We start from the raw sequence: 57,671 nt of genomic DNA, 5'->3' as shown, positions 1-57,671 counted from the left end.
GACACTTTCAGATGACGATACAGATATCCTTAATAAGCTTGCTGTAGAAGAGGGCATGAATCACATGGAAGTACATGTGAGGGAGCCAAAGCTGTGGAGTGCAGAAAAGCCTTATCTATTCGATTTGCAGTTAAATGTCTTTGGTGAAACAGGAAGAATTGCAGAGGTTATCAAAGAAAAGGTTGGCTTTAGAAGGTTCGAGATGAAGGATGGCATGATGCACATTAATGGAAGGCGCATTGTGTTTAAGGGTGTTAACCGCCATGAATTTTCTTCATCAACAGGTCGAGTTCTTTCAGAGGAGGATATCCTAAAGGATATTATCACTATCAAAAAGAACAATATCAATGCAATCCGAACCAGTCATTATCCAAACCAAACATACTTCTACAGATTGTGCGATATTTTTGGATTATATGTAATCGATGAGACTAACTTGGAGACCCACGGTACTTGGCAGACGCCTATTCAGATTATGAAGCTTAAGGATGATAGCTATGCGGTGCCAGGTGACAGGCCAGAGTTTGCAGATAATGTAGTGGATAGAGCCCATAGCATGTTTGAACGTGACAAGAATCATCCATGTATACTTATCTGGTCTTTAGGAAATGAAAGCTACGGCGGAAGCAACCTAAGGCGCATGCAGGATAAATTCCATGAGTGGGATAGCACAAGACTTGTGCATTATGAGGGAGTATTTAACGATAGACGTGTGGATCTTTCCGATATGGAATCCACAATGTACGCACCAGTGAAGGCTATTAAGGAATGGCTAAAGGACCATAAGGATAAGCCTTACATCAACTGTGAATACATGCATGCCATGGGAAACAGCTGTGGTGCAATGAGCAAATATACGGAGCTGGCTTATGAGGAGCCATTGTTCCAGGGTGGATTTATCTGGGATTATATAGACCAGGCTATCACCATCAAGGATAACAGAGGAGTAGAATTTGAAGGCTACGGCGGTGATTTCGACGATAGGCCAAATGATGGTAGCTTTTCTGGCGATGGTATTTGTTATAGCAAGAATAGAGAGCCTAGCCCAAAGATGCAGGAGGTAAAATACGATTACCAAAACATCAAAATCACTTTTGATGGCGGCAAAGCTATCATTGAAAACAGAAATCTGTTTACAAATACAAATGAATACACAGCGCTACTTACAGTGGAGCGGCTTGGAGATTTAATAGCTGAGGAAGAGCTTACAATCGATTGTCCACCGCTTACTACTACAGAGTATGCCCTGGAGCTGGATTTACCAAAGGATGATGAGTATATTGTTACACTTTCATTCTTGTTAAAAGAGGACAATCTTTGGGCAAGAGCAGGCCATGAGGTGGCATTTGGCCAGACTACAGTAGGCCGATTTATCTTTGAGCGAGGACCAGCGCAGAAGCTTACAGTAACCCAAGGCTTCCATAACCTGGGGGTAAAGGGGGATGATTTTGAAGTCCTATTTGTAGGCGTGAAGGGCTTAAGCTCTTATAAATACCATGGCAAGGAGCTTCTTAAGCGCTTTGTAATGCCAAACTTCTGGCGTCCAATGACAGAAAACGATTTGGCTAATCAACTGCCATTTAGAGCTGGTCAGTGGAAGCTTGCAAGCAAGTATTTAGCTACAAATCGCATGGATGATGGCATTAATGAGATTCCTTTGGTTGAGGTATCAGAAGACAGAGTAAAGGTGGTATACACATATCATCTGGCCACAAAGCCAGCTGGCAAGTGTCAGGTTACATATATAGTTCATGCCGATGGATTAGTAGATTGTACATTGAAGCTTCCTGCTTCGGCTGAAATCGGAGAATTGCCTGAGCTTTCAATGGCGCTAACACTTGATAGCAGCTTAGAAAACCTTGAATGGTACGGAAGAGGACCAGAGGAAACCTACAATGATAAATGCCATGCAAAGCTTGGTATATTTAGAAATAAAGTGGCTGATAATATGGCAAAATACCTGGTTCCTCAGGAATGTGGAAACCATGAGGAGGTACGCTACGCAAAGCTTACAGATGAAAGGGGCAATGGAATATTGTTCTTAACAGAATGTAACGGATTCTCGGCACTTCCTTACACAGTTCATGAAATAGACGAGGCAATGCACCCTACAGAGCTGCCACCAGTACATTTCACACATGTGAGAATAGGCAAGCAGATGGGTGTTGCAGGAGACGATACATGGGGCTCTAAAACCCATCCGGAATTCATGCTAGATAATAGCAAGGATATGGAGATTTCCTTTAGTTTTAGGGGTATTTAAGGCATTATTTATATGTTATAATGAATGTCGGCTGCAGGTTGTAGCCGACATTTTTTAGATACAATGTTAATTACTAGAAGGAAAGTTGAGGGTTAATTATGTTTGAAACAAATGACACATTCGTAGAAGAGGCAGTAAAGGTAATTGAAACAGCTCAGGATAAAACAAAAAAAACCGGTGCTGCTGTAGTAACATTTTTATTATTAGTAGCTACTGTTACTTATTCGAGAGGGATTTTGACAATTATAATGGCGATTTTGCTCATTATTATGGCTATATTTACGATAATCTTATATACGAACAAAAATATTGAATATGAATATGACTATACAAATGGTAGCCTTGAAATCGCAAAGATTATTAACAATGAAAAGAGAAAAAAGGTTGTTAATATTGAATCAAACGAAGTAAAGATGGTTGCAGCAGTTGGCACAAACGAATCACTTAAATACGACCATGTGCAGCTTAAGACTTACGATTGCAGCGCCCATGATTCAGAGCAAAAAGATTACATTTTAGTAGCTCACAGCGAGGCAAAAGGCAACGATTTCAAAGTAATATTCACACCTTCCGACAAATTACTTAACGCAATGGCAAAATACAACAAACACGACATATACCTCTAAAGCCTTCCCAAAGGCTTCTCCCTTTTTAGGGAGAAGCTGTCAGCGCAGCTGACTGATGAGGGTATACGTATGAGGTGTCTAAAAGGAGAATTAAATGAACGCACAAGAATTAAAAACTATATTCGAAGAAAAATTCGGCCCTTCAGGCGATATCCGCACATACTTCGCCCCAGGCCGCGTAAACCTTATCGGCGAGCACACCGACTACAACGGTGGCCACGTATTCCCATGTGCCCTTACAATCGGCACATACGCCGTAGCAAGAAAGCGTGAGGACAGAGTTATCAAACTCTACTCAGCCAATATCGAAAATGTAGGAGTAATCGAAAGCTCACTTGATGACCTTACAAACAAGGACGAATATCACTGGGCAAACTATCCTCTTGGTGTTGTTTGGGCTCTTATAGAGAAGGGTGCAGAAATTAAATCAGGATTTGAAATGGTAGTTTGGGGCAATATTCCCAACGGTTCAGGCCTTTCTTCATCAGCATCTCTTGAGGTGCTTACAGGCACTATGCTTAACGATATGTTTGGCCTTAACAAGACAATGATTGATTTAGCCCTTATCGGACAGTATTCAGAAAATAATTTCAATGGATGTAACTGTGGTATAATGGACCAATTTGCGGTAGCAATGGGACAAAAAGACCACGCCATTTTCCTTGACTGTGCAGATTTATCCTATAAATATGCAAGCGTAAAGCTTGAAGGAGCTAAGATTGTTATCACAAATTCTAAGGTAAAGCACTCACTTGTAGACAGTGCATATAATGATAGAAGAAACGAGAGCGCTCAGGCACTTGCTGATCTTCAGACAGTATGTGGTATCAAGGAGCTTGGTGAGCTTACAGACGAGGAATTCGAAAAATACGGCTCAGCTATCAAGGATGAGGTTAACTACCGCAGAGCAAAGCATGCTGTTGCTGAAAACCAGCGTACAATCAAAGCAGTAGAAGCCCTCAACAACAACGACATCGCTACATTCGGAAAGCTTATGAATGCCAGCCACATTTCACTTCGCGATGATTACGAAGTATCATGCGAGGAAGTAGATTTCCTTGTTGAGACAGAGTGGTCTGTACCAGGTGTCATCGGCGCCCGCATCACAGGCGGCGGCTTCGGCGGTTGTACAGTAGCAATCGTAGAAAACGATGCCGTAGAAAACTTCAAGTCAATCGTAGGAAAGGCTTACAAAGAAAAATATAATCTGGACGCTGAGTTCTATGTAGTAGACATAGGAGATGGCGCTCGCCGATTAGCATAAATGATAGCTCCCTTCGGGGAGCTTTTATAATTGTATTATTGTACTGATATATATATAATAAATATAACGAATATCAGATTTTGAGAATAATAAATTTGTGAGGGTGCAATGGAAAAGAGAAGAGAATTAAAACCACGTGAAGAAGCTTTGATGAATTTCTTGTGGGAGAAAAAGGAGCCAATGACTCCAAATGAAATGGCAAGTGAGCTTCAAAAGGATGGTTGGAGTAACGTAACAGTTTATAAGATTGTTCAGGCATTGTCTGAAGAGAACTACTTGGAGATAGACAGCTTTGAAAAGACAGCCAAGACTTATGCAAGAAAGCTTATCCCAACTATTTCAAAGGAAGAATACTACTCAAGTCTTCTGATGGACAAGGGATTTGATAGCAGCGCTATTGCAGAATTGACTGCATCATTTATTGGAGCAAATAGCTTAAAGCAAAAGGACAAAAACAAACAGGTAATCAAAAAGTTAGAAGAGGTTATATCGCAGCTAAAAGGTGAAGACTAATGTTATTCAATTGCATTTCTGTGAATTCCATAATGCAGGCTTCAGTTACATCTAGCATTATGATGATTTTGATTTACAAGATTAGAAAAGAAGACAAGCTATTCGATAAAGTTAATCCAAAAGTATTCTTAATAATATACTCATTGTGTTTATTAAGAATGCTATTTCCTGTGGAATTCGAAGGATATACACGACCAATTTCCGGGGGACCTGTGTGGAATTATGTAAACGATTTCTTGTCAGCAGAAGTGTGTAAAATATCTGGATATCCAGTAACAATTATCCATCTAATCATAGCTATTTGGTTTGCTGTTGCAGCAGTAAAACTAGTTCAATATATAAAAAAATATAGAAGGATTCACAATATCTTTTGGTATTCTGGGGAAGAGATCGAAGCAGACGAATTCACTGAAGTAACAAACAATCGATTTATCTCTACCAAAATAAAAAGAATTAACTTTATAGATGCGCCTTGTTGTATGGGTATTTTTAAAAGAATAATTGCAATTCCAAATGAGAATTACACAAGCAGGGAATTAGAAATTATCCTAAAACATGAAAACGAGCACCTTAGAAACAATGATGTTTTAATAAAACATCTCATCAATATTATCTGCAAAATATACTGGTGGAATCCTGTTGTACTGTTTGTAAAAAAGAATATCAATCAGAGTTTAGAATTAAACTGTGATATGAGAGTTCTTGAGAACAATACTCAGGAGTACCGAATCGAATATCTGGAAACTATTTTGCAGGAATATAAAAGGCATAACGAAATAGAACACGAGCTTATGCTTGCATTAGCAGATGGTAATCCAGAAGAATTATATGAGCGATTTAAGGCTATCTCATCAGCAAAAAGAAAGAAATCAATTATTAATCAGTTTGTCATTTCATTTTGCCTATTAGCGATAGTAATGATATCTTACAGCTTTATTATTCAGGCAAACTATGAACCTACTGAAGCAAACTTGGGAGATTATGAAGGTGAGGTTCTTTCAATCGATGGTTTTAATTCGTATTTGAGAAAGAATGATGATGGAACCTATTCATTGATTTACAAAGAATCGATTTTGGGTCAGGAACAAGTAATTCTAGATGTGGCGGAAGAGGAACTTTCGTATTATACAGATACGGGAATAAAAATAGAATAATTACTTAAGAAACGGAAGTAAGAGAAAAATATCTCTCTTACTTTTTTGTTGACAATAATTACGAATATACTATAATGATAATCAATAAAAAATAATGGAAGGAGGAATAGTATTTTGTTTTTCAAGAAAACCATCATTTCTTGTATGCTTGGCATGACAATTCTATCTACTAGTTTGCCAGTAAATATTGAAAAACCAGACACAGAGTACACAAAACAGTACGAAGTAAAAGTAACCAAAATTGTAATAAAGGTAAAATACGTTGATGGTGTCAAATATATAAGAAGATGGGATGCATCAAACAACAAGTGGATAGACCCTGAATGGAAGAGGGTAGACTGAAAGGAGAATGAATGATTATGAAAGTTAAAAAGTTAATTTCAACAGGTATTTTAGGGTTAATGTTGGCCTGCACATTCATGCAAACAAGCATGTTAGTAAAGGCAAATAATCACACGGATAAAGTGTTTAATTTTTCTTTTATAGCTGATGGTTCAGACATTGCACCTGAGGCTCCAAGAGCGAAAAATGATAACACTGCTAGTTATGTAAAGAGCAATGCAGGTGTAGATCAATTTTCTGTATGGTTTGGTGGAACTAATGGAAATAATGCTGATGCAATGACATCAAATATTGTATCAAGCTATGCAATTATGCCAGCTGGTTCATATAGATATATTTCAAATAATGCTTATGGAAGATTTAGAAATGTATATCCAATTTTCACGGTTGGACAAGATAATAGAGCCCATCGTTTATCAGGAAAATGGAGTCCAGACAATATTAGTGGGAGATACTAAAAAATGAAATGCATGAAGCAACTTCTTGTGGGTGCATTGCTTGCGGCTAGTCTTTTGACTAGCTGCAAGAATGATTCGGTAGAAGATGATAATATTCAGATAGACACAAAGCCTTTAAATGTTTCAGATACAGAATGTTTAAAAGAATATGGTAAAGGCTGCGAAGTCTATAAAGAAGGGGATACTTTTGAAAAAGAAGGTATGGAGATAACAGTGAACTCTTCTAGAATCACAAAGCAAAAAGGTGACTGGGAAAACTTGGCAGATTATTATCCAGATGAAGATGAAAATGGCAAGGTTACAGATAAGTCATGCTATTACATAGTGAATCTAACTATTCATGTGAAGGATAGAAAGGATCACATCATGGGTTTTTGTGGATTTAAAGCTGGTGTTTTAAATAAAGTAACAGGCCAAAGCATCCAGAATAGCAGTATCGTCTCAAGCACATATTACAATGATTTATCGGAAACTAAGAGGGAATCCGACGACATTTTCGTAGATTATCCAAAGGAAGGGGAAGATATTGTTAATCAGGATTTTATCTTCCAATTAGAGGATGAATATTACATTAACAATGAAAATATTTTCTATTTCTTGGTAGAGGAGAACACCGCTACTATTGAATATGATCAGGGAAGAGAACATGTAGCCCTAGTTAAACTGGAGCCCCAAATAGACTTATAGAGGTAAAAAATTGCTATCTTATGAAATAACATACGGGATAAAAAAGAGATGGTTGATTATATGTATAGCGTTTATACCAATTATCTTTTTGTTTATAAATCAATATATATTGTACAAATCAGGCTTAACTCTAGGTGCAGCATTTCCAAATACAATTTCATATCATCTTGGAAAAATATTATATGGAATAAAAATCATGAATGGTGGCTCAATTGAGCGAAACAGGCAACTTCCAACCCAGTGGATGCTAATACAATTCAGCTATTTATTAACAATAAGTGGCTTTGTTCACGAAGAGCGACAGAATCGCCAGGCAAACATCATCTTGTATGGCACCTACCGAAGGTGGTGGTGGCGAAAGATTTGTTGGTTTTACACTCTTTCAATTGGATATTATCTTTTGATTGGCCTCTTTGAATTGATGGAACATAGGCTAGAATTGATGATAATTATTCCAAATAATGTTGAAATAATTAATAGCCGATTTGGCAATTTTGAGCCAAAGATATACGTATATACGATAATATTTTTTATTCTCCATTCGCTGTTATTTGGAATGTTGCAGATGTGTATGGAATTGAAAATTCAATCAACCGTGGCATTTATAATCAATATAGGAATTATGCTGTCAGGAATTTTTTCAACCAAATTCATCCTGCCATGTCACCTGGCTATGATTGCTAAAAACTCATCCATTCTGCAGAATACTAGTTTAACAATCGGATTGATTATCTTGGGAATCCTGTTACTAATTAGTGAGCAAATAACAGGGAGACAACTTAGTAAAAATGGATTTTAAAAAATTTATTAGCATACATAAAATTTCTATTGTGTCCATAGCTATAGGAATAGGAATAGCTCTTTGGCATTTTGAAAAAGGTGTTCTTATGTGGAACAATCCTGCTTATGGTATTCCTGAAAATGCATATATCAGTTGGCTTGGCGGAACATTATTCTTTTCTCAAAGTTACTGGTTCTATTTGATTTTTCCATTGCTTGCATCAATTGCAACAGGAATAGAATACGGAATACTTAAGAAAAACAAGTACTTCTATCAATATAGAATCCGGATGGGAAAAGCCAGATATACAATGCTTTTGGGGTTTAGAATTTTTGCAATTGGATTTTTAGTAATTGCAATTCCACTCGCCCTAAATTTCATTTTGACCATGATGGTAAAGCCTCTGCTGTATCCAGATTCTTTGGTAGCGATAGGTCCCTATGCAAATGAAATCGGAGCGAAACTTTTCTACTCTCATCCTATGGTATATACGATAGGCTATATTATTTTCGACGGAATATTTGCTGGGACGATTTCTTTATTTACGGCTGTACTTTGCAATTGCATGGAGAACTATTTCTTGGCAGTAATAGTGCCATATGGTATTTATTATGCCCTTGTAACGATAAGCAATTTGTTTGCGTGGGAATGCATTTCTTTAAATATGGCGCTAAACCCAGGACACGGTCTAAAGGGAATTGCCTGCTTTGTAGAAATTATCGTATTTACGATAACCACAATTTTTTTATGGATTATCCAAGGGGCAAAAGAGGATAACTAGAATGAATATATCTGTACAAAATGTAAGTAAGAAAATAAAGAATAATGAAATTTTAAAAAACATTTCCGTGGAATTTGAATCGGGAAATATCTACGGAATCAGAGGTAAAAATGGTTCGGGAAAGACCATGCTCATAAAGGCCATTTGCGGTTTAATCAAAACTGATGAGGGCAGGATAATTGTGGATGGAAAAGTGATTGGCAAAGATATGGATTTCCCTGAAAGCATAGGTGTGTTAATTGAAAATCCTGGGTTTCCAGGTGGCCTAAAAGCCTTCGATAATCTAAAGGTTATAGCATCCATTAAAAACAAAATAACGGATAAGGATATTGAAGAAGCGCTTATTAAGGTTGGACTAGAAAGGGATCTGGAAAAAAGATATAGACAGTATTCTCTTGGAATGCGTCAAAAACTTGGGATTGCAGCAGCTATCATGGAGCATCCCGACATCATCCTTTTAGACGAGCCCACAAATGGTCTTGACGATGAATCAGTGATGAAACTTCAGAACATCCTTAAAACGGAGCGAGATAAAGGAGCGCTGATAATTGTAGTATCCCATGATTTTGAGGAATTAGAGATTCTGTCAAATGAAATCTATCAGATGAAAGAGGGCTGTCTTGAAAAATTACACTAAAATTCAATTTGCAATCGGACTACTGATAATGCTTGCTGTTGTATTTAGAATCATTTGGGTTAATAAACAGTATCCTCAGGTTCAGTATCAGGACGTGGTCCTAGGGCAGGAGGCTAAATGGAACGATTGCACATTAAAAATAAATGGAGGAAAAATACTAGATAAGGAACAAGCAATAGAAGAGTTTGGCAAAGGTATCATAAAGGATTTAGATGGAACCGTGGACTTTAGGCTTATAGAAGTAAATGCCACGATAAAAAACACATCCGATACCAACACTGTAGTCTACATATATGATTTGTATATAGAGAATCTAACATATGCTAACGGAATCGCTGCAGAAATCCAGAAACTAACCGATACGTACAGGCTAGATATTGATTTGAAAGCCAAAGAAGAAAAGCAAGTCAAACTCTGTTATGTAGTATACAAAAACCAGTTCAAAAAAAGGGATTGGAATAAAATGAATCTAAAAGATTTTTGGATCACAGGGGAATATTATCCTGTGAAAAAAAGATGGTATTTATTATAAAAAAAGAGCCACTATTTAGTGGCTCTTATATAGTTGTAAAGCATGAGCGAGAGCTTTACAGTGATTGCATCTGAGAATTTTCTTACATCATATCCAGTCAAATCAGCGAATTTATCCAGGCGGTAGATAAGAGTATTGCGGTGAATAAACATCTTGCGGCTGGTTTCGGCCAAAGATAAGTCATTATCGAAAAATGCCTCTAAAAGGTTCAAAGTTTCCGCGTCAAGACTAGATAAAAGGTCACTATTGATATGGTTGTTTAAATATGTCTCAACTTCATCGGCGGGAATGTTGTAAAGCAAACGACCAAGACCAAGAGTACTGTATGAGTATATGTGGTCCGAGCTCTTAAAGATATTGCCAATGTGCATAGCAAGCACTATATCCTTGTAGGAAGTAGGAAGCTCGGTGAACTTATTTATAGGTAAATCATAGGAAACCTTAAAAGACATAAAGGCTTCGGATTCAAGCATATCCAAAAATTCCATACAGTACTGATTAATCTCTTCGGAATCAGGCGTCTTTTCAAAGTGTACAATCAATGCAATGTGCTTAGAATCAATCTGAACCAAGGCATCCTGAGAATCAGGAAGAAGACTCTTTAACAGAGATACAGCTTCCTTAGTATAGTCAGTCTGGCTTTCTAAGTAAAACACCATGCGAACAGCGTTTTCGTCTATGTGGAAGCGGTGAATGTAGGCTGCAGCATCAGAATAAGAAAGCTCTCTAGTCAAAAATGAGCGGTAGAAAGCACTCTTTGAATCCAGCACATTAAAGCGTACCACCATTTCCTTAAGCTTGTTAACGGTCTCTTCATCAGATAAATCGGAATCAGAAATAGAAAAATTGATTCCAGTAGCTTTATTTAACTGTTCTAGTAATTTGTTCTTTTTATCTTCAATATTCATAGATCCTACCTCGCAAAGATAGCCATATTATAGCATAAAAAAACTGGATGCGAAGTGCATCCAGTTTAATTTACAAAGATAAATATTAGTTAGCAATTGTAAGCTCTGTATCCTTGTCGAAGAAGTGAGCCTTCTCCATATCAAGAGCAAACTTAACTGTATCGCCACCTCTAGCTGTTGTACGTGGGTCAACTCTTGCTGTAACCTGAGTTCCAGCATAATCGAAGTATAAGTAAACTTCTGCACCAAGAAGCTCGTATACAGAAATCTTAGCTTCGATAACTGAAGCAGACTGTGTATCAACGAAGATCTGTGAATCATGGATATCTTCTGGACGGATACCAAGGATAACAGACTTGTTAGCATAACCAGCATCTGCAAGAGCCTTTGTCTTTGCTGGTGGAATCTGAAGGCTAGCACCGTTAACCTGGATAGCTGAGCAATCAGCGTTAAGTGTTCCCTCAAGGAAGTTCATCTGAGGTGATCCGATGAATCCAGCAACGAAGAGGTTGCATGGCTTCTGGTAAAGGTTAGCTGGTGTATCGATCTGCTGAACAACACCGTCCTTCATAACAACGATTCTTGTACCAAGTGTCATAGCCTCTGTCTGATCATGTGTAACGTAAATCATTGTTGCTCCAAGTGAATCATGAAGCTTAGAAATCTCAGTTCTCATCTGAACACGAAGCTTAGCATCAAGGTTTGAAAGAGGCTCATCCATAAGGAATACCTTAGGGTTACGAACGATTGCACGACCCATAGCAACACGCTGTCTCTGACCACCTGAAAGAGCCTTTGGCTTTCTGTCAAGAAGCTTCTCAAGGTCAAGGATTCTAGCTGCCTCACGTACCTTCTTGTCGATCTCATCCTTTGGTACCTTACGTAACTTAAGACCAAATGCCATGTTATCGTAAACTGTCATATGTGGGTAAAGAGCGTAGTTCTGGAATACCATTGCGATATCTCTGTCCTTAGGCTCTACATCGTTCATAAGCTTTCCATCGATGAGAAGCTCACCGTCTGAAATCTCTTCAAGACCAGCGATCATACGAAGTGTTGTAGACTTACCACAACCAGAAGGGCCTACGAAGATGATGAATTCCTGATCCTTAATGTCAAGGTTGAAATCCTTAACAGCGTGGAAGCCATTAGGATATTTCTTGTTAATGTTTTTTAATTGAATGTCTGCCATTGTAAAAATCCTCTCTTGTTTTTTATTTATTGGGAATCTCCCTTTAACTATCTACGATTATAAAAAATGAATAAATTGTGAACAATGTTAGAATAACCAAAAAATACAAAATCCTTTCGTTATTTTGACAACCCTATGTTAAACATGCACAAAAAGAGCTTGCAGAAATTGAGCACATATACCTACTTAAAGAGAAATTGTATATATATTAGTAAATAGTGTGATATAATACAACCCAAAGAATGATTTTTAGAATTGACCAAAATGGTCGAAAAGGGAATTATTGGGAGAATTGAATTTATGGAAGCTTTAAAATATAGAAATCGTCTAAATCGATATCTAAGATTTCCTTTATACATGCTTATTATCTTTCTAATAGGATGTATTGTGGTAAGCTTTGTAGACACGAAGGTAGCCAGCATCATGACTTCTTTCGTCTTTTTGTATGGAATAATTTGTTACATATATTACAGAGCTAATCTTAAATCTTTCAAAAACACTATAATTGAATACGCTGTGCATTATGGCACCGTGCAAAAGGAGCTTATCAAGAATTTCAGGCTGCCTTATGTGCTTCTTGATGCCTCTGGCAGGATTATCTGGATGAATAATGAGTTCAGCGAGCTTGTAGACAAGAGCAAGACCTATAACAAATCTATCACCAGCATCTTTTCCGAAATCACCCGTGAGGGCATTGACCACGCTAAGGATGATAACTTCGATATGCATATCGAATACAATGATAGAAAGTACTTAGCCTGCTTGCAGCGCCTTGATATGACAGAGCCACTTTCCGGTGGGATGCCTATGAATATAGAGGGCAATGCCGATGGTCTTGTGGCAGTTATACTATTTGATGAGACAGACATCCAGGCTACTAAGGCCAAGATTAACGACCAGTCAATGGTTATGGCACTTCTGTATGTAGATAATTACGACGAAGTATTTGAGCAGGTTGAAAATGCCAAGCGCTCAATGCTTTTGGCGCTGCTTGATAGAAAGATTAACAAGTACTTTGGCGAGGGAAATGCCATCGTAAGACGTCTTGAGAAGGACAAATATCTAATCTTCTTCCAGAAAAAGTATCTTAAGCAGTTTAAAGAAGATAAGTTTTCTATTGTCGAGGACATTACCACAATTAAGATGGGTAATGATAAGGAAATAACAATCAGTATCGGAATTGGTCTTGGTAGTGATAACTACACACAAAAGGCTCAGTATGCACATGTGGCTATTGACCTTGCTCTAGCCCGTGGCGGATGTCAGGTAGTAGTGAAGAATGGCCAGAACGTATCTTACTATGGAACACATGGTAAGGAAGTGGAGCGTACCACACGTGTTAAGGCTCGTGTTAAGGCTCAGGCTCTTCGTGAGCTGATGGAGACACGTGAACGAATCATCGTAATGGGGCACAACTTATCTGATGCAGATTGCTTAGGTGCATCTGTTGGTGTGTACTGCGCAGGCCGCGAGATTGGCAAGCCTGTTAACATCGTAATCGACACCATTACAAGCTCTATGAGGCCAGTAGTTGAGTCCTTCACAGAAAAGGGCGAGTATCCTGATGATATGTTTATCACCAGCGAGCAGGCTTTAAATCTGTGCAACGATAACACTCTTATCATGGTAGTCGATACCAATAGACCAAGCTATGTAGAGTGTCCAAATCTTCTATATAAGAATAAGAACATCGTTGTAATCGACCACCACAGACAGGTAGAAGAGGTTATTGAGAACCCAATTCTTTCTTATATAGAGCCATACGCATCATCTGCCAGTGAGATGATTGCCGAGGTTTTACAGTATTTTGCAGACAAAATCAACATCAACCCTACAGAGGCTGATTGTATTTATGCTGGTATCCTTATAGATACCAACAACTTTATGACTAAGACAGGTGTCCGTACATTTGAGGCAGCCGCATTCTTGCGTAGAAACGGTGCAGAGGTTACCAGAGTTCGTAAGATGCTTCGTGAGAACATGGAAACATACAAGGCACGTGCGGAAATCGTTAGAAATGCTCAGGTTTACAGAGAGTCATTCGCTATCGCAGAATGTGAGCCAGATGGTAACCTGGAAAGCCCAACAGTAGTAGGTGCGCAGGCAGCTAATGAGCTTCTTAACATAGTAGGTATCAAGGCATCCTTTGTACTTACTAAGTTTATGGATAAGATATTCATAAGCTCACGTTCAATCGATGAGATAGATGTTCAAAGCATCATGGCTCGCCTTGGTGGCGGTGGACATGTTAATATCGCCGGCGCCCAAATTCAAAACAGGACAATAGAAGAGGTTCGCGAGGACCTCGAGGCCACAATAGATAAAATGCTAGAAGAAGGAGAAATCAAATTATGAAAGTAATATTACTTGCAGATGTTAAATCACTTGGTAAGAAGGGTGAGGTAGTAGAAGTAAGCGAAGGCTACGCTAGAAATATGTTATTTAAGAAAAAGCTTGGTGTTGAGGCTACAAACGCAGCTCTTAACGACCTTAAGCTTCAGAATAAGCATGATAAAAAGGTTGCACAGGAGAATTATGAGGCAGCACTTGCATTTGAAAAGGAAATTGCTGAGTGGAAGGTAGAGACTAAAATCAAGACAGGCGAGGGTGGACGTACCTTCGGCTCTGTATCTACTAAGGAAATCACGGAGGCTGCAAAGAAGCAGTATGGCAAGGACATCGATAAGAAGAAAATCGTTCTTGATGATCCAATCAGAGCCCTTGGCACATACGAGGTAAAGGTAAAGCTTCATCCTAAGGTAACTGCTACACTTCGTGTGCACGTGTCAGAACAATAATAATTTAGGGGAATAATTAATGGAAGACGTAATCAAAAGACAAATGCCTAACTCCTTGGAGGCAGAGCAGTCTGTTATTGGTTCCATGATAGTTGATAGGGATGTTATTGTAGAATGTTCCGAAATCCTTATTAAGGATGATTTCTATCATCAGCAGTACGGAATGCTCTTTGAGGCAATCGTTGAGCTATATAATGCGGGGGAGCCTGTTGATGAGGTAACACTGCAGAATAAGCTGAAGGAGAAGGGAGTGCCACCTGAATTTGCTTCACTGGAATTTATCCAGGAGCTGGTTTTAGGTGTTCCTACAACAGTTAATGCAAAAAGCTATGCCAATATCGTAAAGGATAAGGCAGTGCTTAGAAATATCATTAAGGTAAATCAAAATATCGAGAACATGTGCTTTGAAGGTTCTGAAGAGGTTGATACCATCCTTAATCAGACTGAGCATGACATATTCGCTCTGGTTCAGAACCGTGGTAACACAGATTATGTGCCAATCAAGCAGGTTGTTATGAATGCCATTGCAAAGATTGAGCAGGCGTCTAAGCAGCGAGGCGTGGTAACAGGTATTCCAACTGGCTTTATTGATTTGGATAGACAGACTGCAGGCTTGCAGCCATCAGACCTTATTCTTATTGCGGCCCGTCCATCAATGGGTAAAACAGCCTTCGTTCTTAACCTGGCACAGCATATTACCATTCATGAGCATTTGTGTGCAGCTATATTCTCACTGGAAATGTCAAAGGAGCAGCTGGTTAACCGTCTATTTGCCTTGGAATCCAGAGTAGATGCCCAGAAGCTTCGTACCGGTAATCTGCAGGAAGCAGATTGGGAAAATCTTATCGAGGGTGCTGGTAAAATCGGTAATTCAAAGCTTATCATCGATGATACACCAGGTATATCAATTGGTGAGCTTCGTAGTAAATGTAGAAAATTCAAGATGGAATTCGGTCTTTCCATTATCATCATCGACTACCTGCAGTTGATGTCAGGTAATGGTAAATCAGAAAGTAGACAGCAGGAAATCTCAGAGATTTCCCGTTCTCTTAAGGGACTTGCCAGAGAGCTGAACGTTCCAGTTATTGCACTGTCGCAGCTTTCCCGTGCCGTAGAGCAGCGTCCAGACCATCGTCCTATGATGTCCGATCTTCGTGAATCCGGAGCCATCGAGCAGGATGCGGACGTGGTTATGTTCATCTACCGTGATGATTACTATAATCACGACACCGAGCTTAAGGGCGTATCTGAAATCATCGTAGCTAAGCAACGTAACGGTCCTATCGGAACAATCGAGCTTACCTGGTTACCAGAATACACAAGATTTGCTAATAGAGACCATAGCGGTCAGTCAAATCATGAATAAGGCTTCTCCCTGGTGGAGAAGCTGTCACCGCAGGTGACTGATGAGGGGATAATTACAAATGACCCTCATCCGTCTGCTTCGCAGCCACCTTCTCCCATAGGGAGAAGGCTTTTTTATGCGCAAAAAAAGAAGTGCTGCAACGCAACACTTCTTAACCGGTTTTCTTGATTAAGTTATTACTTAATGATTAGCCCTGAGCGATAGCTCCTGTTGGGCAAACACCTGCGCAAGTACCACAATCAACACATGCACCTGCATCGATGTTGAACTGTGAATCTCCCTGAGAGATAGCGCCTACTGGGCACTCAGGCTCGCATGTACCACATGATACACATGAATCAGAAATTACGTATGCCATAATAAAATTCCTCCTTAAAAACTAATTAATAAAAATTATCAATTACAAGTTGATGAGAATATAATACATCTAAATTGTGTCTAAAGCAAGGACAAATTTTGTATTTTTTAAAAACCATGTAAAATCAAGGCTTATGGCAGTTCACAAAGACTAACTTCTGTTGATTTAGGCTAACGCAGGTTTAAACTGTGTACACAAATTAGTTGATAATAAACTTGTTATTTTTGAAAAATTTTATTAAGAGTATAAACAATATCTAAATTCAATTGCGAAAAACCAAAAACCATGTTATTATCAATTGAAATCAAATAAGAAAGGAAGTATTTGAAATGGCAAGAGTATCAAAGGCAACTATGATTGGTGAGCTTCTTCAGATTGATGCTGATGTAGCTCCTATTTTACTTAATATCGGCATGCACTGTCTCGGATGTCCATCATCTCAGATGGAGACTATCGAGGAGGCAGCTATGGTACACGGTATCGATGCTGATGATCTTGTAGAAGAGATTAATACATTCTTAGATTCAAGAGCATAAAAAAATGACCTGCGAATGCAGGCCATTTTTTTATGCTCTTTTAAATTTAAATTGCGGCGAGCTTTTGTACAGCATCGCCCTCAGCCATTATTTCGTAGTGCTCTGACATATATTGGTCTGTGCCTACTACGTAGTTCTGCTGGTTGCTATATTCAGATAGAATATTGCAAACTTTATTGTAAGTCTCGGCTGAGTCTTCAGATTTGCTAACGACTAAATAATACTTGTTATCAAATGGACTCTTATAGAGAGAATTCTTACCAGTGTAAAATGTTGCCAGGATACCTGATAATCTAAGAACATCATCCAAGTTGTCAAAAACAAACATCTTAGTAATGTCTACAGGTAAGCCCTCCTTTGCAGCCTTCTCTGGGGAAGCTGCTATTGCGGCCTGAGCTTTTTCGATGAGGCTGTTAAAGATATTAAGAATGTCATCAGCAGCTGATTCGTTGAATGGCTTAGCTGGTGTATCCACAATATCCATATCGTCATCGTCGAAATCATCATCGCTCTCAGAAAATCTGGAGAAACGAGTGTCCAACTCATCAGGATTTTCAACCTTTGTAACTAAAAGTACAATGGATTCTGATGAAAGTGGTATAGCTTCTATCATAAGCGGAATATCTTCTGCTTCGAAACCGTACTGGTATGCAGCCTGTTCCATAAGCTCTCTAAAAAGCTCTCTGGCCTTGGCTGAGCCGTAAGCAAGCTCGGATAGCTTGATGTGACGGCTGATTAAATCTTCTCTCGATAAAGTGCATCTGATCTGGTTCTCGTTGATTCTTTCAATCTTCATAAAAATCACCTCCCGAATCGAAATAAGATGCGTCTTAAGCAAATTTCTTATTCGAATTATATATATATTATATCGGAATGTAAAGGAAAGAAGCTATATAAATCGTGATAAAAGTATTAAATTTTTATAAAATCGTTACGTTACAGAAAAATATCTATTTTTAAATTAGGGGTTGCAATATAATTTTATATGTGATATAAACTTATCTGCGAGATGCCTTTCCGAAAGGAAGGAGCTGATGTAATATGATACCTGAAGGTATTGAAGACAGGTACGATATAGTTCAAATACTGCAAGAAACAGCAGCTACAGCAGTATTACTTGTCAATTACAGACAGATAGGAGCATTAAGGATTCTAAAGGCTATTCACAGGGCCCATCCTGATGCATACAGCATCCTATCCGAAGCAAATCTTTTACATGGGATTAAATCATCCCAAATACCCACAATTTATACTGTAGAAGATACAAACGAGATGTATTATCTGGTTGAAGAATATGTAGAGGGTCAATCTCTGCGTGAGTATCTACTAGAAACAATAATCTCTAAAGAAAAGCTATTAAAATACGCAATTAGTCTATGCGATGTTATAGAGGCAATGCATACCTGCGATGATGATCCTATCATTTATCGCGATATGAAGCCTGAGCATGTAATATTGCAGGACGATAGTGTTCGTCTTATAGATTTTGGTATTTCAGTAAGGAAGTCTAAAGCAGCAAAGGCACGCCCCTTAGGCACAGTAAATTGGGCTGCACCAGAACAACTGAATGGTGGATTTATAGATGAAAGATGCGATGTTTATGGCGTTGGCAAGATTATTGAATTTATGCAAAAACATAGTAACGTAAAGGAAGATTTTAAGATAAAAAAACTTGTAAGTCAGGCTACTGATGAAAATATAGACACTAGAATAAAATCTATAACAGTATTGAAAAATGAGTTGCTAAAAATTCAGGGGAATAAAGAAAGTAAAAAAGAGGAAAATAGGTATCTTGGCAAAAGAATTGCAGTGGTCGGGGCAGCTAAATCTGTTGGAACCACGAAAATCGCAATTAGTATGTGTATGTACTTGAACAAAAATAAAATAGACGCGTACTACAAGGATGAAAAGAGTGATACTGTTCATAATCTTTTGAAAAACCTACATGGCGCTAGACTAAAGGATGGAGTTTTATACCACAAAAATTTTAAAGGCATCTTAAATTATGGGGATGTGATTGAAAATATAACGCCTCCTATAGGTATATACATAGTTGATTGTGGAACAGATTATGATCTTGCAATGAGCTGTGACAGGGTAATAATTGTCACAGGTAGCGCTCCATGGATAAGTGTTAGCTATCCAGAATGGATAAGGGATAAGTCTGTTTATGTGATAGGTAACATGTGTACTAAGCTTGCTTGTATTAAGCTGGCTAAGGAGCTTAAAAAGAAGATTTATATGTATCCACAAACAGTTAGTGCTAATGGTTTGGCAAAAGAAGAGGAAAGGATTATTCAGGAATTATTGCGAAATGAAAGGGATTTTTAAATTTAAACATTGGCAGAAAACGTCAACAAACAAAATTCAAAAAATAATAAAAAACAAAAAAGTCATTGGTGTAATCGGTGCATCAAGAAAGATGGGTGTAACCCATATATGCCTATGTATTGCAAATTTCTTGCAATCGGCGTTAAAGCAGAATGTTCTATATATAGAGCTTGCGGAAGATAGCCAGTTACTTCCAGTTGTAGGTGAAAAGCAAATTAACTTTGATGGTCATATTGCATTTTCTTATAAGAAAGTAAATTACGTGCTTGCTTGTGACGGGGAAGAGGCTGTTAGTCTGATTAATAGCTGGAATGGGCATATAGTGATTGATGTGGCTGATTATTCTAAAAAATCATATCAGGTTTTGTGTCGATGTGATAAGAAAATAATGATTGGCTCCTTGCAACCATGGTGCATCAAGGATGTAGAAATGATGATTGAAAAATTGAAAGGAGATGGCTTAAAGGAAAAATTCATATATACATATGAGAACGACACCAATACGAAACCAAGCGGGAATTCATTAGGATGTACCATACGAACAAGGCCATTCATTGAAAATCCTTTTAAATTAAAAGAAGAAGATTTTAACGCAATTGTTGAAATGATTTTGTAGCTGCAATGTATTTATTGGAGATTCCAATATCGTCAAAGGAATTTTATAACGGAAAAGACAAATTTAAGTGAAATAATAGTATAAGTTATATTAGAGGGCGCAAGCCCTCTATTTATTTGCGCTAAATCACCTAAAAAGTGGAATTTAAACCGCTGTTTTGTTATACTTTAACGGAATATAGATATAAGGGAGATGCTTATGAGCTATCGACATAATACACATTACAATAGAAAAAGAAAAAAGAGATATAGAGTACCTAGAGGCTATATTTATATAGCGGCACTGCTGATAATATTGGCGGCGTTTATAGTAGGAATATATGCAATCAAGAAATATACACCTACCAAAGAGCATGCCCCATTAACAGATGTATTTGTACTAACACATGACAATCAGGCGGCTGTTGTTTTAAATAGTGAATATATCGAGCCTACTGAGGATGTAGCACACGGATATGCCATGATAGATTCTGGCAAGGTGTACTTAGAGCTTGGATTTGTAAAGGATTATCTTGATGATGGGTATGTATATGACCCTACAGAAATAACACTTCGATATGCTACAGATACAGAGATTTATACTGCAAATCTGGGAAGCAATGCTTACCTAATCGATAAATCCAACAATACAATGGATAACAACATTGTAATTGCAGGTGATGATACAGTGTTTATTCTGGCTGATTACGTGAAGCTTCTTACAGATATTCAGTATGAATATTTTGAATCGCCAGACCGAGTATTTATTGAAAAAGCAGGCTATGCGAAGCAAACAGCTAAAGCTAAAGGCAAAACACAGATAAGAATTCTTAATGGCCCTAAGAGCCCAATCTTAGAGGATGTTGAAAAGGGCGAGGCCATTACAGTAGTTAGAGATACAGGCAAATGGAGCTTTGTAGTGTCTGAAAAGGGCGTTATGGGCTACATGAAAAATAATAAGATTGCGGCAGGAAAAGAAGAAAAGGTGAAAGCTACACTTCCTGAGAGAACCTACAATCATATTTCTACTGGAAAAGAAATATCATTACTATGGCATCAGGTGACTGCACAGGCTGCAAACGCTGATATTGCAACAGTGTTAGCAGATTCTGGCAAGGTAAATGTAATCTCACCTACATGGTTCCATCTTAGTGATAACAAGGGCGGAATCGCATCTATTGCAAGTAGTAGCTACGTAAGCACTTGCCATGCAGCAGGGGTGCAGGTTTGGGGACTTATCAGCAATCTTGAGGATGAAAGTGTTGATACTGCAACAGTGTTAAACACAACAAGCTCAAGAGATTCCCTGGTAAACAACCTGATTGCTCAGGCCATAACCTACGGTCTTGATGGAATTAATATTGATATAGAGCAGCTCCCAGGCGCAGCTTCAGATGGCTTCATTCAGTTCGTTAAGGAGCTATCAATAAAGTGTGAGAAAAATGATATCATTTTATCTGTAGATAATTACGTACCAACTGCATCATCAGCAGGCTATAACAGAAAAGAGCAGGCTAAATATGCAGATTATGTAATAATCATGGGGTATGATGAGCATTACTCAGGTAGTGAAGAGGCAGGCTCAGTTGCATCAATAGGCTGGGTTGAGCAGGGGGTTAAGGATACCCTAGAAGAAGTACCAGCAGAGCAGGTGGTTCTTGGAATGCCTTTCTATTGTAGAGTTTGGAACATTGCAGAGGATGGCAGCATTTCCAGCAAGGCGTACGGAATGGACGCAGTCCAGACATATCTTAATACAAATGGAGTTTCCACTGCATGGGATGATGCAAGTGGTCAGTATTATGGTGAATATGTTAAGGACGGCACCACTTACAAGGTGTGGGTAGAGGATGAAGCTTCCTTAGAGGAGAAGCTAAAAGTTATGGATAATTATGGATTAGCCGGCGGTGCATTCTGGAAGAAAGGATTTGATAACACAGGCGCTTGGAACGTGATTGCAAAATATTTATAAATTTGTAATCCCACCTAAGACACAGAAAAATCACTGTTTGTTAGGTTCTGAGACGGTTTAAAGGGTTTGTGTTATAAAGCAAAAGTGTTATAATTTTGAGTATGATTACTAGGATTATGGATGTATCGACTGAGCCTATGAACATGCATTACATCAAAGAGGCATCAGAGATACTAAGAAACGGCGGGCTCGTAGCCTTTCCAACTGAGACAGTATATGGTTTGGGTGGAGACGCCACAGATAAAGAAGCATCAAAAAAGATATATGCGGCTAAGGGGCGTCCATCGGACAACCCACTTATAGTGCATATTGCAAAGTTTTCACAGTTAGAAGATATTTCAAAGGATTTGCCAGACAATGCCAAGAAGCTTGCAGATGCATTTTGGCCAGGTCCACTTACAATGGTGGTTAATAAGAACGAAGTAATCCCTTATGAAACCACAGGAGGTCTTGACACAGTGGCTGTTAGAATGCCTAACAACCCAGTGGCACTAGCTCTTATAGAAGAAAGCGGATGCATGATTGCAGCCCCTAGTGCTAATACATCAGGCAGACCAAGCCCTACAAAGGCAAGCCATGTATACGAGGATTTATCTGGCAAGATAGAAGCTATATTAGATGGTGGTTCAGTAGATATAGGTCTTGAATCTACAATAGTAGATTTGACAGAGGATGTGGTGACAATCCTACGCCCAGGATATATCAATATGGATATGCTGCGTGAAGTGGTAGGAGAAGTCAGAATGGACCCAGGCATTGTTTACAATGATAAGGGTACCACATCAGGTGCTAGGCCAAAGGCGCCTGGCATGAGATATAAGCACTATGCACCAAAGGGCGATTTAACAATAATCTCAGGGGAAGAGGATATTGTTGTAGCCACAATCAACCAAATGACAAAAGAGGCACTTGATAAAGGTCAAAGGGTAGGCATTATAGCTACATCTGAATCAGCGGACAGATACAAAGATGGCCAGGTGCTAGTCATTGGAGACAGAGCAGATGAGGGAAGTATAGCTCACAATCTATACGATATCCTTCGTCAGTTTGATGAAATTGGTGTAGATGTTATCTATTCAGAAAGCTTTGCAACACCTAAGATGGGGCAGGCGATTATGAACAGATTGCTTAAGGCGGCAGGCCAAAAGACAATAGAAGTATAGTCACAGCCCGCAGTCAGGAGATAATGGAATGGAAAAAATTAATAGAGTGATATTTGCTTCCGGAAGCGGAACTGCAAGGGCGCCTATGGCAACAGCCATATTCCACGCCACTGAGCACTCAAGGCCTATTATATGTGAGGCCAGAGGCTTGATAGTTCAGTTTCCAGAGCCACTTAATCAAAAGGCGGAAGCGATACTTATCAGTAATGGCATTACGCTGACGGATTATTCCTCAAAGCAGTTGATGGATTCGGATTTTTCCGAAAACACCCTGGTTATAACAATGGAGGAAAGCCAGAGGCAAAAGATATTAAATGAATATGCAAACGCCACCGAGGAGAATGTGAGACTTCTAAACGAGCTTGTGGGGGACGAGCTTGAAGTCATGGATCCTTATGGTGGTTCGGTACAGACATACGGTCTGTGCTACGAGGTCTTAAAGGCATCAATAGAGAAGTTAATGAGGGTACTTTCGGCATAAATTATATACGTATTGGAGGACAAGACCATGAGTGACAAGAGACTTGATTACATTAGCTGGGATGAATACTTTATGGGCGTAGCAGTATTATCGGGTATGAGATCTAAAGACCCAAACACACAGGTTGGAGCTTGTATTGTTAGCCAGGATAATAAGATTCTATCTATGGGCTACAATGGTTTTCCAAATGGTTGTTCAGATGATGAGTTTCCTTGGGCAAGAGTAGGAGACCCTCTGGAGAATAAATATTTCTATACAACACACAGCGAGCTAAATGCAATCCTCAATTATAGAGGCGGTTCATTGGAAGGCTCAAAGCTGTATGTGTCACTTTTTCCATGTAATGAATGTGCCAAGGCTATCATTCAGTCAGGCATCAAAACTATCATCTACGATAGTGATAAATATGAGAACACACCATCAGTTATCGCATCAAAGCGTATGCTAAGAGCAGCTGGTGTTGAGTTTTATCAATATCAACATACTGGTAGAGAAATATCATTTACTCTATAACATTAAACTTACCAGATAGGAGCAAGCAGTGAGGGACAAGAAAAAGGCAAGTAAGGATGTAGCAAGTGCACTGGTAATGGTGCTTCAGCTAGGAATAAATGTAATAGTACCTATTCTCTTATGTACGGTAATAGGTGTTTTGCTAACTAATCACTTTGGTTCAAAGGGGTTCACTATAGGGGGAATCCTTATAGGTGTAGTAGCAGCATGTAATGGGGCGTACCGTTACCTAAGAGGATATTTAAAACGATTCGAGTCAAAGGAAAAGCATGATTAATTGGATGAAAAGACTAAATCAAGCTTTGCCAGGCTTGGTTTTAGGAATACTTATATTCGGCGGATTAGTAGAGCTTGTGGGAGTGTGGTTTGTAAAAGACAAAATCAGATATACCACAGGTTTAGTATTTGGAATCGGCTGTGCAATATTTATGGCCATACATATAGCCATGATAATCGAAGAATCAGTGCGAATTGGTGAAGGGCATGAAAAGTACCTTTCATTCAAATCGGTGATGCGATATCTGATTGTATGTGCAGTGATGATTCTTATGATGGTGTTTAAGCTTGGCAACATGTTTACGGCACTCATCGGTATTTTAGGGCTCAAGGTTAGTGCTTATGCGCAGCCTTTGCTAAATAAAATTCTCGGTAATAACAATTTAAATACAGCCGAGGGGATTAACAACGAACTAAATACGAAGGAGGTGAAAGTGTGACAGAAGGAATTTTACTGGCCTCGAGCGATACTGTGGACATGATTAAGGGTCTGTACAAGTACGAAGTATTTGGACAGGAAGTTTGGATTACCACATCTCATGTCTGTATTCTTATCGTTTGGCTTTCGCTGGTTATTTTCTCTTTAATAGCCAACCATAAGCTAAAGCATGCCACTGAAGTTCCTGATACCTTCCAAAGCATCTTAGAGTTGATTGTTTCACTTTTAGATGGAATGGTGGAAGGCAGTATGGGTAAGCACGCACCAGTGTTTGCAAACTGGATTTGTACGATATTCTGTTTCATCTTGGTATCTAACTTATCTGGTTTGGTTGGACTAAGACCACCAACAGCCGATTACGGTACAACACTTGCGCTGGCATTAATTACCTTTGTTTGCATCCATGTAGTTAAGATTAGGCATCAGAGTGCAAAGGACATTTGGATTGACAAGTGTTCTCCATTGCCACCATGGTTGCCAATTTGGATGCCTATCAATGTCATTTCCGACATTGCGGTACCAATTTCTATGTCACTACGTTTGTTTGCAAACGTTCTTTCAGGAACTATCATTATGGGTCTTGTATATGGATTGCTAGGAAAGTTCGCCCTGGTATGGCCTGCAGCACTTCATGTGTACTTTGATATTTTCTCTGGTGCAATACAGACCTATGTATTCTGTATGTTGACAATGACATACATCGCTCAAAGTTATGGAGACAGCTAACAGCTGATTCAACAACAAAATTACTTTTAGGAGGAAACAACTTATGAACATTTCAGGTACAGATTTAATTAAAGCTTGTTCAGCAATCGGTGCTGGTCTTGCAGTTATCGCTGGTATTGGTCCTGGTATTGGACAAGGTATCGCAGCTGGTCACGGTGCAGCAGCCGTTGGTCGTAACCCAGGAGCACAGGGACAGATTATGTCTACTATGTTACTTGGTCAGGCCGTTGCCGAGACAACAGGTCTTTACGGACTTGTTATTGCCCTTCTGTTACTCTTTGTACAGCCTTTAGTTGGCTAAGCGGAACCAGGAAGATAGATTATAAAAAAGGAGGGGCTAAAAGTTGGAAAGACTATTTGACTTAGACGTTCAGTTGGTGAACGACGTAGTACTTTTAGCCATAGCAGTATTCTTCCTATTCCTTATAATGTCAAACAAGCTTTTCAATCCAGCAAGAAAGCTTTTGCAGGATAGAAAGGATGGCATTGCAAGGGACATCGCAGATGCTAAGAAAGATAAGGAAGAGGCAGAAAAGCTAAGGCTCGAGTACGAGGCAAAGCTTAAGGATATCAACAAAGAAAGAGATGCTATCCTGGCTGAAGCAAGACAAAAGGCCTTGAAGAATGAAACCAAAATTATTAGCGACGCTAAGGAAGAAGCCGCAGCTATTATCGCTCGTGCAAACGAGGAGGCTGAGCTTGAGAAGAAGAAGGTTGCTGATGAGGTTAAGCAGGAAATGATATCAGTTGCAGCTGTTATGGCTAGCAAGGTTGTTGCTGCTAATATCGACACAACTATTCAGAACACCTTAGTAGAGCAAACTCTTAAGGAAATGGGTGAAAGCACATGGCTAAATTAGTCTCAAACGTATATGGTGATGCATTGTTTGAGCTAGCCGTGGAATCAGGGAAGGTCGATGACTTTTTAAATGAGGCAGAGGCTGTCATAGAAGTCCTTGAGACTAATGACGGATTTTCTCAGATGATGAATCATCCAAAAATCAATAAAGAAGAAAAGCTTCAAATCATCGACAATGTATTCAAAGGTAAAGTAAGCGATGAACTGGTTGGCCTCTTAAGACAGCTAGAGGAAAAAGACCACTCAAAGGATATGGTGGCAGTGCTTAATTACTTCATTGAGAAGGTTTACGATTACAAAAAAATCGGCAGGGCAACTGTTACAACACCAACAGAGCTTACTGAAGCACAGAAATCAGATGTCGAGAAGCGTTTGCTTCAAACTACCGACTATGGTTCATTTGTAATGACATACAAGGTAGACCCTGAATTAATCGGGGGTATGGTAATTCGCATTAAGGATAGAGTTGTTGATAGTTCTATCAAGACTCAGATTAGTAAATTAACTCACGAGTTATCAAATATTCAATTGAAAGTAGGTGAATGCGCTCCATGAATTTAAAACCAGAAGAGATTAGCTCGGTTATTAAAGAGCAGATGAAACGCTATGCAGCGCAGCTTGATGTTTCGGACGTAGGAACCGTAATTCAGGTTGCCGATGGAATTGCACGTATTCACGGATTACAGAATGCTATGCAGGGCGAACTTCTAGAGTTCCCTGGGGAAGTATACGGCATGGTATTAAACCTTGAGGAGGACAACGTTGGTTGCGTTCTTTTAGGAAACGATAAAAACATCAATGAAGGCGATACAGTAAAGACTACTGGTCGTGTTGTTGAGGTTCCAGTTGGAGACGCAATGCTTGGACGTGTAGTTAACGCGTTAGGCCAGCCTATTGATGGCAAGGGACCTATTGATAGCACAAAATTCCGTCCTATCGAGCGTGTTGCTTCAGGCGTTATCTCTCGTAAATCCGTAGATACTCCACTTCAGACAGGTATCAAGGCTATCGATTCCATGATTCCTATCGGACGTGGACAGCGTGAGCTTATTATCGGTGATAGACAGACTGGTAAGACTGCTATCGCAATTGATACAATCATTAACCAGAAGGGACAGGGCGTAAAATGTATTTACGTTGCAATTGGCCAGAAGGCATCAACAGTTGCAGCCCTTGTTAAGACATTAGAGGAATATGGTGCTATGAGCTGGACAACAGTAGTTGCCGCTACAGCATCAGAGCTTGCACCACTTCAGTATATCGCTCCATACTCTGGCTGCGCTATCGGTGAGGAGTGGATGGAGAATGGTGAGGACGTACTTATCATCTATGATGATCTAAGTAAGCATGCTACTGCATACCGTACACTCTCATTACTTCTTCGTCGTCCACCAGGACGTGAAGCTTACCCTGGTGATGTATTCTACCTCCACTCAAGATTACTTGAGCGTGCGGCTAGATTGTCTGATAAGCTGGGCGGTGGCTCACTTACAGCATTACCAATCATTGAGACACAGGCAGGTGATGTATCTGCATACATCCCTACAAACGTTATTTCAATCACAGATGGTCAGATTTATCTTGAGACAGAAGCCTTCAACGCAGGTTTCAGACCAGCCGTTAACGCAGGTCTTTCAGTATCCCGTGTAGGTGGTTCTGCTCAGATTAAGGCTATGAAGAAAATCGCAGCTCCTATCCGTGTAGAGCTTGCTCAGTACCGAGAGCTTGCAGCTTTTGCACAGTTCGGCTCAGAGCTTGACGCTGATACAGCTGAAAAGCTTGCACAAGGTGAGCGTATCAAAGAGATGTTAAAGCAGCCACAGTACGCACCAATGCCAGTAGAGTATCAGATTATGATTATCTACGCAGCAACAAAGAAGTACTTGCTTGACATTCCAACAGCCGATGTCCTTAAATTCGAAAAGGCATTGTTTGATTTGGTTGATACAAAGTATCCAGAAATTCCAGAAAGCATCCGCACAACAAAGGTGCTTGAAGGTGAGATGGAAGAAAAGCTAATTAAGGCTATCGAGGAGTGTAAGAAGACTTACAAGTAAGGAGGGTGATCTGTTATGGCCTCAATGAGAGACATAAAAAGAAGAAAACAGAGTGTTAGTAGCACTCAGCAGATCACTAAGGCCATGAAGCTTGTATCTACAGTAAAGCTTCAGAAGGCAAGAAGTAAGGCAGAACAGACAACACCTTACTTCAATGCAATGTATAACACTATTTGTGGAATGCTTGCAAAGGCTGGCACAGTAAACAACAAATACCTGAGAGACAATGGCTCAGAGAAGATTGGCGTTATCGTCATAACATCTAACCGTGGTCTTGCAGGTGGTTACAATTCAAATATTGTAAAGATGATTACTGGAAGCCAAATGAATCCTTCTGATGTAAAGCTGTATGTAATAGGACACAAGGGTGGTGAGAGCCTTGCCCACAAGGGATACGAAGTGGTTAAGGATTATTCCCCAGTAATGGAGGCACCAACCTATGCCGATGCAATAGCTATCAGCAACGATGTCCTTACTGATTATGCAAGTGGTGAAATTGGACAGATTTATCTTGTGTACACACACTTCAAAAATACAGTTAGCCAGATTCCAAAGCTAATAAAGTTGCTTCCAGCAGAGATTGATGAGGCAGATGTTGAGAAGGCTAAGTCCGCTTCCGCAGAGGCTCTTATGAATTTTGAGCCAAACGAGGAAGAGGCACTAGAGCTTATCATTCCTAAATATGTCACATCACTTGTATACGGTGCATTGGTAGAGGCTGTTGCCTCAGAAAACGGTGCCAGAATGCAGGCTATGGATTCAGCTACAAATAATGCTGAGGAAATCATTAGTGATCTATCATTAAAATACAATCGTGCCCGCCAGGGATCAATTACTCAGGAATTGACCGAGATTATCGCTGGTGCAGAGGCATTGAGCTGACAAAAAAGCAGATAGGAGTGAAAAAATGGCAAATAATATTGGTAAAATCACTCAGATTATCGGTGCGGTACTTGACGTAAAATTTGGTGAGGATTCACTTCCAGAAATCAACGATGCTCTTGAAATCACAAGAGATAACGGCGAGAGACTGGTTGTTGAGGTTGCACAGCATTTGGGTGACGATACAGTTCGTTGTATTGCCATGGGTCCTACAGACGGATTAGTACGTGGAATGGATGTAGTAGCTACAGGAGCACCAATTTCGGTTCCTGTTGGTGAGGCTACTCTTGGTCGTATTTTCAACGTACTTGGTGAAGCTATTGATGAGCAACCAGCACCTGAGGGTGTTGATAAGATGCCTATCCATAGGAAAGCACCTGCGTTTGAGGAGCAGGCAACATCAACAGAAATGCTTGAGACAGGTATTAAGGTCGTTGACCTTCTTTGCCCATATCAGAAAGGTGGAAAGATTGGTTTGTTCGGTGGTGCCGGTGTAGGTAAAACCGTACTTATTCAGGAGCTTATCCACAACATCGCTACTGAGCACGGTGGATATTCAGTATTCACAGGTGTAGGTGAGCGTACCCGTGAAGGTAATGACCTTTACTACGAAATGAAGGAGTCAGGCGTTATCGACAAAACCTGCATGGTTTTCGGTCAGATGAACGAGCCACCTGGAGCCAGAATGAGAGTTGGTCTTACTGGACTTACAATGGCTGAGTACTTCAGAGATAAGGGTGGAAAGGACGTGCTTCTTTTCATCGATAACATCTTCCGTTTTACTCAGGCTGGTTCAGAGGTTTCGGCCCTCCTTGGTCGTATGCCTTCAGCCGTTGGTTATCAGCCAACACTTCAGACAGAGATGGGCGCTCTTCAGGAGCGAATCACATCTACAAAGAATGGTTCAATTACATCAGTACAGGCTGTTTACGTGCCTGCCGACGATTTAACTGACCCAGCTCCAGCTACAACATTCGCACACTTGGATGCTACTACAGTACTTGAGCGTTCTATCGCCGAGCTTGGTATTTATCCAGCGGTAGACCCACTTGGTTCTACATCTCGTATCCTTGATCCACGTATCGTTGGTCAGGAGCATTTCGAGGTTGCCCGTGGTGTACAGGAGATTCTTCAGAAATATAAGGAATTACAGGATATCATCGCAATCCTTGGTATGGATGAACTTTCAGAAGAGGATAAGCTTGTAGTTAACCGTGCTCGTAAGATTCAGAGATTCTTGTCACAGCCATTCTTCGTAGCTGGTCAGTTTACCGGTCTCGAAGGAAAGTATGTGCCAATTGCTGAGACAGTACGTGGCTTCAAGGAAATCCTTGAAGGAAAGCATGATGACATCCCAGAGAGCTACTTCCTTAACGCTGGTACAATCGACGAGGTTCGTGCCAAGATGAACGAGAACAAATAGGAGGTGGCGTAAATGGCAGATAACACCTTTAAGGTATCAATCATCACGCCAGAGCGTAGCTTTTATGAGGGAGAAGCTACAATGGTTGAATTTAATACTGCCTGTGGTGAGATTGGCGTTCTGCCAAAGCATATACCACTTACCACAGTAATCGCGCCAGGTATCTGTACTATTACAGAGGCTGATGGTGTGAAGAAAGCAGCTATACATGCGGGTCTCGCTGAGATTCTCCCAGATAAGGTGACATTGCTTGCCGAAATTGCTGAGTGGCCAGACGAGATAGATGTAGAGCGAGCTAAAAAGGCTGAAGAAAGAGCTAAGAATCGTTTAGCACAAAAGGATGCCAGTCTTGATGTGCTAAGAGCGGAAGTTGCGCTTAAGAAAGCGCTGGTTAGACAAGAGATTCATCAAACACGATAAGGCTTCTCCTGAAATTAGCCTTACGTGTGGCTGGGAGGTAACACTATGCTTGATGCTGATACAAAACGTGATATTGAAGATTTAAAGATTCAATTGAAAAGGTATGAGGATGAGGAAGCACAGCTCATGAAAGAGCTTGAGACCTTACGTGCCCGAAAGAATGAGGTCAAAGACAAACTCAAGGTCCTCAGCAACGATGACAAATATCAGCAGGATATGCTGACTATGGTGTATCAGCAACGACATGGTGCTGCCAAAAAGCCAACAGAATAAAGAATCCTGGCATGGCCGGGAGTGTATAATCATGGCGCCGCGTTTGCGGCGCCTTATTTTTGTGTGGATTGGGCGCATAGGAACGAAAACATGGGGATAGCGGCTAGATTGCGCCCAAGGTGATATTAGGTTGATTTGTGGATTGGGCGCTCATCGACGGAAATATGGGCTTTATAGCAATATCACGCCCAATGAAATAACACTGATAGTTGATTTCATGGGCGCGAATAACGTAAACAGTGACTTTACGCGAAGAATCCGCCCAAAACATGGCAATAATTGAAGTTACGTTGGGCGCTAAATACGAAAGTAGTGGGGGTGTGTAGAAATCGCGCCCAATTAAGCAGAGCTATCAGTAAGATGTGAAAGTAACCAGGCCTATTTAGATAAGTAAAAAGCTAATAGCGGCTTCCGCTTCTTTATAGCTGAAAGGCTTGGCCTTAGATTCATAGGTGGTTATCAGATTTTTCCCTTGTATGAGACCATGATGATAGTACTGTTTAAGCTTATTGAATGCTGCAAAGGCATAATCTTCATTGTCCATTATGCCAAAGTGCTCCCAATAAAAGATTTCGCCAGTGATTGGATGTTTAAAAGTGAAATCTGGATAATAACAATGATTACTTAGTAAAAGCTCACATTCATATCTATAAGGAATATTGTTTGAAGAAAGCACCATATCTATAAAGACTTCAGATTTAGATCGTACTATTTGACCTGATGGGCAGGGAAAAGTAAGTTGCTCTTTATAGTTTGGGTTTTTATTATATGGCGCATTGCTCCATTCTGAAATGCTTATAGCTTTTGAATTATCATTAAGAAGTGAGCAGACTTTAGGATTTGATTTATATTGTAAAAGCTCTGCCTCAGCCGTATTGCTAAGTAATAGGTCAATGTACATGGCTTTGTTTTTTAGAAGCTTTAATTCTAATTGAAGCTTCTTCTTAGTTGCTAAATCCTTTGCCAAAGATATATTGTTCATGGGAATATAATTAGTTTTATTGTTTATACGTTGATAATATTTCGTGTATTTTCCATTGGTTCTACATTGTAGTTCGCCATCTGGAAGTTGGGCAACTTGCTTTTCTAAATTTGCTATTTTATTTTCAATAGAATTATATTTCGCTTTTAAATAATTAATATGTATCCCTCCTTAAATTAATATGCTTTTTGTGGGAATTAAAAAGAAAAAGATAAATTAAGAAAAAAAGACCAATTAATAATATCAGTAGTAATTATTAATGTCAATAAAAAGTTATACATAAGTAGTCATGTACATATAAAATAATGATTATAACGTATGAAATTTCATAAAAAAGAATTAAAATTTATAGGTAATCTATGAAAGAAGAGGAATGAAGATTTATGAACTATATAGGCGATTTACGAAAAGTGATTGGTCACGATACTATAATGACTGTAGGATGTGGCGTGTTAGTGGAAAATGAAAAGGGCCAGGTGCTATTGCAAAAGCGAAGCGATAATGGTCAGTGGTGTGTACCAGGCGGGGCATTAGAGCTTGGGGAGACATATAAGGAAGCTGCTGCAAGAGAGCTTAGGGAAGAGGTTGGTATAGAAGTTAAGGAGCTTCAGCTGTTTGGCCTGTATTCAGGTGATGATAGGATGATTACATATCCAAACCAGGATGTTGTCTATTCACTTGCAGTGATTTTTAAGACAAATAAGTATGACGGAACCATCTCAGATGAGGATTCCGAAGTGCTTGAGCATAGATTTTTTGACCCACAGGATATTCCAGCAGATTTGTTTGCTCCAGATGCAAGGGCAATTACAGATTGGGCTAAAGGGAAGACAGAAGTTGTGGTAGAGTAGTTGGAAACGGAGGTAACACAAATGGGAGAGAGACTTACAAAGGGTGATATAGAAAAGATTCAGGCAGAGATAGATGAGCGTAAGCTGGTGCTTCGCCCAAAGCTTCTAGATGAAGTTAAAGAGACAAGGGCTCAAGGAGATTTGTCTGAGAATTTTGAGTACCATGAGGCAAAGCGCGCCAAGAACATGAATGATAGCCGTATTCGCTATTTGGAGAAGATGCTAAAGTTTGCTGAAGTAGTAGATGATAGCAGTGCCGATGACGAAGTAGGAATCAATAACACAGTAACAATCTACATCCCAGAGGACGATTGTGAGGAAACATATAAGCTCGTTACAAGTATCCGAGGTAACTCACTTAAAGGGCTAATTTCCATAGAATCACCACTAGGAGCTGCAATACGTGGCAAGCATGTAGGCGATAGAGTCATGGTAAAAGTAAACGATGATTATTCCTATGAAGTGGAGATTAGGTTGATTGATAAATCAACAACAGACGAGGACGACAAGATAAAGAGATATTAAAGATTACAAAAGCTGCTTTTATAGAGCGGCTTTTTTATATTACTTTCAGAATAGAATTTACCTATAAATAATGGTATATTTATATTAGATTTTTATGAGAAAATGGGGTGAGAATTATGGTGAAAGAGAAGCTTAGTCAAATTGGGGAGACAGTACTTGAAAAAATCGATGGGCTTGATGTGAAGGACAAGCTTATCGAGCATAGCTTTAACCATTCGGATATAACAAGAGATGATTTTATGCTAAAGGGAGCTCTTGCCAGTGAGGGGTATGACTGGTGGTGGCACAGCTTCACCGGTCATAACAAACAGACGGGCGAGGAAAAGGCTTTCTTTATAGAGTTTTTTACTATTAATCCTGAGCTTGGTGGGGACGAGCCAGTGTTTGGCCAGCTGCCAGAGAATAAAGCATCGGGCGTGAAGCCATCTTACATGATGGTGAAGGTCGGCTGCTGGGGCGAAGGCGCTAAGCAGATGCATCGCTTCTTTGGCTGGAACAAGGTTAATATTAAGGAAGATGTTCCATTTCTTATTAGTGCAGAGGATTGTTTCTGCTCAGAAAGCCGTACTCTTGGTAAGGTAGAGGTGACAGAGGCGGATGCAAAGGCTCATCCAGAGTGGATGTGTCAGGCAGGTAAGATGGTTTGGGACCTTAACATCGAAAAGCAGATAGCTTTCAACGTGGGCTACGGCGCAGGCTGGGCATCACGTGAGATAGAGGCATTTGAAATGTTCTGGCATGCAGAGGGCATGAAGACATTATTTAGTGGCTCAGTTATACTAGATGGTGTAGAATATGAAGTTAGTCCAGATAGCTGCTATGGCTACGCAGATAAGAACTGGGGCAAGGACTTCACATCCCCATGGGTATGGCTTGCTTCATCACATATTAAGAGTAAAATATCAGGTAAGTGGCTAGATAACAGTGCATTTGATATTGGCGGTGGCCGTCCTAAGGTAAGAACAGGTCATAGCTTTGACGATGTTATTCTTGGTGCTTTTTGGTATGAGGGTCAGCCTTACGAGTTTAACTTCTCTCGTTTTTGGACTCTCACCAGCACAGATTTCAATTGCAATACAGATGGCGAGCAGGTAGTATGGGAAATCACCCAGGAGACACCTCTTGCCAAGCTTGAAGCGAAAATTACCTGTGATAAGGAGGATATGCTTCTGATTAATTACGAGGCTCCAAACGGTGAGAAGCGCCATAACAATCTGTGGAATGGCGGCAATGGTACAGGCGAGATTAAGCTATATAAGAAAATCCTAAAGACCAAGGACACTACAGCTAATAAAAAGGCTGAGTGGAAATGGGAGCTTGTGGATGATATGGAAGCCTATAATATAGGTTGCGAGTATGGCATCTATTCAGAGCCAAGTTAATGTAACTATGATTTTATGCTTGCATAAAAAATCATAGTTGCATTAATTTGGTGAGAACTCTCCATGAGCAAAAGGAAAACAGTGAAACTGTGATTTTGCGAATGGAGATTCTGAATAGATGTTAGAAATAGAAAGGAAGTAATTTTAAAAATGGCAGTTTTAGCAGGTTTACAGCCAGAAAGAGTATTTCATTATTTCGAGGAGATTTGTAGTATCCCTCACCCAAGTTATCACGAGGAAAAGATTAGTGCATATCTTGTAGAATTTGCAAAGGCACACAATCTTGAATATTACACAGATGACCTTTACAACGTAATCATGATTAAGGAAGCATCTGAGGGAATGGAAGGTGTTGCACCACTTATCCTTCAGGGCCACATGGATATGGTTGCTGAGCAGGAGCCAGATTGCAAGAAGGACATGCTTACAGAAGGTCTTGATCTTGAGGTAGTTGATGGATTCGTTACAGCTAAGGGCACAACACTTGGCGGTGATGATGGAATCGCAGTAGCAATGGCACTTGCAATCTTAGAGGATGATACACTTAAGCACCCACGTCTTGAGGTAATCATCACAGTATCTGAGGAAGTTGGTATGGAAGGTGCAGCAGGCATCGATGTATCGATGCTTAAGGGTCGCAAGATGCTTAACCTTGATTCTGAGGAAGAGGGACATTTCCTTAGCGGATGTGCCGGTGGATGCAGAATGGATATTGAGTACCCATTTAAGAAGGAATCAGTTAAGGGCGCACTTGTTTCAATCGAAGTTAAGGATTGTACAGGTGGACACTCAGGTACAGAAATCATCAAGGGTAGAGCTAATGCTACACAGATGGTAAACAGAATCCTTGCAGCAGGTACTGATACAGCAGATGTTTGCCTTGCAGATTATGTAGGTGGTACAAAGGATAATGCTATCCCACGCGCAACTACAGCAAAGGTGGTTACAAACGCTGAAGCTATCAAGGCTATGGAGGCAGAGGCTGCCGCAATTAAGAACGAATACGCAGTTACAGACCCAGAGATGAAAATCGAAATCAAGTCTGAAGGCAATGTAGTAGTTGATGGCGTAAACCCAGCAGATACAAGAAAGATGGTAGAGTTAATTCTTTCTTTACCAAACGGTGTTCAGGCAATGAGTCACGATATCGAGGGCTTAGTTGAGACTTCATTAAACTTAGGAATTCTTAACTTACTTGAGGACGAGCTTAAGTTCTCATTCTCACTTAGAAGCTCAGTAGATAGCGCAAAGGCCGCTCTTATGCGCAAGGTAAGAATGATTGCAGAGGGCTTTGGTTGCAAGACATCTACTCATGGCGAGTACCCAGCATGGGAGTTCAAGCGTGAATCTACATTCAGAGATGAGCTTGTAGCTTTATATAAAGAAATGACAGGCGAGGATGCAATCGTTGAGACAATGCACGCAGGTGTAGAGTGCGGACTTTTAGCATCTAAGCTACCAGGACTTGATGCAGTATCAATCGGTCCAGAGCTTTACGATATTCATACTCCAAAGGAGCGCCTTGGAATTGCTTCTACAGAGAGAATATACAATTACGTTCGCCGAGTTATCGAAATGCAGTAGGCGAACCAAAGATAAGAACAAAATAATAAGGGGTTACAGGAAGGAGAAGGACTATGCTTAGAATCGGAATGCTTACAAGTGGTGGTGACTGCCAGGCGTTAAACGCTGCTATGCGTGGTGTTGTTAAGGGCTTGGCAGCCAATGTGAAGGACCTGGAGGTTTACGGCTTCTTCAATGGTTATAAGGGCCTGATTTATGGGGATTACAGGCTTCTTACCAGCCAGGATTTCTCAGGAATTCTTACACGTGGTGGCACAATATTGGGCTCTAGCCGTCAGCCATTCAAGCTCATGCGTGAGCCTGATGAAAATGGCCTTGATAAGGTAGAGGCTATGAAGTCTAACTACTACAAGCTGAATCTTAACTGCCTGGTTATCCTTGGTGGTAACGGAACACAGAAGACAGCTAATCTTCTTAGGGAAGAGGGCCTTAACATCATCCATCTTCCAAAGACAATCGATAACGATATCTTTGGAACAGATGTAACATTTGGTTTCCAGAGTGCTATTGATATTGCATGTAACACCATCGACTGCATTCACACTACAGCATCATCACATAGCCGCGTGTTCATCGTAGAGGTTATGGGACACAAGGTAGGCTGGCTTACACTGTATGCAGGTGTTGCATCTGGTGCTGATATCATCCTGCTTCCTGAGATTCCATACGATATCAAAAAGGTAGTTAAGGCTATCAATCATCGTGCGGAAGAGGGCAAGGGCTTCACTATTCTTGCGGTTGCCGAGGGTGCTATTTCCAAGGAAGACGCTAAGCTTTCTAAGAAGGATTACAAGAAGAAGCTTGAGACTTCTAAGTATCCATCTGTTTCCTATGAAATCGCTGATAGAATCCAAAAGGAAACAGGCATCGAGGTACGTGTTACAGTGCCAGGCCACATGCAGCGAGGCGGTAGCCCAGATCCATACGATAGAGTGCTTTGCACACGTCTTGGTTCTGCAGCTGCAGCAGCTATCATGGAGGGCGATTTCGGCAACATGATTGCAATGGTAGATGGCAAGACTAAGCGAATCCCACTTGAAAAGGTGGCAGGCAAGCTAAAGGTAGTAGAGCCAGATTGCCAGATGATAGAAGAGGCTAAGCGAATCGGCATTAGCTTCGGTGATTAATAAATAAAAGGGTAGGTAATTGTTATGTCTTATATGGCATTATATAGAAAGTTCAGGCCACAAACCTTCGAGGATGTTAAGGGCCAGGACCACATCGTGACAACTTTAAAGAATCAGATAAAGAGTGACCGTATAGGACATGCATATCTTTTCACAGGAACCAGAGGTACCGGTAAGACAACTATCGCAAAGATTCTTGCCCGCACCATCAACTGCGAGAATCCTGTGGACGGCTGTCCATGTATGGAATGTGCCATGTGCAAATCCATCACAGCCGGCAATTCCATGAATGTAATAGAAATGGATGCTGCCTCAAACAACGGTGTAGATAGCATCCGACAGATAGTAGAGGAGGTGGCATATCCTCCTACAGAAGGTAAATACAAGGTTTACATTATCGACGAGGTGCACATGCTTAGTACCGGCGCCTTCAATGCCTTGCTTAAGACCTTAGAGGAGCCACCTTCTTATGTTGTGTTTATTCTGGCTACAACAGAGGTACACAAGATTCCAATCACTATCCTTAGCCGATGCCAGAGGTACGATTTCCATCGTATTTCCATCGACACTATAGCGGCCCGTCTAAAGGAGCTGATGGATAAGGAAGGGGTAGAGGTAGAGGATAAGGCAATCCGCTACATTGCCAAGGCGGCAGATGGTTCTATGCGTGATGGCCTAAGCCTGCTGGATCAGTGTATCGCGTTTTACATAGGCCAGACTCTTACTTATGATAATGTGCTAAAGGTGCTGGGTGCAATCGATACCGAGGTGTTCTCCAGATTGCTTCGCCATATCATTAATGGGGAAATTACCCAGTGCATCGGCATCTTAGAGGAGATAATTACTCAGGGTCGTGACCTGAACCAGTTTGTAATAGATTTTACCTGGTATCTTAGAAACCTGATGCTTCTAAAGAGTTCAGATGATATGGAGGATGTGCTTGAAATGTCTTCTGATAATCTGGCTTTATTAAAAGAAGAAGCCAAGATGGTTGACACAGAGATTTTGATGCGATATATTCAAGTTCTCTCAGCACTTTCTAATGATATTAAGTATGCAAGCGGTAAGCGAGTTCTGATTGAGATTGCACTTATCAAGCTGTGCAAGCCAGAGATGGAGCAGGATATTTCCGCTCTTAACAATAGAATGGCGAACCTTGAGAAAAAGGTAGAAAAGGGTGTGTCAGTGGTAATGGCCCCACCTATAGCAGGACAGGCGCCAGCTACAAGTGCCGCACCAGTGAAGAAGGAGCCACTTCCAGCAGCAGTGCCAGAAGAGGTAAAGCAGGTGGCATCCAGCTGGGGTAATGTGCTAGGCAAGGTACCACCAAACATTAAGATGTACCTGAAAGAAGTTACTACCATTACAGTTAACGAGCTAGGGGAATTAGTGCTTATATTCGACCAGCCACAGGGAAGCGAGCGCATGGCAGGTGATTTCGTAAACAGACCAGAGGTCATCGAAGAGATTTCTAAGGCTATCGAAGCCCTGATAAACAAGACTGTAAAGATTAAAGTAGAGATTAATTCCGGCAGCGTAAGCTCACAGGATTCCAAGACAGATATCCGTGATTTCTTCGCTAGCAAAGGAATTGAAATAGAAGTAGACCCTGAATAGTCTACGTAACATTAACCAGATAGAAAATGGAGGATTAAAGATATGGGTAAAGGAAGAGGCGGATTTCCAGGCGGAGCAATGGGTGGAGCTAACATGGCTAACCTTATGAAGCAGGCTCAGCGTATGCAGCGTCAGATGGAAGAGGCTCAGGCAAAGCTTGAGGAAACAGAGGTTACAGGCACAGCCGGTGGCGGTGTTGTAGAGGTAACAGCTACAGGCGCAAAGGAAATCACAAAGGTACACATCGACCCAGAGGCAGTAGACCCAGATGATGTAGAAATGCTTGAAGACCTTGTTATGGCAGCAACAAACGAAGCACTTCACAAGATTGATGAGATTACAGCAGCATCTATGCCAAAGATGCCAGGTGGACTAGGATTCTAATAGATGGAATATTACAGCAAAGAAATTAGCAACTTAATAGCGGAGCTAAGCGATTTGCCAAGCATTGGAAACAAGTCAGCCCAGAGGCTGGCTTTCCATATTTTAGGTATGGATGAGGACAAGGTAAATGACCTTGCCAATGCGATAGTTACAGCAAGGAAGAATGTGAGATACTGCAAGCAGTGCTTTACCCTCACAGATGATGAGCTGTGCCCAATATGTGCTAATCCTAAGCGTAACCACAATGTCATTATGGTTGTGGAGGACACCAGGGATTTGGCAGCCTATGAAAAGACAGGCAAATTTGATGGGGTGTATCATGTACTTCACGGTGCAATCTCACCTATGGCAGGCATTGGACCTGGTGACATCAAGCTAAAGGAGCTGATGGTAAGGTTGCAGCAGGTGGATGCTGAGGAAGTAATCATCGCTACTAATTCATCATTAGAGGGCGAAACCACAGCCGCCTACATCAGCAAGCTGATTAAGCCTACAGGAATCAAGGTAAGCCGCATAGCATCCGGCGTGCCAGTAGGTGGAAACCTGGAATATATCGACGAGGTAACGCTGCTTAGGGCACTGGATGGTAGAACAGAATTGTAAATATATTTGACAAATTAATCATTGTATTTTCACAACATCTTGTTATACTAGATAGCATATTAAATCAATATTTTGTATTTCGCGAGCAGATTTCTGTCAAGAAATCTCACAGCGAACCAAAATTTCGCGAGCAGCGGAGAAGGTTAGAGTTATGTAATGGGAGGTACCGGTATGAAAGAGCAGGATGTTAGAGCCGTTGAGGCTATGTGTAGTTGTGGGATGGATTTTGACACATTGTGTGTCTGTTTCCCTAGTTTTGCCACAGCAGATTTGAAAAATATTTATGATAATTTCAAGGGAGTTATACCTCCTGCGAAGCAGGTAGCAGTCAGTGTTAACTGCTCATAACATAATAGAGAATAAAGGTCGAGGTTGTAAAACCCCGACCTTTTTTAGTTAACATTTTTCCCATCTCATCCGAAATACATATTGTAAACGAAAAATACCCTGGAGGAACTATATGCAAATTGAAGCACTCAAGGTAACGGATTACATTAAAACAGAAGGTACAGACAATCAAGGTTTTGGCGTAAGTACCAGCGGTATCAAGGATGATAGCAAAGCAAACATTAACATAGAGCTTAGAACATTATCAGTGGATAATGCCTTTTATGATAATAAAGGAAAGATGACTGATGAAGATTTCATGGATGACGTGAATGAGGCATCAGCTCTTGGCATGTCTACAGTTGAAAAGGTGAAAAACATCGAAAACGCCTGGGATGAAGAGGCCACAGCAAAGGTTCGCGAGGATGGACATGATCCTATGGATATGTCAGAGGACACCCTTATAACTGTAGTAGATGAGATAAAGATGAACCTTGCAAAGGCTGGCGCTGATATCAGCAAAATGGGGGGCCTATCCTCAGATGAAATCGAAGCCATGACAGGTTCGGTTGCCCAGGCTGTTGAAATGACAAGAGGCCTTGCTGATAAGCTACCAGTTGAAACACAGGCATATCTTGTAAAAAATGATTTAAAGCCTACAATCACAAACATATATAATGCAACCTATTCAGCTCCAGTTAACGATAAGGCAACTGGCATGGAAGCTGATGAGGTGATAGTAGATTTACTAGATAATTTAGGTAATAAGCTGGATACACTTATAGACAGTGTTGAAGGTGAACATACTCAGTCTGCGCTGAAAGCCACTGTGGCGACCATGGTTAAGCAAGATGTTCCTATTACAAAGGAACATCTTGAATACATGGTTCAGTTGCAGGATTATGAAAAGCCTGCTGAGGCAGCTATCGTAAATGCGATAGGCGATATTATGGCTGAAGGCAAAGAGCCTACAGATGCATACCTGCTCCCTGGCTATTCTCTTATGGATCAAGCCAAGAAGACCTTTGAAGAAGTAATGGCGATGGACGTAAACGACTTGCCAACCATAACAGCCAAACGTCAGCTTACTGAAATACAGCTTACCATGACAGTGGAGGCCACATTTACAATGATGAAAAATGGTATAGATGTGGATACCACCAACCTGTCTGATCTGCTAGATAAGCTTAAGCTGCAGGAGACAAATCTTCTACAGGTACTAATGAAGGCTGAGAATAAGGAGGCTACTAATAATAACGTAAAGCTGTTCACTCAAGTGATGAATGAGATGGCAGAAATAGAGGCATCACCTGCAGCAGGTCTTGCTAGATTTTCTAACATCAATGCCGAGACATTCTCTTATGTCCATGAGGTAAGTGTATCTGTAACAGCAGAATATAGCCGCATGGAAATGACCTACGAGGCAGTTGGAACAGAAGTGCGCCGTGACCTTGGGGACAGCATGACAAAGGCATTTAGGAATGTAGATGACATACTTGCAGACCTTGATATAGAGGCAACAGAATCAAGTAGGAAGGCTGTGCGCGCCCTTGCATACAATCAAATGGAAATAACAGCAGAATCTGTAACAACAGTGAAGGCCACCACAGAAATGGTAAGCAGAACCTTCAAAATCATGACTCCAGCTGTTGTAGCTGAAATGATAAAGCGTGGGGACAATCCTCTGGATATGACCATGGAGCAGCTGAAGGCAAAAGCAGAGGAAATCAAAGCAGAAATGGGAAGCACATCGGATGAAGAAAGCTTTGCCAAATTCCTGTGGAAGGCTGAGAGAAGTGCAGATATAACTGATAGTGAGCGTGATGCTTACATCGGCGTGTACAGGTTACTTCATCAAGTGGAAAAGTCCGACGGCGCAGCTATCGGTGCGTTGATAAGTCAGGGTACAGAAGTTACCCTCAGAAATCTTATGACAGCTGTAAGAAGTGCAAAGCACACTGGTCGCGAATACGAAGTAAGTGACAAATTCGGCCAGCTTAATGAGATGGTGGTGACAGACCTTTCTATCACAGAACAGATTGAAAAAGTATTTCTAACAGACCGTTGCCGCGATGCTAAGGAGGCAATGACTCCTGCCAAGATGAAGGTATTTGGAGAGGATGCAATCCTTTCAATGAATCCTGATGAATTCGCTACAGCAATGGAAGAGACACTTGATGAGCAATCAGAAATCGCCTACAACCAGTATGTTACTGAGCAGCTAAAGACCGCAATAAAAGCCGATGAAAGTGTAGCGGCAATCTTAGATGAATACAATGTGCCACATTCTGCAAACATGATTGCAGCAGTGGAAGCACTCATCAGCGATAATGGCAAGGTTATTAGGGATTTGTATGGCAGGGCTGCAAGGCAGCAGGAGATGGGCATAGAGGATTTGATAAACATGGCTTATGAACGTTTCTCAGAAGCCTGCCACAATCCCGATGATATGCTTGAAGCACAGGAGGCTTTAGGTGATTTAGCTGAAAATGTAATGAAGACCATGATAGAAACCGAGGATGTCCGTACTATCGATATGGACGGAATGAAGCTGGTAGTGCAGCAGACCAGGGCAATGCAACAAATGGCAGCCACAGGTGAAACCTATCACATTCCTATGATGATAAATGATGAGGCTGGAGCCATGAGCCTTAGAGTAGTTCGTGGCAGCGGCGAAGTAGGCCTTATTAAGATGGCACTTTACTTGCAATCTACAGGCACAATATCTACCACCTTCAGATATGAAGCAGGTGAAGTAAATGCATCAGTAGAATGCGAGACCGCCCAGATGCGACAGCTATTTGAAGAGCAGGCCGACCGCATTGCAGGCATCATGAAGGATTCCACAGGCTACGCCTTTAGCTTTTCATTTACCAGATCTATGGGGCTTAGCGCAGCAGATATTTACAACTGGGACGCAGGAAATATTGCTGTGGCAGAAGATGTGGCTAAGGCCAGAGAAGACACCATTCAAACACAGGCTCTGTACAAAATTGCTAGAGGTTACATCGATGTTATGGCAGAAATTTTCTAGCAAGGTCGGGTTAAGTTTGAAGCCCTAGAACCGATATTATTGTTGTAAGGACATGGAAGACCTATACAACTAAAAATACACCGCACGGATGCTTGACTAGCTTTTATCAGGAGGCAGCATATGAGAATTAATAACAACATGTCAGCGGTGATTACTAACAATCAACTTCTAGGTACTGAAAGTTCCCTTGCAGATGTAATGGAAAAGTTAAGTTCTGGATTTAGTATTAATCATGCGTCAGATGATCCATCTGGTATTGCAATTGCAGGTAAGATGCAATCTCAGATAGATGGATTGTCACAGGCATCAACAAACAGTTCGGATGGTATATCCGTACTTCAGACAGCAGAAGGTGCTCTCAATGAAGTAACAGATATGATTCAAAGAATGAGAGAGCTTTCTGTTCAGGCAGCCAACGGCACCAATTCACTTTCAGAAAGAAAGACAATTCAAAAGGAAATCGATTCTCTGCTAGAGGAAATCGATAGAGTTGCTGAGACTACAGAGTTCAACAATATCAATCTGCTTAACGGCTCACTTGATAATAGAACCTATGGAGAGCATGCAACCAGAATGCAGACATCTAAGTCTGTAGCTGCTGGTATTTATGAGCTTACTATTAACAAGGCAGCAACACGTGGAACTACAGGTAAGAATACCTTAATCGGGGCATCATACAATAGTTCTTCAGTAAACACATACTCAAATACAACCACTACCACATCAGTAACAACACCAACAGGTTTGACTGATTTCAAGGATTTTATTAATCAGACTACATGGCAAGTGGATGTTACCGATTTAGGAAATGGTGCGACTCTTTCAACAGAATCCGGCACAGGTCTTGGTATGTCAGGCACTATAACAATTAACGGTCATGGTGTTCAACTGACACAGGGGACTTCTGGAGAAGGCGTATACGAATTACTTAGAAATGTATGCGAGGAAGCGGGAGCAGTTATTTCTAATCCAAAGGATGGAGAGGGCTTTTCAATTGAGTCATACAAATATGGCGCACATGCGAACTTAAAAATAGAGTTTTCTACAGTAGCTTTTGCAAGGGCATTGGGATTTGATGAAGCAATGTTCCCGGATGAGAAGACACCTGTAATCGAGAAGGTTGGAACAGATCCTGAGATTACATTAGTAGAAAAAGGCACTGCCGGTTCGAAGTCATTGTTTGGTGCGCAGGCTACAGCTAGTGCAGATGGAAATCACATTACAATCAGTGATGTAGGTGGATTTGAATTATCCTTCCTGGCAGAAGCTGGATTTGATGAGACAACAGATACAGCAACAGCGGATAAGGGCAAGATTGTATTTAACGTAACAGATATTGGTTCCATGACACTTCACGTAGGTGCTAACAAGAACCAGAATATGGAAGTTAGAATTGCAGCAGTTACAACAGAATTCATGTACATAGATGATTTGAATGTAACTAGAGTGAATGGACCAGAGGATGCACTTAATTCTCTTGATATAGCTTTAAGCTATGTAACTGGTGTCCGCTCACAGCTAGGTGCATACGAAAACAGATTGGACCATACAACCAAATCTCTTGATACAACAGAAGAGAATATGACAGCAGCAATCTCTCGTGTAGAGGATGCAGATATGGCAACAACAATGGTTGAGTATACTAAGCTCAACGTGTTAGAGCAGGCAGGAACTTCAGCTTTGGCTCAGGCCAACGAATTACCACAGCTGGCATTGCAGTTGCTGCAGTAAATTTCGCGAGCAGATTTTCAAAAGTAGTAAACTGCGAGATGAAAATAAATTTTCATCTGCTCGTTTACATGTCGCGAGAAGATTTGCCTTATAAGGAGTATAGTAAATGAACAAAGATAAGATTTCAGCTTTTACCTTAAAAATAGCGTCTAGCAACGGTCTAGGATTGATATCCATTCTTTATGATATATATGAGGAATATGAAACCGATGCGCTAGATAATTTTGAAGCTGGCCAAGTGGATGAGGCTATAGCAGCATTGAAGAAATGCGCTACAGTAGTAGGCCACCTCCAGAAGGATTTGAATTTTAATTACAAGGTAAGTGGAAATCTGTACGCGCTTTACGATTACGTACAGCGAAATGTATCAAAGTCCATATACAAGGCAAATTCAGAAGGTTTGATAGAAGCAAAGAAGGTAATGGATGAGTTAGGTGATGCATTTGAGCAGCTTGCAAAGGAGGATACTTCAGCTCCATTAATGCAAAACACCCAGTCAGTAGTTGCAGGTATGACTTATGGAAAGGGGTCGTTAAACGAAAGCATATTAGGTAACCAAAGCAGCAGAGGCTTTTGGGCATAAATTTAATAAATGATTACAGAAAAGAGATTCCTGTTAAGTGGAATCTCTTTTTTTAATGCAAAAGGATAAATTACATTGTGCCATTTTCACACAAGCCTTTGATGACAAAAGGACATCAGCTAGAAGATATTCACAAAAAATAAAATAGGAAAATTGTCCAAAACAAAATATAGCCCGAAATGTTATAGAGAATCTATCCCCCTGGTCCTATACTTGTCACTCGGAACGGAGGTGAAAGAAACGAGCACGTTTTTGATCTGGAGCATTTTGACCGTAGCATCCTTATTTGATGCTAAGGAATACAAAATTCCAAATCAGCTAATCATCCTGGGATATCTGGCGGGAATATTTGTAAACCTGCAGCAGTATGGGATGATGGGCATTGCATACTTCATATTAAAGGCTGTATGGCCTTACATTTGCTTATCTATGCTGTATCTATTTGGTAAGCAGATTGGTTCAGGTGACATCAAGCTGTTCTCAGTTGTGGCTACTATTATCGGAGCTAAATCAACAGTGGATGTGATGGTTGCCTCTGTGATGATTGCTGCTATTGCTGTTGTGGCAGTCAGTATATATGAAGGGCATTTAATGAAAAGAAATCTTCATTATTCATACTACATAACGGCCGCGTTCTTTTTTCTTCAGGTCCAAAGTATTAGATAATGGAGGATTAAAAATTGAAGGATTTGGAAATTGCTTTATGTGATTTAAACGAGGATTACATACTTCGCTTTGCTTCATATTTGATGAGTGAATTGGATGTTGGAATACATATATTTACCACAACAGAAAGCTTTTTTGCAGATGATGGTAATTATGACATTACCATTATGACGGAGGAGTTTGAGGAAATATCTGATTTCATGTCAAATAAAAATCTGGGGCAAAGATACATTCTAAGTGAAGCTGCAAATGATGAGAAAGAAAATCACATCTATAAATATCAGGCAGTAAACTGCATTCTGGATGAAATCACACCTTTGAGAAAGAAATGCAGTGGTAGCACGAAAAAATCTGGTTCTAACTCGAAGCTTATCGGCGTCTATTCTCCAGTCGCCCACGAACTATCGTTGCCATTTGCTATGGCACTTGGCCAGGCATACAAAAGCCAGGGCAGGGTTCTCTTTTTAGACCTTGAGGAGATTTCTATTTTGCCTAGTCTTCTAGGCAATCACTGTGAAAGAAATCTTATGGATCTTCTTTATGAAATAGATACTGCTGATTTAGATATAGATGAATATGCGCATAGCTTTATGGGATTTGATTACATCGAACCATTTCTTAACCCTAACGAGATAGCTGAGATAGATGCTAATACATGGGATAGAATGTTTTCGCTGTTAGCTGTGGCGAATTACGATGTGATTGTAATCTTGTTTGGCAGGGCTATTAACGGGTTCAACAGGATTGTGGGTAATCTGGATAGATTGTATGTCCTGGGAAAGCCTGGTGATTATTTCAAAAAAGGGCAGGAAGTTTTTATGAACTACATGGACAGGCTTGGGGTAGAATCTGAGCTTGAAAATGTAATCCTGCCTATGTCAGCAAAGAATCTGTCTGATAATAGTTATCAGATTGAGGAACTGTTACAGGGGAATCTTGGGATGTTTGTGAAGAAGCTGATAAATGTTAACGGACAAAGTGCAAATTAATATGATTAATTTCGAAGAAAAAATACGTAAAGAAGTAATGGAATCTATTGATTTATCTGTAGATGTTTCTGATGAAGAGATACTAAAGCTAATTAGAAGCAAAATTATAGAGCTGGCAAAAATGCAGCCTATATCTTTATCAGAAAGAAAAAAGATAGAGGGACATGTGTTTAATTCCCTTAGAAAGCTGGATGTACTAGAGGATTTACTGAAGGATGAAGAGATTACTGAGATTATGATAAACGGACCAAAGAACATTTTTGTAGAAAAGAATGGACGGGTGGAAAAATCAAAGGAGCAGTTCTCTTCGGAGGAAAAGCTAAACGATGTAATACAAAGCATTGTTGCAAGCACTAACAAGATTGTAAATGAATCAAATCCCATAGTGGATACCAGGCTAAGTGATGGTTCCAGAATAAATATTGTGTTGCCACCGGCAGCAGTTGATTACAGCATTTTATCTATTAGAAAATTTCCAAAAGAGCAGATGACCATGGAGCGATTAAAGTCCTATGGTTCTATTAGTGATGAACAAATCGAGTTTCTAAAAAAGCTGGTAATCAGCGGATATAACATATTCGTATCAGGTGGAACAGGAAGTGGAAAGACTAGCTTTCTCAACGCATTAGGTGAGTTTATCCCAACAGATGAAAGAGTAATTACTATAGAAGATTCGGCTGAGCTTCAGCTTAAGAATGTTGAAAACATTGTTAGGCTGGAGGCAAGAAATGCCAATCTGGAGGGTAATAACGAAATCACTATCAGGGATTTGCTGAAATCTTCATTAAGAATGCGTCCCGACAGAATCGTAGTTGGAGAATGCCGTGGAGCCGAGGCACTAGAGATGCTGCAGGCCTTTAATACAGGTCATGATGGAAGCTTGTCCACAGGACATAGTAATTCATGTAAGGATATGCTTTCAAGACTGGAAACAATGGTGCTTATGGGGGCAGAGATTCCAATAAGTGCCATCAGGCAGCAGATTGCATCGGGAATAGATATAATCGTGCAGCTTGGTAGGCTTAGGGATAAAAGCAGAAAGCTCATAGAAATAACAGAGGTGCTAGACCTTGAACAGGATGAGATAAAGCTTAATCCACTGTATCGTTTTAAGGAACTGGAAGAAGTAAATGGAAGGATAATAGGCCAATGGGAAAAAGTAGGCGACCTAAAAAGAAAAGACAAATTAGCAGCAAGTGGTCTTTTGACTTAGCAAAGCTAAAGGATAAAAGCTGGCTGATTATTTTGCAGGGTTTGGGTCTTACTGCCGTGATTGCCTTTTTATTCTACAGGTCTGTTTTTGGTTTGCTGGTAGGTGTAATTGTAATTCCATTTTGGTACAAGCTTGCCATGGCTGATAAGCAGGCCAAAAGAAAAGTAAGCGTAATGCTTGAATTTAAGGAATACATGATGCTTATTGTAGCAGGCCTTCAAACCGGCTATTCCTTAGAAAAAGCTTTGATGCAATCTGAGGTGGAGCTAAAGCGACTATATAGTGAGGAATCCATGCTGCTACCTTTAGTCCATATAATGAATCAAAAGATAGGTGTGAATATGCAGCTTGAAAAGGCCTTCTTAGAATTCGCCAGGGCTATAAATATAGATGAAGCCATAAGCCTGGCAGAAATAATATCTTTTGCTAAGCGAAGTGGCGGAAACTATGGCAAAAATATTAGAGACACAGCTATCAAAATAGAAGAGAACCTAGGTGTAAAGCAGGAGATAGAAACTATCACCACAGAAAAGCGCTTGGAGCTAAAGGTAATGTGTGTAATGCCCTTAGGGATACTTGCCTATATAAGCCTTACATCAAGCTCATTTATTGCACCACTTTATAAAAATGCTATGGGAGTAGCAATAATGACAGCATGCTTGGTGGCTTATGGCCTGCTAATTATGCTGGGAAGGAGAATCATTGAAATCGACGTATAAAAAAACCTTAGTGGCATGTCTGGTACTTGGAATAGGTCTGCTTGTATACGATTATGTAGATTCAAAGATTCTTTTTGATGGAGCAATCCCAAGAAATCAGGCAGGTGGCGGCATGGTAACTTAAGAGCTAAATCTTAGATTTCAAGATAATGATAGCACCTACACCGTAGAGGTTTCTGAAAAGGGCCTAACTAAAAAGCAGCAAAGGAAGCTTTTTAACTCTGCAATAAAAGAGCTGGAAGATACATATCTTGGCAAGAACAAATCAGCAGATAAGGTTATGTATGACCTGAATTTTAAGAGCAGCTATTGCGATGGTTTGGTGGTAGCGGATTTTAAGTTTGACAAATATGGCCTAATCAATAACGATGGCAGGCTGATATATGAAGAGCTTAAAGAAGATGGTGAGGTAGTAAATGTAATTGCGGAGCTTAGGTACGAGGATGCAACAGAGCTTTACAGCTTTAATATAGTGGTGCTGCCCCCATCAATGGACACTGTAGAAGGTCAGCTGAATGTCATAGATAAGGCAGTGGCATTTGCAGATGAAAAAACAAGAACAAAGGACTATCTAAAGCTACCTAAAAAGGCAGGCGACATTAGCTTGAAATGGCAAAAGAAGATGAACTATAGAGGACTGCAGCTGATAGTTCTTGGAATAGCTGCTATAGCAGGACTTGTGGCAGGGCAAAAGAGAGATGCCAAACAGGCTAGCAAGAAGCTCCTAGAAGAAAAGGAGCGGGATTACCCAATGATAGTAAGTGAGCTGTCGATACTGCTTGCAGCAGGCATGAGCTTTAGGAAAGCCTTAGAGCGAATTGTGCATAGATATAATGCCAAAAAAGAGGTATCAGGAATCCGACCTGGCTATGAAGACATGGCCCTCACCTATCGCAAGATGGTAGACGGTATGGGCGAGATAGCAGCCCTTGAAGATCTTGGTATGAAAAGCGAAAGCAAAGAATACAGAAAGCTTGCTATGCTGCTTTCGCAAAATCTTAGAAAAGGGTCCAAGGATTTGCTAGACAGTCTTCAAAAGGAAGAGCAGTACTCCTTTGAATTAAGAAAACAAAGAGCTATGAGAGCAGGCCAAGAAGCATCAACAAAGCTGCTTGTTCCAATGGCCGGAATGCTATTTATAGTAATCGTAATACTGGTGGTACCAGCATTGATGCAAATGAATATTTAAAGAAAGAGGTAAAAAATGTTAGGAATTAAGTTATTAATGTTAAAGCAAAGATTAATTGATTTTATTGAGGAAGAGGATGGAATTGGAACAGTTGAGATGATTCTTATTTTGGTTGTATTAATCGGCCTTGTTCTAATCTTTAAGTCTCAGCTTACATCCCTTGTAAACAGCATCTTTAGGCAGATTAATGAGAAGGCAAGGAGCGTATATTGATTGGCAGGCTAAAGGCGAGCCTTACAGTTTTTGTGGCGCTGATTCTTACAGCAGTAATGACCTTGTTATTTACCATGAGTGAGTGTATAAGGCTTTACGAGCTTAACGATTTCGGGCAGCAATTCACAGATATGGCTGTGGAAAGTGCTTTCTCTGAGTACAATCCATATCTATGGTCAAATTATAAAATCCTTGCTTTGGATCTGGGTTATGGCACAGATGTTACTGGCCCATCCATATTTCAGCAGAAGCTTCTTGATTACGCTAAATTTAATGCAGACATTGAAGAGGGAAGTAACTTTGCAAGATTAAATCCTGCAGGGGCCACCATTAATCACTATTCCCTGCTTACAGATGGGAATGGTGAAGCGGTGGTAATGCTTGGGGTGAAGGCTGCAAAGGATGATATTGCTGCCCAGATTATCGACGGGATACAAGGGCACAGCGATGCAATAAATGGCATAGAAAAGGTATCAGTGGAAAGCAAGGCTAGTGAAGGCGCCAGCGCATTAGAAAATGCCAAGAGGGAATTAGAAGAGAAAAAAGCAAACGCAGATAATGACGATGACCCAAATACATCATCTGCTGATTATCCAGAAATTGAAGAGGTAGAGGACAATCCTTTGGATGCCTTTAAGGTAATGAAGGAAGCCTTGTCTAAGGGATTCTTATCAACAGTGGTGGAGACAAATGCTGTGTCTGACAAGGAATGGGATAAGGCTGCCTTGCCATCTAAGCGAAGCCTGAATAAGGGCACTGCAGAGCTTTCAAATGGAAGTGGCATAGCAGATAAAGCGCTGTTTATTGATTATGTGCTGGCAAATTATAGCAGGTACGATTTGGATAAAAAGCATGATGGAATGAAGTATGAGGTGGAGCATCTTATAGCTGGCAAGGAATCAGATAGTCAGAATCTTGCAGCAGTTGTTGGAGAACTGCTTCTTATCAGAGAGGCGGCAAACTATGCAACTATTTGTAATAGTGGTGTTTTACTATCGCAAGCCAGGGGAGTGGCGGCTACCCTTAGTAGTGTTAATCCGGCAATTGAGCCTGTGGTTGAGGCTGCGGTAATAGCAGCATGGGCCTACATAGAAAGTGTCTTGGATGTAAGGCTATTGCTTTCAGGCGGCACGGTGTCTCTTAAGAAATCAGCAGATGAGTGGACCTCGGACGTGCTGCATTTATCTTCATTTATCAATGTAAATGCAAAAGCGAAGCAGTGTAAAGGTGGCATTAGCTACGAGAAATATCTGATAGGGTTTCTTGCCATAAAGAGCAACAAGACCTTGGGGATGAGAGCCTGTGATGTTATGGAAACAGCCCTCAATTCTACCGAGGATTATAAAAATACCAAGATGGATAATCTGATGTTTTATGCAGATGTGACTATGGATTATTCCGCAGATGAAATGTTTTTATCACTGCTTGATGGTGGTAAAACTCAAGGATATACAATAACAAAACAAAGCCAAATGTCCTATTAGAAAGGAGGTATAAATAGGTGTCTCTATGTAAAAACGATTTTCCCCAAAATCGTCTACTTGCACTAGACGAATTGAATTGTAAGTTTAAGTTGATTAGATGTTGTAAAAAAGTCGGCTTACCAAAAAATATACCTTCGAAAGAGATGCCTATTTATGCCTCCTTGAAAAAGGCCAGCTATACCATAGAGGCAGCGATTATCATGCCTCTTTTTATTACGCTTATGGTGTTTGGCATGTTTACGTTCAGGGTACTGCAGGTGGAATCGGGGATGCAAAGGGCTATCAATAATGCCAGCAGAACCATGGCTGTTACATTAGGCAATGTGGCAAACAAGGGAGAATCCGATAAAGATGTGAATACTACAAATGATTCGCCTACGGTAAGAGGGGAGCTTTCCGAGGGGGCGCTAGAAGCAGCTACCTTAGGCCTTGTAGCGGTGGAAGTATACAAGGAGAAAGTTCCGGTAGGATATATCGATTTAGGTGTAGCCGGAATCAATCTGCTAGACACTAATGTGGAAGGAAACTACATAGATGTTAAGGCCAGCTATACCATGACATTTCCTGTTGGTCTCCTTGGCAATTTTAGCTTTGATGTGAACCAAAGAGCAAGAAGCAGGAAATGGGTAGGCTACGATAAAGCGGAAAACACCACTGATTCACGGTATGTCTATATCACTGACCACGGAGAGGCATATCACAGCAATTATTACTGCACATATCTTAATCCGAGCGTTCACAGAATATCAGCTGATGAAGTATCTGGAAAGAGGAATGTAGGTGGTGGAATATATTATCCTTGCGAAAAATGTAAGCCAGGTAAACATCCTACTGGGGTGCTGTATGTTACCGATTATGGCACAGCTTACCACGGAGATATTAACTGCAAGGAGATTAAGCACAACATTAAGAAGGTGCTATACGAGGAAGTGAAGGATACAATGCGCCCATGCAGCAAGTGTGCAGCAGGGGAGCGACATTAATAGTTAGAAGGAGAAATATGGAAGCATTTGGACTTGTATGCCTATACGGCATTACAGCTTTTGATGATTATAGAACAAGGCATATTAAGGTGATGGAGGTGTTGATATTTGCAGTGATAGGAATATGCCTTGATATCGTATATACGAAGTATTCGCTTACAAGCATTTTAGGCGGTGTAGGTGTGGGTGTTGCTATGTATATTTTCAGCATTTTATCCAAGGAAAAAATAGGAAGAGGAGATGCACTGCTTGTTATGGTTACAGGGCTATATTTAGGCTTTATGAACACTGTTATATTGCTTTGGCTAAGCTCTGTTTTGGCAGCGATTGTAGGACTGATTTTAATTCGTAAATACGATAATGGCAAGGATAAGGAATTGCCATTTGTACCATTCATTTTGCTGGCATTTTTAATTCTATACACTATCAAAACCTTAGGAGGATGCATAGGATGAAGTTAAAGGCAAGCTATACAGTGGAGGCTGCAATAATCATAAGCCTCTGCTTTATATTGTTTGGAATTGCTATAGGCTTAGCCTACGAGCTTTTCAAAATGACCATAGAGTATGTAGGGCAAAGGGACGGCACATTTGATGCAGTCAGCGCATTTAGGTTAAAGGAAGGAGCAATGGGTGTATATCACGCCCTTATTGATTAGATATGGAAATCACATACGAAAGAAAGCACAACGAAAGCTATATGGTGCTAGAAGGGGAGCTTGATACCGCCTCTTACGAATATAAAATGATTAGGGATAACGAGATTCATTCTCTCCTTGATATGACTTGCTTTGAAATAGATGGAACGAAGAAAATCAGCTATAAAATCAGTAGAAAGGAAAACCTATCTGATTACATCGAATCAAATGATGTGACCCTGGATTTGCTATACCGATTTGTTGTAAATCTGCAGCAGGCACTTGACGAGGCAAGCAGATTTCTTATAGATGAAGAGCATTTTATCCTTGATAAGGAAACAATTTTTATGGAAAAAGCCAAGGATAATTGCAAGGTCAGCCTTTGTTATATGCCAGTTAACAATGGCTCTGTGCAGCAGCAGTTTAAGGGTATCATGGAATACTTTATCTCCAAGCTATTAACGAGGAACAGAGAAGAATCCAAGAAGATTTACGATGCCTACAATCTTTGCCAAAAGGGAGATTACACACTTAGTGAGATAATCGAATGCCTACAGGCAGAGGGTGAAGAGGTGCCAGAAATCTACGTGGAAAAGGTATCGCTGGATGAGGAAGAAGATACTAAGGAATTATATGACGCCGAGGACGATGGGGATGCATTGGGAGCTGAGTATATATCGGATTATTATGATGTAGAAAGTGTGGAGAAAAAGGGTATCGTAAATACGATAATAGATAAGACTAAGGCAATATTTGGAAGGTTGAATTTCGAGGATGATATGGTGGTGCAGCAGAGTGAGGATTTTGTAATCGAGCCAGACTACGAAATAGATGAAAAGACCGTGCTTTTATCCGAAGCCAAGCCTGTAGGCCGCTTAGTATACGACGGCAACAGCAACGAGGACGATTTCATCATCAACAAAGACGTATTCAGAATAGGCACTGCCAAGGCTAATGATGCCATCATTCACGCCAGAACAGTCAGCGGCAATCACGCCAAAATCACCAAGGAAGGCAACGACTACTACATCACTGACTCCAACAGCACCAACGGAAGCTTCCTAAACAGCCTCCCCCTGGTCTACCGCAAGCCCTACAAGCTAAAGCCCATGGACGTAATCCGCTTCGCCACGGAAAGCTATATATTTTTGTAAACCACTAATCAGGGCATGCTAAATCCACATATTTGAAAAACAATCCTGTCCGTGAATAGTATCTACTTTACTTTGTCGGGGTGTAATTACAGTTAATAATGTTGTGAAGCATGTACTTTTCTGTTAAAATAGTAGGAGTTTGTGGGGTGACCCTAGGTTAGGAGAATTAAAAAATGAGTATTATTGACAAAGTATTTGGTACACATTCCGATAGAGAGCTTAAAAGAATTAAGCCTATCGTAGATAAAATAGAAGCGTTAAGGCCTGAGATGCAGGCACTTACAGATGAACAGCTTCGAGCAAAGACTACAGAGTTTAAGGAGCGTCTTTCAAAGGGAGAGACACTTGATGATATTTTGCCAGAGGCATACGCAGTTGTCCGTGAGGCAGGTAAGCGTGCCCTTGGTATGGAGCACTTCCGTGTTCAGTTAATCGGTGGTATTATCCTCCATCAGGGACGTATCGCAGAGATGCGTACTGGTGAAGGTAAGACACTTGTTTCTACACTTCCAGCATACCTTAACGCACTTGAAGGTAAGGGCGTTCACATCGTTACAGTTAACGATTACCTTGCTAAGCGTGATGCTGAGTGGATGGGTGAGGTTCACCGTTTCTTAGGCCTTACAGTAGGCGTTGTTCTTAACGATATGACAAAGGAGGAGCGCCAGGCAGCTTACAACTGTGATATCACATATATCACTAACAACGAGCTTGGTTTTGATTACCTCCGTGATAATATGTGTGTTTACGAAAAGGACCTTGTTCAGAGAGGCCTTCACTACTGCATCATCGATGAGGTTGACTCAGTTCTTATTGATGAGGCACGTACACCACTTATCATTTCTGGTCAGTCTGGTAAGTCTACAAAGCTTTATGAGCTTTGCGATGTTCTTGCTCGTCAGCTTAAGCGAGGCGAGGACCTTCCAGAATTCACAAAGATGGATGCCATCATGGGCGTTGAGCGTAACGAGACTGGCGATTTCATCGTAGACGAAAAGGACAAGGTGGTTAATCTTACAGCAGAAGGTGTTGCAAAGGTTGAGCAGTTCTTCCACATCGAGAACCTTGCTGATCCTGAGAACCTTGAAATCCAGCACAACATCATCCTTGCACTTCGTGCTCACAACCTTATGTTTAAGGATCAGGATTATGTTGTAAGTGATGGTCAGGTTATGATTGTTGATTCATTCACAGGTCGTATCATGCCAGGTCGTCGTTATTCAGACGGTTTACATCAGGCTATCGAGGCAAAGGAGCATGTTGAGGTTAAGCGCGAGTCTATGACTCTTGCAAGCATCACATTCCAGAGCTTCTTCAATAAATACGATAAGAAGGCAGGTATGACTGGTACAGCTCTCACAGAGGAGCAGGAATTCCGTGATATCTATGGAATGGACGTAGTAGTTGTTCCTACTAACAAGCCTGTTCAGCGTATCGACCATGATGATGCCGTATACAAGACAAAGGCTGAAAAGTACAAGGCAGTTGTTGAGGAAGTTAAGAAGGCTCACGAAAAAGGACAGCCAGTACTTGTTGGTACAATCGATATTGATATTTCAGAGCTCGTTTCAAAGATGCTTCGTCGCGAAGGAATCGAGCACAACGTATTAAATGCCAAGTTCCACGAAAAGGAAGCTGAAATCGTAGCAGAGGCAGGTAAGCACGGTGCCGTTACAATCGCTACTAACATGGCTGGTCGTGGTACAGATATTAAGCTTGACGAGGATGCACGTGCAGCAGGTGGTCTTAAGATTATCGGTACAGAGCGTCATGAATCTCGTCGTATTGATAACCAGCTCCGTGGACGTTCAGGTCGTCAGGGTGATGTTGGTGAGTCACAGTTCTTCATCTCACTTGAGGATGACCTTATGAGACTCTTCGGTTCAGACCGTCTCATCACAATGTTCAACTCTCTTGGCGTTCCAGAGGGCGAGCAGATTAAACACAAGATGCTTTCTGATGCCATCGAAAAGGCACAGAAGAAGATAGAGGAAAACAACTTCTCAGCTCGTAAGAACTTGCTTGATTATGATGCAGTTATGAATGAGCAGAGAGAGCTTATTTACAAGCAGCGTCGCCGTGTACTTAT

Annotated in this window: 63 protein-coding genes (1 of these 63 running past the window's edge); 58 read left to right on the top strand and 5 right to left on the bottom strand. The window is 40.6% G+C overall.

The annotated features are described in order from the left end of the window. The 12 genes from IJ535_RS08160 to IJ535_RS08105 all read left to right on the top strand — a co-directional run. A protein-coding gene (locus IJ535_RS08160) for a glycoside hydrolase family 2 TIM barrel-domain containing protein (RefSeq protein WP_294301125.1) crosses the window boundary here: on the top strand, positions 1-2,263 show its 3' portion. 755 nt of this gene lie to the left of the window's left edge; 2,263 of the gene's 3,018 nt are visible here — the last part of the coding sequence; its start codon lies beyond the left edge, outside the window; the stop codon is at positions 2,261-2,263. Between the two features lie 98 nt (positions 2,264-2,361). Continuing rightward, positions 2,362-2,889 (top strand): DUF6106 family protein, encoded by a 528-nt coding sequence (locus tag IJ535_RS08155; protein WP_294301123.1) that lies wholly within the window; start codon positions 2,362-2,364, stop codon positions 2,887-2,889. A 94-nt stretch (positions 2,890-2,983) separates the two neighbouring features. Beyond that, entirely contained in the window at positions 2,984-4,153 is a 1,170-nt protein-coding gene (locus IJ535_RS08150) for a galactokinase (RefSeq protein ID WP_294301121.1), read from the top strand. Between the two features lie 108 nt (positions 4,154-4,261). Further along, positions 4,262-4,666: a BlaI/MecI/CopY family transcriptional regulator gene (locus IJ535_RS08145; protein WP_294301120.1), complete on the top strand. Its 405-nt coding sequence runs from the start codon at positions 4,262-4,264 to the stop codon at positions 4,664-4,666. 59 nt (positions 4,667-4,725) lie between these two features. After that, entirely contained in the window at positions 4,726-5,820 is a 1,095-nt protein-coding gene (locus IJ535_RS08140; RefSeq protein WP_294301118.1) for a M56 family metallopeptidase, read from the top strand. A gap of 114 nt (positions 5,821-5,934) precedes the next feature. Beyond that, positions 5,935-6,162, top strand: a complete 228-nt coding sequence (locus tag IJ535_RS08135) for a hypothetical protein (protein ID WP_294301116.1) — start codon at positions 5,935-5,937, stop codon at positions 6,160-6,162. Between the two features lie 17 nt (positions 6,163-6,179). Then, a complete protein-coding gene (locus IJ535_RS08130) occupies positions 6,180-6,620 on the top strand; it encodes a DUF2712 domain-containing protein (RefSeq protein ID WP_294301114.1) in 441 nt (146 codons plus the stop codon). Positions 6,621-6,623: 3 nt separating this feature from the next. Next, complete coding sequence (locus IJ535_RS08125; RefSeq protein ID WP_294301112.1) at positions 6,624-7,307, top strand: hypothetical protein; 684 nt, start codon at positions 6,624-6,626, stop codon at positions 7,305-7,307. A 109-nt stretch (positions 7,308-7,416) separates the two neighbouring features. After that, positions 7,417-8,106, top strand: coding sequence for a hypothetical protein (locus tag IJ535_RS08120; RefSeq protein ID WP_294301109.1), 690 nt, complete (start codon positions 7,417-7,419; stop codon positions 8,104-8,106). Further along, positions 8,096-8,869: a hypothetical protein gene (locus tag IJ535_RS08115; protein ID WP_294301107.1), complete on the top strand. Its 774-nt coding sequence runs from the start codon at positions 8,096-8,098 to the stop codon at positions 8,867-8,869. The genes IJ535_RS08120 and IJ535_RS08115 overlap by 11 nt, the downstream gene beginning before the upstream one ends. A 1-nt stretch (position 8,870) precedes the next feature. Further along, positions 8,871-9,506: an ABC transporter ATP-binding protein gene (locus tag IJ535_RS08110; protein ID WP_294301104.1), complete on the top strand. Its 636-nt coding sequence runs from the start codon at positions 8,871-8,873 to the stop codon at positions 9,504-9,506. Then, positions 9,490-10,038 carry a hypothetical protein gene (locus IJ535_RS08105; protein ID WP_294301101.1) on the top strand — a complete coding sequence of 183 codons (549 nt, stop codon included), beginning with the start codon at positions 9,490-9,492 and terminating at the stop codon, positions 10,036-10,038. Before IJ535_RS08110 ends, IJ535_RS08105 begins: the two co-directional genes overlap by 17 nt. Positions 10,039-10,049: 11 nt before the next feature. Here IJ535_RS08105 and IJ535_RS08100 read toward each other — a convergent pair whose 3' ends face one another. Then, positions 10,050-10,946 carry a PucR family transcriptional regulator gene (locus IJ535_RS08100; RefSeq protein WP_294291795.1) on the bottom strand — a complete coding sequence of 299 codons (897 nt, stop codon included), beginning with the start codon at positions 10,944-10,946 and terminating at the stop codon, positions 10,050-10,052. A gap of 85 nt (positions 10,947-11,031) precedes the next feature. After that, the gene (locus IJ535_RS08095; RefSeq protein WP_294301099.1) at positions 11,032-12,138 is read right to left on the bottom strand and encodes an ABC transporter ATP-binding protein; all 1,107 of its coding nucleotides are present in this window, start codon (positions 12,136-12,138) and stop codon (positions 11,032-11,034) included. Between the two features lie 300 nt (positions 12,139-12,438). On the opposite strand from IJ535_RS08095, the gene IJ535_RS08090 reads away from it, so the two are divergent. The 3 genes from IJ535_RS08090 to dnaB are packed head-to-tail and all read left to right on the top strand — an operon-like array spanning position 12,439 to position 16,302. Further along, positions 12,439-14,493, top strand: coding sequence for a DHH family phosphoesterase (locus IJ535_RS08090; protein ID WP_294301096.1), 2,055 nt, complete (start codon positions 12,439-12,441; stop codon positions 14,491-14,493). After that, positions 14,490-14,936 (top strand): 50S ribosomal protein L9, encoded by a 447-nt coding sequence (gene rplI, locus IJ535_RS08085; protein ID WP_294301094.1) that lies wholly within the window; start codon positions 14,490-14,492, stop codon positions 14,934-14,936. The genes IJ535_RS08090 and rplI overlap by 4 nt, the downstream gene beginning before the upstream one ends. A 19-nt stretch (positions 14,937-14,955) precedes the next feature. Then, on the top strand, positions 14,956-16,302 hold the full coding sequence (gene dnaB / locus IJ535_RS08080) for a replicative DNA helicase (protein ID WP_090547127.1): 1,347 nt from the start codon (positions 14,956-14,958) through the stop codon (positions 16,300-16,302). Between the two features lie 187 nt (positions 16,303-16,489). Here the strand turns inward: dnaB and IJ535_RS08075 are convergent, their stop codons facing one another. Beyond that, on the bottom strand, positions 16,490-16,660 hold the full coding sequence (locus IJ535_RS08075) for a DUF362 domain-containing protein (protein ID WP_028243181.1): 171 nt from the start codon (positions 16,658-16,660) through the stop codon (positions 16,490-16,492). A 329-nt stretch (positions 16,661-16,989) separates the two neighbouring features. Between IJ535_RS08075 and IJ535_RS08070 the strand changes: the two genes are divergently transcribed. Then, complete coding sequence (locus IJ535_RS08070; RefSeq protein WP_294291628.1) at positions 16,990-17,196, top strand: DUF1858 domain-containing protein; 207 nt, start codon at positions 16,990-16,992, stop codon at positions 17,194-17,196. 46 nt (positions 17,197-17,242) lie between these two features. Here the strand turns inward: IJ535_RS08070 and IJ535_RS08065 are convergent, their stop codons facing one another. Continuing rightward, on the bottom strand, positions 17,243-17,992 hold the full coding sequence (locus IJ535_RS08065; RefSeq protein WP_294301090.1) for an adaptor protein MecA: 750 nt from the start codon (positions 17,990-17,992) through the stop codon (positions 17,243-17,245). Positions 17,993-18,237: 245 nt separating this feature from the next. Between IJ535_RS08065 and IJ535_RS08060 the strand changes: the two genes are divergently transcribed. The 17 genes from IJ535_RS08060 to IJ535_RS07980 all read left to right on the top strand — a co-directional run bounded on the left by IJ535_RS08060 (position 18,238) and on the right by IJ535_RS07980 (position 31,605). Continuing rightward, positions 18,238-19,527: a serine/threonine protein kinase gene (locus tag IJ535_RS08060; RefSeq protein WP_294301088.1), complete on the top strand. Its 1,290-nt coding sequence runs from the start codon at positions 18,238-18,240 to the stop codon at positions 19,525-19,527. After that, positions 19,511-20,143, top strand: coding sequence for a hypothetical protein (locus IJ535_RS08055; protein ID WP_294301085.1), 633 nt, complete (start codon positions 19,511-19,513; stop codon positions 20,141-20,143). The genes IJ535_RS08060 and IJ535_RS08055 overlap by 17 nt, the downstream gene beginning before the upstream one ends. Positions 20,144-20,341: 198 nt before the next feature. Further along, positions 20,342-22,093, top strand: coding sequence for a glycosyl hydrolase family 18 protein (locus tag IJ535_RS08050; protein WP_294301084.1), 1,752 nt, complete (start codon positions 20,342-20,344; stop codon positions 22,091-22,093). A gap of 101 nt (positions 22,094-22,194) precedes the next feature. Then, a complete protein-coding gene (locus IJ535_RS08045; protein WP_294301082.1) occupies positions 22,195-23,256 on the top strand; it encodes an L-threonylcarbamoyladenylate synthase in 1,062 nt (353 codons plus the stop codon). Between the two features lie 28 nt (positions 23,257-23,284). After that, on the top strand, positions 23,285-23,737 hold the full coding sequence (locus IJ535_RS08040; RefSeq protein ID WP_294301080.1) for an arsenate reductase/protein-tyrosine-phosphatase family protein: 453 nt from the start codon (positions 23,285-23,287) through the stop codon (positions 23,735-23,737). A 27-nt stretch (positions 23,738-23,764) separates the two neighbouring features. Next, positions 23,765-24,250 (top strand): deoxycytidylate deaminase, encoded by a 486-nt coding sequence (locus tag IJ535_RS08035; RefSeq protein WP_294291649.1) that lies wholly within the window; start codon positions 23,765-23,767, stop codon positions 24,248-24,250. 28 nt (positions 24,251-24,278) lie between these two features. Continuing rightward, the gene (locus IJ535_RS08030) at positions 24,279-24,527 is read left to right on the top strand and encodes an AtpZ/AtpI family protein (RefSeq protein ID WP_294291654.1); all 249 of its coding nucleotides are present in this window, start codon (positions 24,279-24,281) and stop codon (positions 24,525-24,527) included. Between the two features lie 4 nt (positions 24,528-24,531). Continuing rightward, the gene (locus tag IJ535_RS08025; RefSeq protein WP_294301078.1) at positions 24,532-24,966 is read left to right on the top strand and encodes a hypothetical protein; all 435 of its coding nucleotides are present in this window, start codon (positions 24,532-24,534) and stop codon (positions 24,964-24,966) included. Next, on the top strand, positions 24,963-25,691 hold the full coding sequence (atpB, locus tag IJ535_RS08020; RefSeq protein WP_294301076.1) for a F0F1 ATP synthase subunit A: 729 nt from the start codon (positions 24,963-24,965) through the stop codon (positions 25,689-25,691). Before IJ535_RS08025 ends, atpB begins: the two co-directional genes overlap by 4 nt. A 43-nt stretch (positions 25,692-25,734) precedes the next feature. After that, a complete protein-coding gene (atpE, locus tag IJ535_RS08015) occupies positions 25,735-25,992 on the top strand; it encodes an ATP synthase F0 subunit C (RefSeq protein WP_015550578.1) in 258 nt (85 codons plus the stop codon). A 43-nt stretch (positions 25,993-26,035) separates the two neighbouring features. After that, positions 26,036-26,551: a F0F1 ATP synthase subunit B gene (gene atpF / locus IJ535_RS08010; RefSeq protein WP_294301074.1), complete on the top strand. Its 516-nt coding sequence runs from the start codon at positions 26,036-26,038 to the stop codon at positions 26,549-26,551. Further along, a complete protein-coding gene (gene atpH / locus IJ535_RS08005) occupies positions 26,539-27,105 on the top strand; it encodes an ATP synthase F1 subunit delta (RefSeq protein WP_294301071.1) in 567 nt (188 codons plus the stop codon). The genes atpF and atpH overlap by 13 nt, the downstream gene beginning before the upstream one ends. Then, complete coding sequence (gene atpA / locus IJ535_RS08000) at positions 27,102-28,607, top strand: F0F1 ATP synthase subunit alpha (protein ID WP_028243192.1); 1,506 nt, start codon at positions 27,102-27,104, stop codon at positions 28,605-28,607. Before atpH ends, atpA begins: the two co-directional genes overlap by 4 nt. A gap of 15 nt (positions 28,608-28,622) precedes the next feature. Then, a complete protein-coding gene (atpG, locus tag IJ535_RS07995) occupies positions 28,623-29,489 on the top strand; it encodes an ATP synthase F1 subunit gamma (RefSeq protein ID WP_294301067.1) in 867 nt (288 codons plus the stop codon). Positions 29,490-29,514: 25 nt separating this feature from the next. After that, positions 29,515-30,912 (top strand): F0F1 ATP synthase subunit beta, encoded by a 1,398-nt coding sequence (atpD, locus tag IJ535_RS07990; RefSeq protein ID WP_294301064.1) that lies wholly within the window; start codon positions 29,515-29,517, stop codon positions 30,910-30,912. 12 nt (positions 30,913-30,924) lie between these two features. After that, on the top strand, positions 30,925-31,332 hold the full coding sequence (gene atpC / locus IJ535_RS07985) for an ATP synthase F1 subunit epsilon (protein ID WP_294301058.1): 408 nt from the start codon (positions 30,925-30,927) through the stop codon (positions 31,330-31,332). Between the two features lie 45 nt (positions 31,333-31,377). Beyond that, on the top strand, positions 31,378-31,605 hold the full coding sequence (locus IJ535_RS07980) for a hypothetical protein (RefSeq protein ID WP_294301054.1): 228 nt from the start codon (positions 31,378-31,380) through the stop codon (positions 31,603-31,605). A 382-nt stretch (positions 31,606-31,987) separates the two neighbouring features. On the opposite strand, the gene IJ535_RS07975 is transcribed toward IJ535_RS07980, so the two are convergent. Then, positions 31,988-32,587: an ATPase gene (locus tag IJ535_RS07975; protein ID WP_294301051.1), complete on the bottom strand. Its 600-nt coding sequence runs from the start codon at positions 32,585-32,587 to the stop codon at positions 31,988-31,990. Between the two features lie 383 nt (positions 32,588-32,970). Between IJ535_RS07975 and IJ535_RS07970 the strand changes: the two genes are divergently transcribed. The 25 genes from IJ535_RS07970 to secA form a co-directional block, all read left to right on the top strand. Further along, on the top strand, positions 32,971-33,438 hold the full coding sequence (locus IJ535_RS07970) for an NUDIX hydrolase (RefSeq protein WP_294301049.1): 468 nt from the start codon (positions 32,971-32,973) through the stop codon (positions 33,436-33,438). 21 nt (positions 33,439-33,459) lie between these two features. Further along, entirely contained in the window at positions 33,460-33,963 is a 504-nt protein-coding gene (locus IJ535_RS07965) for a GreA/GreB family elongation factor (protein WP_294301047.1), read from the top strand. Positions 33,964-34,079: 116 nt separating this feature from the next. Further along, entirely contained in the window at positions 34,080-35,345 is a 1,266-nt protein-coding gene (locus tag IJ535_RS07960) for a hypothetical protein (RefSeq protein ID WP_294301045.1), read from the top strand. A 150-nt stretch (positions 35,346-35,495) separates the two neighbouring features. Next, positions 35,496-36,929: an aminoacyl-histidine dipeptidase gene (locus IJ535_RS07955; protein ID WP_294301043.1), complete on the top strand. Its 1,434-nt coding sequence runs from the start codon at positions 35,496-35,498 to the stop codon at positions 36,927-36,929. Positions 36,930-36,982: 53 nt separating this feature from the next. Beyond that, the gene (locus tag IJ535_RS07950) at positions 36,983-38,056 is read left to right on the top strand and encodes a 6-phosphofructokinase (protein ID WP_294301041.1); all 1,074 of its coding nucleotides are present in this window, start codon (positions 36,983-36,985) and stop codon (positions 38,054-38,056) included. Positions 38,057-38,080: 24 nt separating this feature from the next. Further along, complete coding sequence (gene dnaX / locus IJ535_RS07945; protein ID WP_294301037.1) at positions 38,081-39,673, top strand: DNA polymerase III subunit gamma/tau; 1,593 nt, start codon at positions 38,081-38,083, stop codon at positions 39,671-39,673. Between the two features lie 42 nt (positions 39,674-39,715). Then, complete coding sequence (locus IJ535_RS07940) at positions 39,716-40,057, top strand: YbaB/EbfC family nucleoid-associated protein (RefSeq protein ID WP_294290590.1); 342 nt, start codon at positions 39,716-39,718, stop codon at positions 40,055-40,057. 3 nt (positions 40,058-40,060) lie between these two features. Continuing rightward, positions 40,061-40,660, top strand: a complete 600-nt coding sequence (recR, locus tag IJ535_RS07935) for a recombination mediator RecR (protein ID WP_294290585.1) — start codon at positions 40,061-40,063, stop codon at positions 40,658-40,660. 171 nt (positions 40,661-40,831) lie between these two features. Continuing rightward, a complete protein-coding gene (locus tag IJ535_RS07930) occupies positions 40,832-41,008 on the top strand; it encodes a hypothetical protein (protein WP_294294611.1) in 177 nt (58 codons plus the stop codon). 112 nt (positions 41,009-41,120) lie between these two features. Then, positions 41,121-44,021: a DUF6240 domain-containing protein gene (locus tag IJ535_RS07925; protein ID WP_294301035.1), complete on the top strand. Its 2,901-nt coding sequence runs from the start codon at positions 41,121-41,123 to the stop codon at positions 44,019-44,021. Between the two features lie 120 nt (positions 44,022-44,141). After that, positions 44,142-45,752, top strand: a complete 1,611-nt coding sequence (locus tag IJ535_RS07920) for a flagellin N-terminal helical domain-containing protein (protein WP_294301031.1) — start codon at positions 44,142-44,144, stop codon at positions 45,750-45,752. A gap of 106 nt (positions 45,753-45,858) precedes the next feature. Beyond that, entirely contained in the window at positions 45,859-46,335 is a 477-nt protein-coding gene (locus tag IJ535_RS07915) for a flagellar export chaperone FliS (RefSeq protein ID WP_294294618.1), read from the top strand. A 231-nt stretch (positions 46,336-46,566) separates the two neighbouring features. Further along, entirely contained in the window at positions 46,567-47,001 is a 435-nt protein-coding gene (locus IJ535_RS07910; protein ID WP_294301029.1) for a prepilin peptidase, read from the top strand. A 14-nt stretch (positions 47,002-47,015) separates the two neighbouring features. Next, positions 47,016-47,990 carry a hypothetical protein gene (locus IJ535_RS07905; RefSeq protein ID WP_294301026.1) on the top strand — a complete coding sequence of 325 codons (975 nt, stop codon included), beginning with the start codon at positions 47,016-47,018 and terminating at the stop codon, positions 47,988-47,990. A gap of 1 nt (position 47,991) precedes the next feature. Beyond that, entirely contained in the window at positions 47,992-49,203 is a 1,212-nt protein-coding gene (locus IJ535_RS07900) for a CpaF family protein (RefSeq protein WP_294301024.1), read from the top strand. Further along, positions 49,140-49,922: a type II secretion system F family protein gene (locus tag IJ535_RS07895; RefSeq protein WP_294301021.1), complete on the top strand. Its 783-nt coding sequence runs from the start codon at positions 49,140-49,142 to the stop codon at positions 49,920-49,922. Before IJ535_RS07900 ends, IJ535_RS07895 begins: the two co-directional genes overlap by 64 nt. Continuing rightward, positions 49,906-50,046, top strand: coding sequence for a hypothetical protein (locus IJ535_RS07890; RefSeq protein WP_294301018.1), 141 nt, complete (start codon positions 49,906-49,908; stop codon positions 50,044-50,046). The genes IJ535_RS07895 and IJ535_RS07890 overlap by 17 nt, the downstream gene beginning before the upstream one ends. A 156-nt stretch (positions 50,047-50,202) precedes the next feature. After that, positions 50,203-51,111: a type II secretion system F family protein gene (locus tag IJ535_RS07885; RefSeq protein ID WP_294301016.1), complete on the top strand. Its 909-nt coding sequence runs from the start codon at positions 50,203-50,205 to the stop codon at positions 51,109-51,111. Between the two features lie 15 nt (positions 51,112-51,126). Further along, positions 51,127-51,324 (top strand): Flp1 family type IVb pilin, encoded by a 198-nt coding sequence (locus IJ535_RS07880; protein WP_294294634.1) that lies wholly within the window; start codon positions 51,127-51,129, stop codon positions 51,322-51,324. Then, entirely contained in the window at positions 51,321-52,808 is a 1,488-nt protein-coding gene (locus tag IJ535_RS07875; protein ID WP_294301013.1) for a DUF5702 domain-containing protein, read from the top strand. Before IJ535_RS07880 ends, IJ535_RS07875 begins: the two co-directional genes overlap by 4 nt. Positions 52,809-52,951: 143 nt before the next feature. Further along, entirely contained in the window at positions 52,952-53,791 is an 840-nt protein-coding gene (locus IJ535_RS07870) for a TadE/TadG family type IV pilus assembly protein (RefSeq protein WP_330619543.1), read from the top strand. Between the two features lie 17 nt (positions 53,792-53,808). After that, complete coding sequence (locus IJ535_RS07865; protein WP_294301007.1) at positions 53,809-54,246, top strand: prepilin peptidase; 438 nt, start codon at positions 53,809-53,811, stop codon at positions 54,244-54,246. Next, positions 54,243-54,449, top strand: coding sequence for a hypothetical protein (locus IJ535_RS07860; protein WP_294301003.1), 207 nt, complete (start codon positions 54,243-54,245; stop codon positions 54,447-54,449). Before IJ535_RS07865 ends, IJ535_RS07860 begins: the two co-directional genes overlap by 4 nt. 2 nt (positions 54,450-54,451) lie before the next feature. Beyond that, complete coding sequence (locus IJ535_RS07855) at positions 54,452-55,582, top strand: DUF6382 domain-containing protein (RefSeq protein ID WP_294301000.1); 1,131 nt, start codon at positions 54,452-54,454, stop codon at positions 55,580-55,582. A 173-nt stretch (positions 55,583-55,755) separates the two neighbouring features. Continuing rightward, on the top strand, positions 55,756-57,671 hold a 1,916-nt coding region (gene secA, locus IJ535_RS07850; protein WP_294300997.1), incomplete at its 3' end, for a preprotein translocase subunit SecA.

It is taken from the genome of Pseudobutyrivibrio sp. (assembly GCF_017471675.1).
GTDB lineage: Bacteria > Bacillota > Clostridia > Lachnospirales > Lachnospiraceae > Pseudobutyrivibrio.
Note: the sequence above shows the minus strand (reverse complement) of the source record. Positions and strands in the feature narration are given on the sequence as shown.

Bases quoted from the DNA above. Each gene is read 5' to 3' on its own strand.
- IJ535_RS08095 (WP_294301099.1), bottom strand. From the start codon at position 12,138: ATGGCAGACATTCAATTAAAAAACATTAACAAGAAATATCCTAATGGC.
- IJ535_RS07940 (WP_294290590.1), top strand. From the start codon at position 39,716: ATGGGTAAAGGAAGAGGCGGATTTCCAGGCGGAGCAATGGGTGGAGCT.
- dnaX (WP_294301037.1), top strand. From the start codon at position 38,081: ATGTCTTATATGGCATTATATAGAAAGTTCAGGCCACAAACCTTCGAG.
- IJ535_RS07950 (WP_294301041.1), top strand. From the start codon at position 36,983: ATGCTTAGAATCGGAATGCTTACAAGTGGTGGTGACTGCCAGGCGTTA.
- atpC (WP_294301058.1), top strand. From the start codon at position 30,925: ATGGCAGATAACACCTTTAAGGTATCAATCATCACGCCAGAGCGTAGC.
- IJ535_RS08145 (WP_294301120.1), top strand. From the start codon at position 4,262: ATGGAAAAGAGAAGAGAATTAAAACCACGTGAAGAAGCTTTGATGAAT.
- IJ535_RS08035 (WP_294291649.1), top strand. From the start codon at position 23,765: ATGAGTGACAAGAGACTTGATTACATTAGCTGGGATGAATACTTTATG.
- IJ535_RS07880 (WP_294294634.1), top strand. From the start codon at position 51,127: ATGTTAGGAATTAAGTTATTAATGTTAAAGCAAAGATTAATTGATTTT.
- IJ535_RS07970 (WP_294301049.1), top strand. From the start codon at position 32,971: ATGAACTATATAGGCGATTTACGAAAAGTGATTGGTCACGATACTATA.
- recR (WP_294290585.1), top strand. From the start codon at position 40,061: ATGGAATATTACAGCAAAGAAATTAGCAACTTAATAGCGGAGCTAAGC.
- IJ535_RS07865 (WP_294301007.1), top strand. From the start codon at position 53,809: ATGGAAGCATTTGGACTTGTATGCCTATACGGCATTACAGCTTTTGAT.
- IJ535_RS08100 (WP_294291795.1), bottom strand. From the start codon at position 10,946: ATGAATATTGAAGATAAAAAGAACAAATTACTAGAACAGTTAAATAAA.
- IJ535_RS08025 (WP_294301078.1), top strand. From the start codon at position 24,532: ATGAAAAGACTAAATCAAGCTTTGCCAGGCTTGGTTTTAGGAATACTT.
- IJ535_RS07900 (WP_294301024.1), top strand. From the start codon at position 47,992: ATGATTAATTTCGAAGAAAAAATACGTAAAGAAGTAATGGAATCTATT.
- IJ535_RS07915 (WP_294294618.1), top strand. From the start codon at position 45,859: ATGAACAAAGATAAGATTTCAGCTTTTACCTTAAAAATAGCGTCTAGC.
- IJ535_RS07855 (WP_294301000.1), top strand. From the start codon at position 54,452: ATGGAAATCACATACGAAAGAAAGCACAACGAAAGCTATATGGTGCTA.
- IJ535_RS08075 (WP_028243181.1), bottom strand. From the start codon at position 16,660: ATGGCATACGTAATTTCTGATTCATGTGTATCATGTGGTACATGCGAG.
- IJ535_RS08110 (WP_294301104.1), top strand. From the start codon at position 8,871: ATGAATATATCTGTACAAAATGTAAGTAAGAAAATAAAGAATAATGAA.
- atpA (WP_028243192.1), top strand. From the start codon at position 27,102: ATGAATTTAAAACCAGAAGAGATTAGCTCGGTTATTAAAGAGCAGATG.
- IJ535_RS07955 (WP_294301043.1), top strand. From the start codon at position 35,496: ATGGCAGTTTTAGCAGGTTTACAGCCAGAAAGAGTATTTCATTATTTC.
- atpE (WP_015550578.1), top strand. From the start codon at position 25,735: ATGAACATTTCAGGTACAGATTTAATTAAAGCTTGTTCAGCAATCGGT.
- IJ535_RS07960 (WP_294301045.1), top strand. From the start codon at position 34,080: ATGGTGAAAGAGAAGCTTAGTCAAATTGGGGAGACAGTACTTGAAAAA.
- IJ535_RS08055 (WP_294301085.1), top strand. From the start codon at position 19,511: ATGAAAGGGATTTTTAAATTTAAACATTGGCAGAAAACGTCAACAAAC.
- IJ535_RS08060 (WP_294301088.1), top strand. From the start codon at position 18,238: ATGATACCTGAAGGTATTGAAGACAGGTACGATATAGTTCAAATACTG.
- atpG (WP_294301067.1), top strand. From the start codon at position 28,623: ATGGCCTCAATGAGAGACATAAAAAGAAGAAAACAGAGTGTTAGTAGC.
- IJ535_RS07930 (WP_294294611.1), top strand. From the start codon at position 40,832: ATGAAAGAGCAGGATGTTAGAGCCGTTGAGGCTATGTGTAGTTGTGGG.
- IJ535_RS08070 (WP_294291628.1), top strand. From the start codon at position 16,990: ATGGCAAGAGTATCAAAGGCAACTATGATTGGTGAGCTTCTTCAGATT.
- IJ535_RS07860 (WP_294301003.1), top strand. From the start codon at position 54,243: ATGAAGTTAAAGGCAAGCTATACAGTGGAGGCTGCAATAATCATAAGC.
- IJ535_RS08090 (WP_294301096.1), top strand. From the start codon at position 12,439: ATGGAAGCTTTAAAATATAGAAATCGTCTAAATCGATATCTAAGATTT.
- IJ535_RS07975 (WP_294301051.1), bottom strand. From the start codon at position 32,587: ATGAACAATATATCTTTGGCAAAGGATTTAGCAACTAAGAAGAAGCTT.
- IJ535_RS08130 (WP_294301114.1), top strand. From the start codon at position 6,180: ATGAAAGTTAAAAAGTTAATTTCAACAGGTATTTTAGGGTTAATGTTG.
- dnaB (WP_090547127.1), top strand. From the start codon at position 14,956: ATGGAAGACGTAATCAAAAGACAAATGCCTAACTCCTTGGAGGCAGAG.
- IJ535_RS08140 (WP_294301118.1), top strand. From the start codon at position 4,726: ATGATGATTTTGATTTACAAGATTAGAAAAGAAGACAAGCTATTCGAT.
- IJ535_RS08125 (WP_294301112.1), top strand. From the start codon at position 6,624: ATGAAATGCATGAAGCAACTTCTTGTGGGTGCATTGCTTGCGGCTAGT.
- rplI (WP_294301094.1), top strand. From the start codon at position 14,490: ATGAAAGTAATATTACTTGCAGATGTTAAATCACTTGGTAAGAAGGGT.
- IJ535_RS08115 (WP_294301107.1), top strand. From the start codon at position 8,096: ATGGATTTTAAAAAATTTATTAGCATACATAAAATTTCTATTGTGTCC.
- atpH (WP_294301071.1), top strand. From the start codon at position 26,539: ATGGCTAAATTAGTCTCAAACGTATATGGTGATGCATTGTTTGAGCTA.
- IJ535_RS08150 (WP_294301121.1), top strand. From the start codon at position 2,984: ATGAACGCACAAGAATTAAAAACTATATTCGAAGAAAAATTCGGCCCT.
- IJ535_RS07980 (WP_294301054.1), top strand. From the start codon at position 31,378: ATGCTTGATGCTGATACAAAACGTGATATTGAAGATTTAAAGATTCAA.
- IJ535_RS07870 (WP_330619543.1), top strand. From the start codon at position 52,952: ATGCCTATTTATGCCTCCTTGAAAAAGGCCAGCTATACCATAGAGGCA.
- IJ535_RS07965 (WP_294301047.1), top strand. From the start codon at position 33,460: ATGGGAGAGAGACTTACAAAGGGTGATATAGAAAAGATTCAGGCAGAG.
- IJ535_RS08045 (WP_294301082.1), top strand. From the start codon at position 22,195: ATGATTACTAGGATTATGGATGTATCGACTGAGCCTATGAACATGCAT.
- atpD (WP_294301064.1), top strand. From the start codon at position 29,515: ATGGCAAATAATATTGGTAAAATCACTCAGATTATCGGTGCGGTACTT.
- IJ535_RS07925 (WP_294301035.1), top strand. From the start codon at position 41,121: ATGCAAATTGAAGCACTCAAGGTAACGGATTACATTAAAACAGAAGGT.
- IJ535_RS07920 (WP_294301031.1), top strand. From the start codon at position 44,142: ATGAGAATTAATAACAACATGTCAGCGGTGATTACTAACAATCAACTT.
- IJ535_RS07895 (WP_294301021.1), top strand. From the start codon at position 49,140: ATGGGAAAAAGTAGGCGACCTAAAAAGAAAAGACAAATTAGCAGCAAG.
- IJ535_RS08040 (WP_294301080.1), top strand. From the start codon at position 23,285: ATGGAAAAAATTAATAGAGTGATATTTGCTTCCGGAAGCGGAACTGCA.
- IJ535_RS08155 (WP_294301123.1), top strand. From the start codon at position 2,362: ATGTTTGAAACAAATGACACATTCGTAGAAGAGGCAGTAAAGGTAATT.
- IJ535_RS08065 (WP_294301090.1), bottom strand. From the start codon at position 17,992: ATGAAGATTGAAAGAATCAACGAGAACCAGATCAGATGCACTTTATCG.
- IJ535_RS07885 (WP_294301016.1), top strand. From the start codon at position 50,203: ATGTATGACCTGAATTTTAAGAGCAGCTATTGCGATGGTTTGGTGGTA.
- IJ535_RS08050 (WP_294301084.1), top strand. From the start codon at position 20,342: ATGAGCTATCGACATAATACACATTACAATAGAAAAAGAAAAAAGAGA.